Origin of the sequence: Paenibacillus sp. FSL F4-0243 (assembly GCF_037963295.1) — a bacterium.
In the GTDB taxonomy this organism is placed as follows: Bacteria; Bacillota; Bacilli; order Paenibacillales; family Paenibacillaceae; genus Paenibacillus_AQ.
The window spans coordinates 4724930-4782600 of the sequence record NZ_CP150151.1 but is presented as its reverse complement, the minus strand read 5'-3'; the positions used below and the strand labels follow the sequence as shown (position 1 = coordinate 4782600).

The following is a 57671-nucleotide window of genomic DNA, read 5'->3' as shown; positions in this document are numbered from 1 at the left end:
TATTAGATGCAGGGCATGGTGCTAAAGATTCTGGAGCAGTGGGTGTTACAGGTAAATACGAGAAGAATTTTAATTTGGCCATCGTACTTAAGACAGCTGAATTGCTGAAAAAAGAAAGTAATATTGACGTCGTGTTAACACGAAGTAATGATACTTTCTTGGAGCTTAAAGAAAGAGCCGCTATGGCGAATAATTTAAAAGCTGATATCTTCATATCTGTACACGCCAATAGCTCAGGTTCCTCATCAGCTAGTGGAACAGAAACGTATTATCAACGGGAAGCCAGTAAAGCATTGGCGAACGTGATGCATAAATATCTTGTTCAAGCTACAGGGCTTAGTGATCGCGGTGTACGTTATGGGAATTTCCATGTTATCCGTGAAACGAAAATGCCTGCAGTATTACTTGAAGTGGGATACCTTAGCAACAAAAAAGATGAAGCATTGCTCTTTACAGATGCACTTCAAAACAAAGTTGCGGCTTCAATAGTGAGTGGGATTAAGGAATATTTGGGTATAAAATAACAGACCAGTGGCAGACGAGCGCCGCAAAGTCAGCTTTCTGCTTTTATTTTAAAAGGCAAGAAGTGGTTTTGCGGTACCTGTCTGCCCGTATTCATCTAGAGGAGGCGTTTATTAATGATGAAACAAAAATGGAGTACAATTGGGATCGCTACACTGCTTCTGCTAGTGATTGCTGGCTGTGGAGACAAGCCTACTGCGGCTCCAGCAAATGGTGTGGAGCAAGAGACTTCAAATGTTGTAAGTGGTGCGGGAGAAAGTACACCGGCTCCAAGCGATGAACCAGGAAACGAAGTGACTAGCACTCCGCAACCGACAGCAGATAATAGCAACACAGAAACTCAGGCAACTGCAAAGCCAGTAGCAGATGAGAAGCAAAAACAGAGCCAGAGTATCGATGCATATTATACGGATTCACAAGTTATGGATCTGATTCCTGCTAAGACTAGCATTAGCTTCTCTGACGATGCCCAGAAATATACAGAGACGTTCAAAGCATTGCAAAGCAACGAGAATACTGACCTTGTATCATTATGGGGCAAAATTGAACTGAAATCGTTAAAGTTTGTTGATGGTCAAATTGTGATGGATCTTCATAAACCGGATGAAGCACAGCTGGGTGCTGGTGGGGAGTCCTTAGCGATTTCATCACTTGCCAAAACCTATTTTCAATTTGAAGAAGTAAAAAGCATCGAAGTTTTGGTGGATGGTGAAAAGGTTGAAAGCTTAATGGGTCATGTTGACCTAATGCATCCTATGACTAGAGATAATAGCTAATTGTTATTACAACAAAGGATAAAAGCATCTAACTGACGAATTTTAAATTATACTATTTATTTGAGTCATAGAGAGGGGAATAATCTATTGTCCGCGCAAAAAAGGTCAAAACGACCATTGAAGGCTTATTCTACGAAAGCAGTATCGGCTGTTATGGCTGGAACCATGATTTTTAGTGGCGCAAGCACAGTGTTTGCAGACACAGCTGCTACGACAACAGCAACAACCACTACACAATCTGTAGGAATTTTTAGCGATGTGAAGACAGGCTTCTGGGCTGAAAAGCATATTTATAAATTAGCATCACAAGGAATTGTGGTTGGAAATAATGGTTTATTTCGCCCGGGAGATTCTGTAACTCAGCAGGAAGCAGTGCTTATGGCATTACGTTTTATGAAGTTGCAGGATAAAGTGGATACTTCTTCAGCTGTGGCCTTGCCTACTGATTTTAAGGTTTCAAATTATTACAAAGATTATGTTGTTCTAGCTTTCCAGCAAGGTCTTTTGGACAAAACTACGGAAATGTCTCCTGATAATTTGAAAACTTCATGGGGTGAACGTAAAGCATCCCGAGAATGGATTGCTGAACTGTTAATTCGTGCACTAGGTAAAAGTGCAGATGCAACTGTAGCAGCTAGCAAACCGACAGGCTTTGCAGACGATTCTAAAGTGTCTGCGAACAAAAGAGGGTATATCAACGTTGCTGTTGATCTAAAACTAGCCAATGGTCTTGACGGTAATCGCTTTGATCCACAAGGGGCTGTGACCCGTGCTCAGCTGGCGACCTTTTTCAGTCGGGCAGAAGCCCATAATACACTTGAGTATGATAACACTTACACAGGAACAATCAGTCAATTAGCAGATGGGAAACTATCCGTTTATAATAACGGAAAGACTTCTACATATACCCTGGGAGCGAGCACCGCTTATTACACAAGCGCTTCTGAAAGTAGAATAAATCTAAGTGATATCCAACCTTACACAAAGGTTACTGTAATTGGAGCGACATATAACGCAGCCTATGTTGAAGTGACTGACCCTACACAACAAGTGGAGAGCCTTTCCGGAAGTTTCGCAATGGTAGCACCTGGTAATAAGCTATGGCTGAAATCAGCTACTGGGTTCACTGAATATTACTACGATGAAACGACTACCTTTGTAGATGCGAATGGGACTTCAATTGAACCTGCTTCGCTGGTAGCAGACAGTATAGTTACGTTACAGCGTGAAACTTATAGTGGTTCACATAAAGTTGTCAAGGTTCAAGTGACTTCAGGGGTAGTTAACAAAACGACAACAGGTACCGTTCAAAGTATAGATCTTACTGGGAAAAGCATTACGTTTAAAAATGCTGCTGGTACGGTGGAAACCTTTAAATGGGAAGATGGAACTTCATTATTCACTTATCAAGCATCCGTGTTGCAGCCTGCAGAATTGAAGACAGGTTCTGCTGTTAAATATACGGTTAAAGAAAATGTGATACGTACTGTAGAAGTGACAGAAGGTATTGAACGGACCGTTCAGGGTGTACTTACAGAACTGACTAATTCAACAGTTGTTTATAAAAAAACGGATGGAACTCGTGAAGTTAAGCTACTGGCTACAAAGCCAGCAATTATTATACCGAACATGAATAGCCCTGTGGCCGATGATCTTATAGCTGATACAGTCGGTGGGGACAAGGTTCAGCTTACGCTGAACAGCAGTGATCAAGTCATAAAGATTGAAGTGTTAAGCCGCCAAATTGATCAGTTTAGTGGAGCGACAGTTATTGATTATAATAGTAAAACGCAGCTTCTAACGGTTATGGACACTGATAAAAAAGCCCATGTCGTTCAGTTGGATGAAAAAACAAAGCTCACCTATGAAGGTGTATTGCCTAACTTAACTAGTGTTGGTGCAAGATTGACTGAGAATCGCAAGGTGAATATAAAGGCAATCGGACAACGAGCATTGTCTCTGGAAGTTGTTACGAAGTATGAAGGAACCGTTACTGCTGTCAATGTTTCAGCAAGAACTATAGTTCTGAAGCTAAATGACGGACAGAGCTTGACTCTGCCTTCGCCGCAGCTTATTGATCTCTTTGGTAAAACGAATCCAACCGTAACGGATATTCCTGTTGGTAGTTATGTGACAGCCTCGTTAACGGCTGGTCAAGATTTAATCGCTGTCCTGAAAGTTAAGACCGTTCTTCAGGTTGAAGCAGCAACAGTAAATTCTGGAACCAACCGTTTGAGCATTAAATGGAGTGGAGGGACCAGTGAAATTAATCCTTATGCTATTCCATTAACAAATGAAGCAGGCGAAAGTATAAAACTTACAGCTGTGAAATCGGGAGATTTTCTTAATGTGACTTTTGATGGAAGCACTCCACTCGCTATTCAGACAGTTAAGCTTACAACGGGTCAGATTAATTCAGTCGATGCTGCAGCGAATAGTTTGGTGGTAAAAGAGTATGCTGGAGCAGCACAAAACTTTACTGTAAGCGGTGGGGTTAGAATCATACGTGATGGCGCCACAACAACTGCTCTTAGTAACTTAACAACAGCGGACAGAGTGGAGATTCGTAAAGACACGGATGGAGCGACAGTCATTCGTGTGTTACCACAGTTAACTCGTTCATTCTCTCGCTATGACAGTACGACGAACTCATTGGTGACTAAGAGAGCTAATCTGAACGATAAGTATCAGTTCACTCTTGCTTCAAATGTATATATTCATCAAGGAGATACGACATTGTCCGTGCAATCTCTGAAAGAAAATGATAATATTATAATGTATTTCAATAATGATATCGTGGTTGAAATTGTGAAACAATAGTAGCAATGGTGGATTTCTGAGTGAATCACCGTCTTGACACAGGAGCTTTGCCTGCGTCAAGACGTTTTTTTTGAAATATAAGAAAGTATAAGAGTTGTATTTTCTTGAAATGTATGAAACCATACGTTATAATACAGACTTTGCTTATATTTCTTTACATTAGAGATGACACGCTCATGTGAGTTTTAATGAGCGTAATCGCTCCGTGGAGGGGACACTATGAAAGTTGCAGAGGTCCGCCACATTTTGGATACGATTGGAGACTTGTTCCCTGATGCTCATTGCGAGCTAAATCACAGTAACGCTTTTGAATTAACGATAGCGGTACTGTTATCAGCCCAATGTACGGATGCAACGGTGAACAAAGTGACCGTGGACCTGTTCCAAAAGTACAAAGCCCCCATCGATTATATTTCTGTACCGCTGGAGGAGTTGGAGGGGGATATCCGGCGCATCGGCCTATATCGTAACAAAGCTAAGCATATCCAAAGCCTATGCTCTATACTCATAGAACAGTATGGTGGCGAGGTGCCTGAGGCTCATGACTTGCTTGTAACTTTACCCGGTGTAGGTCGTAAAACTGCAAATGTAGTAGTATCCAATGCTTTTGGAGTTCCTGCCATTGCAGTGGACACGCATGTGGAGAGGGTTGCTAAACGACTTGCATTAGCAGGCTGGAAAGATTCTGTGCTGGAAGTGGAAAAGAAGCTGATGAAGGCTGTGCCACGTGACGAATGGACGATCACTCATCACCGGCTTATCTTTTTCGGACGATATCACTGCAAGGCACAGAACCCAAAATGTCAAGTTTGCCCGCTCCTTGATGTATGTCGAGAGGGCAAAAAACGTATGAAAACAGCTGTTGTCAGGAAAGCTAAAGATCATACGCCAAAAAGTTAGAGTTGAAGAAGAGGATGGGATAGAGATGAAATGCATTTCTGTATACACAGATAATTTTGAAGTGTTCTCGGATATTTTTGATCGCGTAGTGGAAAGCCCACTCGAAGAGAACGAAGAGCAAGAAGTAGAAGGTATCACGATCAGTCATTCCGGTGACGTTCCTGAACACTATTTTGAGCGTATGTCAGTGAAACCTGAGGTTGTTGTAATGAGAGATAAATCTCGTGGTTTGACTATTCTGCAACACGGAAAAGTATTCGAAATTCTTTTGCCTGTTTCGGAAACTGCATAAATTTAGAAGTGATAAAAGGAGTCGGCCCTAGGGCTGGCTCCTTTTTTGTTTCTTACTTTTCTAGCGAAAAAGCAGAAAGATGTTTGAATAACCTCATTTCGTAAGAGATGATAGGTTATTTTGTAAGTAGTGTGTATTTAATTTGTGTCAAACTGGTGATAAACTGTAATTATTATTTATAAAAAAGGTTCTGCGTGACATCACAGAAATTACACCTGTATAAACATTGAATAAGCATAAACGTCTTCGGCGTCCTTATAAGGACGGTAAGCGTTTAAGCGAGAAATATAAGGATAATGTATCATGTGAAACTTTTACTTTCCTATATTTTAATAATGAGTCTGATTTCGTATTCTTGAATGGGTTATATTCAAAGCATGATTAGATGGTAACAGTGGAGGTGGAGAGTCAGTGAGAGCGGAACAGGTTAGAATCGAGAAAGAGACATTAAGTGAAACGGCATCGCAGCTTTTCCAGTTGCGTGGATTAATGCATCGCTGGGGTGATGAAGGCTCTGAACGTATATATGAAGATTTACAACATAAAGAGGGTGGGAATGAGCTGACCCTTGCTTTTTGCGGACATTTTTCGGCAGGAAAATCCAGTATGATCAATCTTCTTTGCGGCAGTTCGGTGCTGCCTTCTGGACCTGTGCCGACTAGTGCGAATATTGTCTCTATTCGCAGTGGAGTTCCACGAGTGCTTATTTATCCTAGAGTTGAAGGAAGTAAAAATGATGCTGCTCCTATAGAGACAACTCCAGAAAGATTACAAGAATACTGTCGAAATGGTGGTGAATATTCCGCAATTGAAGTGTGGAATGAGATACCACTGCTAGGTAAGGATGGCGTACTATTGGATACACCTGGTGTAGATTCGACGGATGATGGTCATCAGGCGGCCACCCGCTCTGCGCTGCATTTAGCTGATGTCGTATTTTATGTGATGGATTATAACCATGTACAGTCAGAGAATAATTTGGCCTTTGCTAAAAATCTTAGTGACTGGGGTAAACCTTTGTATCTGATTGTTAATCAGATCGACAAGCACAGGGAACAAGAGATTTCCATTGAGGAATATAAACGTCAACTTGAAAATGCTTTTGAACAATGGGGGATTCATTGTGCGGGAATTCTATTCACCTCTCTCAAAAAGAAAGAGCATCCTCTTAATCATTGGGATCAGCTACTCAGCCTTATAACCGAACTGTTGGAACAAAAGGAACAGCTACTTCAATATAGCTTGTCTCGTTCTATTCATCATACAGCGGATTCTTCTCTAACTGCATTCCGTGAAGATCAGCAGGAGGAAAGAGCGGCTCTTCTTGAAGAACTAGAAGGTACGAATGCAGAGACAGTGACGAATGAACTGAAGTCACTCGAAGAAGAGAAGGCACGACTTGAGGCGTTGCCTCAGCAGTCACGAGCGAGTTTGCGAACTGGCCTAGACACCTTACTTAATAATGCTAATCTAATGCCTGCAGATGTAAGAGAGGCGTCGGGAAGCTATATGGAAAGTGCTAGCCCTACGTTTCGATTAGGGTTATTCTCTACGGCTGCACGGCGGGAGAAGGAACAAAGTAAACGACTGGCAGTCTGGCAAGGACTGTTGACCCGAGAGGTTTCCGCTCAGCTGGAATGGCATTTGATTCAGCTGGTACGTGATTGGGCGGAGAATCTCGGGCTGTGGGAGGAGGAGGCGGAGACGACTCTGAAGCAAGGGTTCCCGGCGGTGAGCCAGGAGTGGCTGGCGGCTGCAGTTAAGCCGGGAACGGGGTATAGCGGCGAGGCGCTGCTCAATTTCTGCCGCACACTTGCGGCTGATATTAAGAGCCAGTTCCGCCGTGCCGCGTTAGCGGTGAGCGATGAGCTGTTAGCGAAGCTGCCGCCGCTCATGGAGGAGCAGCGTGCAGTACTCCAGCGCCGCGAACTGGCTCTTGCGGCGCAGACGCGCGCCGTTGACGCGCTAGCCGCGCTGGACCGCGCGGCAGCTGCCCGCGCGCACGAGCTCGCGGCGCTGCTGCCGCCGCGCCGGCCCCTCACCCCCGGCATCCTGCCGGAGGTGAGGGTAACCCCGCGAGCGGCTGCGCAGAGCGCCGCACCGCGGGAGGTCCAGCCGCCGCAAAACGTCGCGGCTGGAAGTGCCGCCGCCGCAAATTGGGCGGCGGGAACGGCTTCGCCGGCGGGCGGACGCCGCCGGCTATCCGCAGCCGCTGACGCGCTGGCGGCTGCGGCAGAGCTGCTGCGCCGCGAGCCAGCGATGGCATCGGCGGCGCGGAGTCTGGCCGCACGGGCGGAGGATCTCGCCGGCGGCCGCTTTACCCTCGCGCTGTTTGGTGCATTCAGCGCGGGTAAGTCCTCCTTCGCCAACGCTTTGCTCGGCGAAGAAGTGCTGCCCGTGTCTCCACATCCTGCCACGGCTGCGGTCAACCGCATTTTGGCGCCGGAAGGTGACTTCCGCCATGCCAGCGCGGTTGTCACAATGAAGACGATGGCAGATTTCTGGGATGACATCTGCCATTCCTTCAGTGTGCTGCAACTAGGAGAACCACAGCAAAACTCATGGACAACAGTTCTAGCAAGCTTGCCTGCAAGGGGAATTCATCCTTCTGCGTTGCCACATGCTGGATTTCTAAGGGCAGCAGCGGCTGGCTGGGCAGAAGCTAAGCCCTTGCTGGGAACGGTGCGAATTGTTGATTTAGAAGAATACCGAGGCCTTGTAGCAGAGGAGACCCGAGCCTGTTTTGTGCAGGGGATTGATCTGTATTATGCCTGTCCATTGACCGAAAGCGGAATTGTACTCGTGGATACACCAGGAGCCGACTCATTGCATGCTCGTCATACCGGCGTAACCTTTAATTACATGAAAAACGCAGACGCGATTTGTTTTGTTACCTATTACAACCACGCCTTTTCAAAAGCAGATCGAGGTCTGCTTGCGCAGCTAGGCCGAATTAAAGATAGCTTTGCACTTGATAAAATGTTCTTTATTATCAACGCTTCTGATCTTGCTTCAGGCGAAGATGAATTGGAAGAGGTACGAGAACATGTTGCTCAAAATTTACGTGCAGGCGGCTTACGCTCGCCGAGAATTTATGCACTATCTAGCTTGCTTGCTCTGGAAGGCAAAACCCAGCATGATTATGCACGCTATGAGGCTTCCCGTTTCCATCATTTTGAGCAAGCCTTATCAAGCTTTGCGGGAGACGAACTTCCTCAGCTTTCACTTAACGCAGCTGCAGAGAGCATCGCATCTGTTCGCCGCAGGGCGGAAGAGTGGCAGAATCTCGCTTCCATGGCGGCAAACGAGCGTGAAGCAGGATTAAAAGAAATGCAAGAACGTCGTCAGCTGGCTATGAAGAGACTTTCCCTATTGGAGACCGAAGAACGTCCTAGCAGAGATCTTGTTCATGAAGGTGAGGAACTGATCTATCATGTCTGTCAACGAATTAGCTTCTCCTTCACCAGAAATTTTCAGGAATCTTTCCACCCCTCATTATTACGTGAGGACGCAGGAAATTTAAAAGCTATCTTCGCTGCGTGTGGTGCAGAGCTGATGCGTACCACAAAGCGTGAATTGGAGCAAGAGCTATGGGCGACAACGCTGCGACTAGAAAGTACCGGGCGTAGACTTGTTCATGAAGCGGCTGAAGCGGCTGCTACTGAGCTGTTTTTCTCTACTCAAGAGTTTCATCTGATGGAGAATGAAGAAGCAGCATGGCCTTCTCCTAGTGAGCTGGAATGCCAGCTTCAGTCCGTGGAATGGCCAACCTTATGGGGACATTTCAAATCCCCTCGCTATTTCTTTGAAGGCGCTGGCCGGGAGCAAGTCAAAGGTGCGGCTGAGCCTCTTGTGAAAGAAGCTGTTAATGTTGCGGCGGCAGAGCAGAAGAAAAAATTGCTTGCGCATTATGTCGATTGCATAGCCAGAGAATTAAAGGTTGCTGCAGAACGCCTACAAGAAGGGTTAGCGGAGCAAGAGAAAGCGATGTTAGATCTCCTTAAAGGGGGTGAATCCGCAGATCATTGGGGTCAATTAGGTCACCAATTATCTCTCTTGGAACAATCTTTCGTTGATAGATTAGACAAAAATCTTTGAAATTTGTAGGAAATTGTCGAAGAACACTTGCAATCTGGCGTATGATGGATGAAAATAAAGAAGCCTGAAAATATACAATGAAACTGTTTTGTTTTCAGAAATTTATGGAAACGAGATAGTCAATTTGCCGAAAGAGGTTGAAATCGACAATGTGGGGAGCTCCTTTTTCAGCTCAAAGCCGCAAGCTGCTGCTACTGGGCAGCGGGGAACTGGGTAAGGAAGTCATAATCGAAGCTCAACGTCTTGGCGTAGAGACCGTAGCTGTAGACCGTTATAGCGATGCACCAGCGATGGGTGTAGCTCATCGTTCACATGTTATTGATATGCTGGATGCAGAGGCGCTTAAAACGCTTATTCGCTCAGAAAAACCGGATGTTATTGTTCCGGAGATTGAAGCAATCGCTACTCATGCTCTTCAAGAGCTTGAAGAGGAAGGTTTCTTCGTTGTTCCGACCGCACGAGCGGCTCGTCTGACCATGGACAGAGAAGGCATTCGCCGACTTGCTGCTGAAGAACTTGGATTGCCAACAGCGGATTATCGTTTTGCAGATAGTCTGGAAGAACTGCATCAAGCCGTTGCAGAACTAGGCACTCCTTGTGTCATCAAGCCGATTATGAGTTCTTCCGGCAAAGGTCAGAGTGTTTGCAAAAGACCGGAGGATGCGGAAGAATGCTGGAACACTGCTTTGGATGGAGCGAGAGCTAAAGGCACTCGTGTTATCGTAGAGGCATTCGTTACCTTTGAAAGCGAGATTACACTTTTAACGGTGCGGTCCGTGTCTGGCACGATATTTTGTCCACCTATTGGGCATATTCAGAAGGACGGGGATTATGTCGAATCATGGCAGCCTCACTTTATGAAGGCGGAACTTCTGGATGAAGCTCAGTCTATTGCCAAGGCAGTTACCGATCAGCTCGGAGGTTTTGGTATTTTTGGAGTGGAGCTTTTCTTGACGGATCGAGGCGTATTGTTTAGTGAAGTGTCCCCTAGACCTCATGATACGGGGATGGTAACGATGGCAACGCAGGATTTATCTCAATTTGCAGTGCATGTCAGAGCTATTCTTGGTTTTCCAGTCCAGTCAGTACAATTACTGACACCAGGTGCCTCAGCTACGCTGAAGGCTGAAGGAGAAGGACGAGCTTTTGTTGTGACCGGAATTGGTGAAGCTTTGGATCTACCTAGGACTCAGGTTCGGGTGTTTGGTAAACCAGAAGTCCGTCCAGGGCGGCGGATGGCTGTAGCGTTAAGTGCGGCGGAAAATGTGGAAATCGCGCGGACGGTAGCCAAGCAGGCAGCGTCTATGCTAAAAGTGGAGGTAAATGAGGATGAACAGTAGTACCATGGCACCTGTACTGGAAATTCGCAAATGCGGCTTGAATGATCTGGAGAGAGTGACAGCGCTTCTGCGTGAATTCGGCTATCCAACAACGCTTAGCGTGATGAAAGAGAGACTGGAAAGCATGGAGAATAACCATCTCCAATGCACGCTTGTTGCAGAACTAAACAATGAAGTTGTGGGAATGGTCGGTCTTAGACAGGTAATCTCGTATTACAAACAGACAGATTGTATCACTGAGATTACTGCACTTATCGTATCAGAAGAACTCAGAGGAAACGGACTCGGTAAAAGACTTGTGGCCGCAGCTGAAGAATGGGCACGTGAGCAAGGTTGCTGTCAGCTCTTCTTGAGAAGTGGTAACCGCGTAGAACGCGCACCGGCACATGCTTTTTATCGTCATCTAGGTTTCGAAAAGACAGCAGGCTATCGCTTTAACAAAGCGTTGCTATAATACTTATAGGTTCCGATCATCCCCATCCCAGCTACGGCGGGATGGTTTTTTTTGCTCAAAATCTATTTAAATAACTTAACCATAGATGGAATAGTTTGAATCATATAGAATGAATTTTATGACAGCTAAATAAATCGTGTCCAAAGAGGGATGAGAAATGTACAAGTTAATTCTTGCTGAAGATGAAGAAGATGTAAGGGAAGGGGTCATCAGTCAGATTGATTGGGAGCACTATGGCTTCGAAATTGTAGAACAGGCGGAGAATGGACGAGAGGCAGCGGATGCGATAGATCGTTTACTCCCGGATGTAGTTGTGACTGATATTCAAATGCCTTTTATGAACGGGCTGCAGCTGGCGGAATGGATTCGCGAGCGGCATCCTAATACCAAGATCATTATTCTGACAGGGTATGATGAATTTGAATATGCACAGAAGGCGATTAAACTGCAAATCGATGAGTATATTTTGAAACCGTTTTCTTCACAGGAGCTGATTGATGTTCTGCTAAAGGTCAGAGCCACTATAGAGGCTGAAATCGCAGAGAAGGAGAATGTTTTTGTACTCAGTGAGCATTATCGGAAAAGTCTGCCTGTGCTGCGTGAGCAGTTTTTATCTTCACTAGTTTCACGCAAGTTACGAATGAATGAAATAGACGAGAAAAGTTCGGAATACGGAATAGATCTACATGGAAAATGGTTCCAAGCCTCGGTAATTAGTGTGGATTATATTCGTCCAGAGCGGGAAACGGTTAGCCTTACCGCAGGTAAGCAAATTTCTTTGCGAGATACGGGAGAGAGAAATTTACAGCTCTTCGCTGTGCTGAATATTGCAGAAGAATTATGTAATAAGCATAATTTTGGCAGGGTGTTTATCCATCGTGATGAGGTAGTGCTTCTTTCCATTTGTGATGCAGGAGAAGAAACTGAAATTACGGGGAAGACTTTTGAAATTCTAGAAGAAATCCGCCACAATGTGCAGCGGTTTCTTAAGCTAACGGTAACCGCTGGTTCTGGAACGGTTTGTCACTCGCCTGCTATGCTATTTAACTCCTTTGGAGATGCCATGCAAGCGTTAGATTATCGTCTCATTCTTGGCAATAACAGAGTCATTTGGATCGAGGATGTGGAGTCACGTTCGAATACACTCTTGGCCTATGATGAATTGACCCAGCAGTCCTTAATCCGAACGATTAAGATGGGAACCGTACAGGAGCTTAAGGAGGTCGTGGAGGAGTTATTTGGCGGATTGAATGCTGAGCAGGTATCTACTCAGGATTATCAAATTTTTTTGCTGGAGATTATTACATCCATCCTGCGTGTAGCCAAAGAGTCCGGTAGTGATGCTGCTAAGTTCGTTGGATCTGGCATTTCCTCATTAAGTGAGATGAATAAATTCAATAGTATGAGTGAAGCCAAGCAATGGATTATTACGATCTGCAGCCGGCTAATGGACTCTATTGCCTTAGAACGCCAATCTAGCTATAAGCTGCTCATTGATGAAGCTAAAGATTACATCCGTAGCCATTATGAGGAATCGGATATTTCTATCGGAAAGGTCTGTCAGCATTTACATATCAGTACGGGTTATTTTAGCAGTATTTTTAAGAAGGAAATGAAGATGACTTTCGTTAGTTATCTCTTGCAAATCCGATTAGAGGCAGCGAAGGAACTTTTACGCTCCACGGAACTGAAGGCTTTTGAAATCGCCGAGAAAATTGGCTTTGCTGATCCTAACTATTTCAGCTTTTGCTTCCGCAAAAAATATGGTCAGTCTCCCAAAGAGTATAAAAATAGCTCCAGAGGAGGGTAGTTATGCGGCAAGAAAAGCCATATTCTTTTCGACTGCGGCCGCAGCATCCAACAGGGGGAAAACGCCGGTTGTCCTCTAAGCTGCGTAGTATTCAAGTAACGATTACGCTCACTTTTACATCCGTTGCCGTTCTTGTAGCCGTCGTTGTCAGCCTTATGCTGTATAACAAGTTTGCGAAGACAGCAGAAGAGAATGCCAATATGAATATGCAGCAGATTATTGAGCAAGTGAACTACAATTTGGAGCTTTATGTAAAAGGAATGCGAAATATTTTTGAAACTGCAGAAGATCAAATTACGAATAGTCCCTCCGTGGACTCTGCTTTACTGATGGAAAGAATGGCCATGTTAATGGGAAGTAGAGAGGATCTGGTTTCTGCTGCGGTTTTTACACCACAGGGGAAATACGTCGTGGGTACAGCAGGACAGAAGTTGCGCAGCAACACACAGTTAGAAACCCAGAGCTGGTTTACAACGGCCAAAAGAACATCTGAGATCTCCTATTCAGCGCCCCATATTCAGAACTTGTTTAAAGGTCAATATATTTGGGTTGTGTCGATCAGTAAACTCATTCAATATCAGGAAAATGGAGTCCTAAAAACGGGTATCCTCCTGATGGATTTTAACTTTCGCACCATAGATGAGCTGAGTAAGCAGGTTAAGCTTGGTAAAAGAGGATACGCTTACATCCTCGATCAGTTAGGCAACATCGTGTATCATCCGCAGCAGCAGCTTATTTATGCTGGTTTAAAGTATGAGAATGTGGAGCCGGTATTGGAATATGCTTATCGTAGCTATTTGGATGAGTCTACAGGTGAAAAACGATTTATTACAGTACGTACGTTAGAACAAACCGGGTGGAAAATAGTAGGTGTTGCTTATTATGACGAGATCGTGACCACCAAGCGTGATCTGAACAACTTTTTATCCTGGTTCTTAGCGGTAGTTATTTTATGTGTAATTATCGTATCTGTCTTTTTGTCTGCGCGAATTGCCCGTCCGATCCGTAAGCTGGAACGGACACTTCAGCAGGTAGGAGAAGGGGATCTTAATACTCGAATCGATGTGAGTGGCGCCTATGAGGTAGAACAGTTGTCTAAACGCTTTAACCTCATGCTACAGCGTATCCGTCAATTGATGGATCAAATTATTTATGAACAAGAGACGAAACGTAAGGGTGAGCTTGAAGTTCTGCAATCCCAGATTAATCCACACTTTTTGTACAATACTTTGAACTCTGTGATCCGGCTTGCTGAGCGTGGTAAGACGGAGGAGGTCGTTACAATGATTCAATCTTTATCTAAGTTTTTCCGAATTAGTCTAAGCAAAGGGAATAATATGATTACCGTGCAGGAAGAGCTTGATCATATTCGTCATTATCTCGTCATTCAGAGCTTTCGTTTTAAAAATAAATTCCGCTACGAGATCATTGCACAAGATGAAGTACTGCAGTGTCAGACGATTAAGCTGATTTTGCAGCCGATTGTAGAGAATGCCTTGTATCACGGAATAGAAATGATGCCTGATGAAGGCTTAATCTCTATCCAAGCAGAACTGAAGGACAATCTTGTCATTATAAGGATTAGTGATAATGGATTAGGAATGTCCAAGGAGACTATGAAGGTTATTTTGACAGGCGGCAGTAAGAGTATGAGTGGTTCCGGGGTAGGCGTAAGAAATGTGAACGAGCGTATTGAGTTGTACTATGGCCGTGAATATGGACTTTCTTTTGAAAGTGAAATTGAAGAAGGCACTACGGTTACCCTTATCTTCCCGGCACTAGCAAAAGGCGAAGGCAATGAAGGGCTTAAGGAGGATGAGACATCGTCATGAAAACCTTTCGTTTTTGGCTAACCTTGTTAATGTGTGCGGTGTTATGGACTACAGTTACCTCTTGTTTTAATTCAGCGCCCAATTACATTAACACAAATAAGACCCGTAATATTCATCTTATTGTGAAAATGAACAGGGGCGATTACTGGAATACGGTTAAATTGGGAGCAGAAGCTGCAGCGCAGGAATTCAACGTCAAACTAACCTTCAAAGCTCCGGACTCCGAGAGTGACATCACAGAACAGGTGAAAATGGTGCAGGACTCCATAAAAGAAAAAGCAGACGTGATTATTTTAGCTGCAAGTAGTTACATGGGGCTTGCTCAGGTTGTAGATCAGGCGGCTTATTCCAAAATCCCTGTCATATCCGTAGATGCGGAAGTAGGTTCAGCAAGAGTAAGGACATATATTGGCTCGAACGGCTATGAAGCGGGTCAAAAATCTGCAGAACGATTGATCAAGCTGTTAAAAGGATACGGCGAGGTTGGTATTATTAACTTCACCAATTCAACGCAGAGTGAGAAGCTGGAGTCTTCTAACGGCATTGAGTATGGTGCAAGAGACGCGGAGGAGCGGGAGAAGGGATTTTTAAATTACACTGCACGTTATCCGAATATACAAGTGGTTGAGATTTCATACACGACCTCCAGTATTAAGGATGCAGAAGATCTTACACAACTGATGCTGCTGAAGCATCCGAATCTTCGAGGAATCGCGAGCCTGAATGAGACTGCTTCACAGGGGGCGGCAATGGCTATCCAAAGTCGGGGGCTGCAAAATATAAAAATGGTAGCCTTTGATAGCTCTCCTTCCATGATGGAATTGCTGCAGGACGGTACTGTTCAAGCAACAGTGATCCAAAATCCTTTTAGCAACGGGTATTTGGCTGTAAAACATGCCGTTGAAGTGATCGAAGGAATCGATGTACCAGAACGCGTCGATACAGGAACAAAGTTAATTGATTTGGACAATATGCTGTGGCCTGAGAATCAAAAGCTGTTATTTCCGTTTGTTAGATAGGAGCTGTTTTAGAATAGGCGCCGAAGGCGTTTATGCTTATACGTTTCGTGTAACGGATACCATCCTTGAATGGGGCGGTATTCGTTTTTTATTTTAGAATATAAGAAAGTATAAATTTTTAATGAAAATCATCCTTATATTTCTTCTTGGGTTCATTAGAATTTTTATAGTAATGAGTAGGATTTTATATTCGCAAGCGTTTTCAGGTGAGGCATAATATGGATGTACCCGAGACGATCAGGGGCAAACAAAAAAAAGAAGTATAAATAGGAGGTCAATGAATAATGAAAAAAATCACTTCCGTTCTATTAGCTAGTGCTTTGCTGGGTGCTGCTCTGACAGGCTGTGGTGGCAACAACAAAACTACAGATAATGCTGCAGACAAGGCAACTAACGCTCCAAAGACTGAGAACTCGGGCACTACAACAGAAACGCCTAAAGTTGGGGTCGCCATTTACAAATTTGACGATACTTTTATGACAGGTGTTCGTAACGCTATCGATAGTGCGGCTAAAGGCATCGCTACAGTAGATATCGTAGATAGCCAAAATTCACAACCCACACAAAATGACAAGGTTGACTTATTCATCACTAAAAAATATAACGGGATGCTGATTAACCCAGTTGACCGTACAGCTGCTGGCGTCATTATCGAAAAAGCAAAAACAGCAAACATTCCAGTGGTATTCCTTAACCGCGAACCGCTTCCTGAAGATATGAAGAAATGGGATAAAGTTTATTATGTAGGTGCGAAAGCAGAAGAATCCGGTACAATGTCCGGCCAACTGATTGTTGACTACTGGAAAGCACATCCTGAAGCGGACAAGAACGGCGACGGAGTTCTCCAATATGTAATGCTGAAAGGTGAACCAGGCCACCAAGATGCTGAGCTTCGTACTACTTACTCTATTCAAGCTATCGAAGATGCAGGAATCAAGGTAGAGAAACTGGCTGAAGATACAGCAATGTGGGATCGCGTAAAAGGACAAGAAAAAATGGCTGCATTCCTTGGCTCCCACGGCGACAAAATTGAAGCTGTTCTTGCTAACAACGATGATATGGCCCTCGGTGCAATCGAAGCTCTGAAAGCTTCTGGCTACTTTACGGGTGACAAATTCATGCCGGTAGTAGGTGTGGATGCAACTGCTCCTGCGATTCAAGCGCTGGAAGATGGAACAATGCTCGGTACGGTGCTGAATGATGCGAACAACCAAGGTAAGGCTGCCATCACAGTTGCTGCTCTGCTTGCTAAAGGCGAAACGCCTTCGAAAGACAATGTAGGCTTTGATATCACTGACAACCAATACGTATGGATTTCCTACAAAAAGATTACGAAAGACAACATAGCTGACGCTAAGTAATTAACATCGGCTACAGAGTTACTCATGATCATATGACAGCACGGGGAGCGGATAACCGCTCCTCGGTATTTCTTTTAGGCAGGGAACAGGATGGAACCGCTGTGCCTCTCATAAAAAAGAAAAAAAGCGTAGGGGGCGTAACAACATGGAAAAAGCTGAGTTTTTGCTGGAAATGAACAACATTACTAAAGAATTCCCCGGCGTCAAAGCGCTGGATGATGTTAGTTTAAAGGTCAGACCGGGTTCGGTGCATGCCCTTATGGGCGAGAATGGTGCAGGTAAGTCCACACTTATGAAATGTCTTTTTGGTATTTATTCACCGGATGCCGGTGAGATCTTTTTGGATGGCGAGAAGGCTTCCATCAGCAGTTCAAATGATGCGTTAAAAAGTGGTATTTCGATGATTCACCAGGAGCTGCATCCCGTGCCGTTCCGAAGTGTTATGGAGAATATCTGGCTAGGACGTTTTCCAACGAAGGGAATCGGACCGATTCAGTTTATTGACCATAAGAAAATGTTCACTGACACGGAAAATTTGTTTAAAGATCTGGATATCGACCTGAATCCCGAAACATTAGTGGGTAAGCTTTCCGTATCCAAAATCCAATCCATTGAAATTGCGAAGGCTGTCTCTTTTCACTCCCGAGTTATTGTAATGGATGAACCCACTTCTTCCCTAACCAGTGTGGAGGTGGAACATTTATTCCGGATCATACGGGATCTCAGAAGTAGAGGCGTAGCTATTATCTATATATCTCACAAAATGGAAGAGATTCTTGCAATCTCTGACGAAGTTACTATTATGCGTGACGGTAAAAAAATCGGAACTTGGCCAGCGGCAGAATTAACTACAGATCTTATCATTTCCAAAATGGTGGGCCGAGAATTGACCAGCCGTTTCCCTGAACGCTTCAACGTACCTGGTGAAGTATACATGAAAGTGGAAGGCTTAACCTCTCCGGAGGAAAGATCTTTTAAAGATGTGTCTTTCGAATTAAGACGTGGAGAGGTCCTTGGTATTGGGGGTCTGGTAGGTGCCCAGAGAACTGAGGTAATTGAGGCGTTGTTCGGTCTGCGAGCCTTGAAATCCGGAACGATCTCTATTAAAGGCAAGGATGTTACTATTAATTCTCCGAAAGATGCTAAGAAACACGGAATGGCTTTGCTTACCGAAGAGCGTCGTGTAACAGGCATATTTCCAGTCTTGTCTGTTCATGAGAATGGTGCGATTGCTAATCTACATCGTTATCAAAAACCGTACTTCCTGCTGAATAGCAAGAAGAAAAAAGTTGAAGTCGATAAAATGATTGAAAAATTACGAACTAAAACACCTACAACCAAAACGCTAATCATGAATCTTTCTGGTGGTAATCAGCAAAAGGTCTTGCTTGCTAGATGGCTGCTTACTGAGCCCGAAATCCTGCTTCTGGACGAGCCGACCCGTGGTATCGACGTAGGGGCTAAATTCGAGATTTACTCCATAATTGCCGACTTGGCGCAGCAAGGGAAGAGTATCATTATGATCTCCTCTGAAATGCCGGAGCTGCTCGGAATGTCTGACCGTGTAATGGTCATGTCGGAAGGACGGCTTACAGGAATATTAGAAGGCGAGCAAGCTACGGAAACCGAAGTTATGCGTCTCGCTGCACAGCATTAAGGAGTACGGATAGGAGAATATGTTTGCGTAATTTTAAGGGGGATCACTACTAATGAACGTTAAAAAAGCTCAATCCTTTGTGACTCAAAACGCAATTTACATTGTGCTGGTACTGCTGATTATGGGGATCATCATATATGATCCAAACTTTATGTCCATCAACACCCTGCGTGACGTACTGATTCAGTCGTCTACACGCGTTATCATCGCGCTTGGGGTTGCCTTTATCCTTATTACGGCAGGTACTGACTTGTCCGCTGGACGGGTGGTTGGTTTTACGGCGGTTATCTCCGCTTCCATGCTGCAAATCCCAGACTATTCCCGTCGTTTTTTTCCAGATCTTCCGCAAGTGGAAGTAATCCTTCCTATAGCAATTGCTATCGTTGCTGGTCTTCTCTGTGGACTTATAAATGGTATTGTCGTTTCCAAGCTTCATGTTCCGCCATTTATCGCTACCTTGGGTACAATGCTAATCGTGTACGGGCTGAACTCCCTGTACTTTGATATGGACCCGAACCAATCCCAGCCAATCGGCGGTCTGCGTCCTGATTTCACCAAGATCGGCTCGGGCTTTATCGGGAGCGGCCAATATTCAATCCCGTATATCGTGCTGATAGCCTTGGGTGTCGCTGCCATTGTGTGGGTGGTATTCAATAAAACCAAGCTGGGTAAGAATATGTATGCTATTGGCGGAAATATGCAGGCAGCTAAAGTATCCGGTATCGATGTATCCAAGAACCTGATTTACATCTATGCCATTGCTGGTGCGCTTTATGGTCTGGCAGGCGTTCTGGAAGCTGCTAGAACAGGTGGAGCAACTAATAACTACGGTAACATGTATGAGCTTGATGCCATTGCAGCTTGTGTAGTTGGTGGTGTATCTACAACCGGGGGTATCGGTACTGTGCCGGGTGTTCTAGTGGGGGTTATCATCTTTACTCTCATTAACTATGGTCTGACCTTTATCGGCATTAGCCCGTACTATCAGTTGATTATCAAAGGTTTGATTATTATAGCCGCTGTCGCATTTGATATGCGGAAGTACTCTTCGAAGAAGTAGCAGCGTGGTCGCGTGGTGATTAAGGGCTAACTCCGGGGAATATTGGGCTTACGATCGCTGTTGTTCTCAGATTCCTTGATTGATACCGCGTTAGCGGTTGGAATCTGAGAACAAAGGCGACCACTTCGTTTCTACAGCTCCAAAATTCCCCTCCGTTATCCTTATCACCTCGCTGGGGTAGGGCAGAAGAAGCGTTTGCTAGTTATCGCAAACGCTTTTTGGCATGCCTGTTTCGATGGCTTCGCTTCGAAAAAGTAGCAGGTAAAAACAAACAACTAACACTGTCACAACTAAATCTGCCACAACCAAAACTGTTATAACTAAAACTGCCGCAAAAACACTGATACAACTAACACCGTCACAACCAACATTGCTACATCCAATACCGCTACAACAACACTGCTGCAACTAACACCGTCACAACCAACATCACTATACCCAATACTGCTACAACAACATCGTGCCAACACCTTCGTGCGAACACCTTCGCCTACTCCGCCAGTAATCCTATAGCGACTTAGCCACGTCTAAGACCAACTTATATTACATGCAGAAACTTCACTTGTTTTTGTTTGAAATGTGGCAAATGAACGGTAAAAATCCCTTAGAATCGACGAAAATGAGCTATATGAAGCGGAAGCGTGAAGAAACAAGGGCGTAAATACCCCAGAAATCCGGAAAAGAGCCAAAGTGAAAGAAGAATAAGGGGCATAAATACCCCAGAAATAACGGAAAAGAGCCAAAGTGGAAGAAAAAAGGGCATAAATACCCCAGAAATAGCGGAAAAGAGCCAAAGTGGAAGAATAAAGGGTATAAATGCCCCAGAAATAGCGGAAAAGAGCCATAATGGAAGAATTAGGGGTATAAATGCACCAGAAATACCGAAATGAGCTAATGTTGAAGAACAGGAGGTGTAACAGCCTTGAATCGATAGAAACGAGCTACATAGTGAGATAGTGTTGACGAAACACGCTGATAGCAGCGGAGAGAACAGAATGATTGCGTACAAGCAGTAGCGTTCGCCTTTGTTTCCGAATTTCATCCGAAACTGAGGTGCAAATCAAGAAATTTGGAGACAGCAGCGATGGGAGTAACATTCCGTTCGTGGAGCGACTGCTCAGCACATACCGCATCATCACATCAATCGCACTTCCGTGCTCACTCAACACATCTCGCACAAAATCAAACCCACCCACATACTTACTCTGCACATCCTACGTTACTCCTCGCTCCAGGCGTGCTCCATCCCAGTCCCTCCGCCCGTTAGTGTCCGCTCACGCAAGCCCCGCCTCACCACTTGCACAGCTTTCAGTCTCGCCGTCACGTTCTCCCTCACGCAACACCTATTACACACCCTAACCCTTCTCCCACACCTCAAAGATCAAAATCACATAAACCAACATTCTCCCATATTCTATAGGCAAATGCCTTTGTTAAAGGGGAGCGACTGGATGTTAAGGATTAGATTGAATGAGCTGGGGAAAGGGAATGACAATGGTCCATTGCAAGCGGATGTATGGAGATGGGACGGTATTGGCTGGAACGAATATATTACGCAGCAAGAAGAAGATTTCATACGCACAGAAGAGGAGCTGTTCGTTACGATCCCGGCAGAGGCGGGATTATATCGTGTAGACTACTCTAATAAACCTTATGAGACGCCGTATGTATTACCGGAGTGGGTGGACGACGAATTAAGGAATACTGGGCTACATCCGGCGCCTTTTAATCTTAAAGAGGGTATGCTCTGGGGATATATTAACGACGAAGGTCGTGCTCAGATTGAACCTAGATACGAATATGCTGAGGATTTTCAGAAGAACGGGCTAGCAATTGTACAACGAAAAAACAGTAGCGGACTGATCGACAGCTCTGGAAGGGAGCGGGTGAAGCCCATTTACTCGTTCATTGCGCCTTTTTCGGAAGGACGCGCAGTAGTATCAGATGCGAAAGGGTACACATTTATCGATGAAAAAGGTAAAGAGGTGACTCCAGCCCGTTATGATTATCTAAACTCATTGCATGAGGGACTTGCATTATTTTCGAAACAAAATACAACGGGTGGTCCATCACTATATGGGTATGTAGATGCGCAAGGCAAAGAGGTTTTGCCTGCAATTTATGTGGACGCCAATGATTTCATGAATGGTGTGGCTTTGGTCAAGATTAAAGAGGGAGAGTACGCACTCATTGATCCTGAAGGGAAGATTCTCTATACGTACAATCATCCATTCGTAGGGAGTCCGGGTGATGGGCTGCTCTCCTATCAAGCGACTGAGAACGGTAAGTACGGCTATTTAAACACGGATGGAACAGTAGCTATTCAGCCACAATTTACTTCTGCCTTACCTTTCTCTGAGGGGCGTGCAGTGGTGAATACCGCTGAGAACTATGGCAACGCCTACGGGCTGATTGATAAACAAGGAAAAATGATTATCCCCGCGAAATATTATGAAGTCCTGCAGCTTGGTGAAGGCAGAGCAGCTATAGGAACACCAATATTCCCTAGTCAACCTTATCGAGGCTCACGTTACATTATCGCTGATGCAGAGACAGGAGCAATTCTGAGCAATCATACCCTGCTTGGTGTGAATAATTATCAGGACGGACTGGCATCTGTATATGATGCTAAGGAGACTTTTTTTATAGATCGAACTGGAAAAAGAGCAGCTCAGCCTCCAGTTATTCAAGGGACGGGAACACTTACCCTCAGTGGACGCCTAATTAGAGCAGATATAGATCAACGTACAGCATATTATGATCGTCAAGGGAAGCAGATTTGGAGGCAAAATGGAGTCATCCCACTGAGACCTCCATATTCCGTAGTCGAGAAGAAGTACAAACCGAACAGGGATTATCTGGTTTACTATCCGGTTGTTGAAGGAATTGCAAGCGCGGAAGTTTCTAGAGAGGTTAATGATAAATTACGGAAGCTTTCGCTAGTCGAAGACCCGGGTAGTAATGGAGCAACACAGGATTTCAGTTATAATGGTGATTTTTCAGTGTCCTTTTTCCGCAAAAACCTTCTAGTGCTGGAGTTAACGGGTTACCGTTATCCTTTTGGAGCAGCCCACGGCATGCCTACCAAAATCTATACACATACTAATGTACGTAACGGAAGGTTCTATAAGCTAGGTGATTTGTTCAAGCCAGGAAGTAGATACGTGGAGAAGCTCAGTAAAATCGTAGGTAAGCAGATTGAGAACGATCCTGAGTACTCCTATGTTTTTCCGGATACGTATAAAGGAATTACCTCAGATCAGCCTTTCTTTGTAGATAATGAAGCGTTATATCTTTATTTCGCACCTTATGAGATTGCTCCTTATTCTGCGGGTTTTCCTACTTTCCGTATTCCTTATGCAGAAATTATGGGACTTATCTCTACTGAGGGAGAATTTTGGCAATCGTTTCACTAGTTACTTATTATCTATTAGCACATAGAAGTTGCTATTCTCTCGAGAATGGCGACTTTTTTTGCTTTTTAACGCCAATATCGAATGCAATTCATGCTCAGGAAACTTACAATCAAGACTGGTAAATGTTAAAAATTAGAAGAGCACAGCTGATAGATTTATGCTACAATGACTGAGGAATAAATTACAACTTTGTAACATTTGTAGCTGGTCACTCTAAGCAGAAGCATATAGTACACACAAGAAAGAGGAGATGGCAGAATGAAGAACAAGAGATTAAGAGCAATTATTGGTGGTAGTGTAGCAGCTGTTATGGCACTTAGTATTTCTCTTCCACTCGAAGCGAATGCGGCCTCAACTGAGGTAACAGTAATTAAATCAGGTACTAGCTATGAGCAAGTTTTACAATATTTAAAACAAGCTAACTTACAGGGATTCCCTATTTTTAATAGCACAATCGTGGTGTCCAAGCCTCAAACAGGAACGGTTCCAAATAAAGATACATCTACCGGAACTCCGGTTACTAAACCTTCGGATACGACTACTGTAACTAAGCCTGTAACTAAGCCTGTAACTAAGCCTTCGGATACGACTAATGTAACTAAACCTGTAACTAAACCTACAGAAACTACACCTACTACAGGTGCTGTGAGCAATAAAGGAACTTATGTTCAACAGATCGTAACGCTGGTAAATAAAGAGCGTGCAGCAGCTGGTTTGAAGCCTGTTGCTGGACTAGACAGCCTTCATAAAGTAGCAGCTACAAAAGCTACGGATATGCGTACTAATAACTATTTTTCACATACTTCACCTACGTATGGTTCACCATTCGATATGATGAAATCCTTTGGTATCACTTATAACGCTGCAGGCGAGAACATCGCCATGGGTCAAAAAACACCAGAAGAAGTAATGAAAGCATGGATGAATAGTCCTGGTCACAAGGCTAATATTTTGAATGCTAACTTCAATTATATCGGTGTAGGGTATGACAATAACTATTGGGTTCAAGAATTTATTGGTAAATAATTGAAAAAAAGTTGCTGGAATCAAACGTTCTCCGATGAAAATCGGGGAACGTTTTTTTGTACCAAAACTTTAATCGCTAAATTTTTTTGAGAATTTTCGTATTCAGATTCGGGTTAAATAAGCGGATTAGCTGGATTTATTTCTATTTTAGACATTTGCAAAACCGGTATGGAAGATTTATGTTTATGTACATAGTTAAGATCTTTGTAAAATGTGGAACAATACATAATAGAACGGCACACGGAGGGATGGCTTTGAATGATTCAAAGTGGACATGGCGCACGGTTAGCCTGATTTCCATAGTAACAACAATAATTCTAATTGTAGGTTTAGTTTATGCGGTCAGAGACATCATCTATCCGGTTGGAGAAGCGTCAGGGACCAACTTACCTCAGCAAACAGCCGCTCCAGTGACGGAGACGGTTAAGAAGCTCAAAGTTGTTGCTCTCGGAGATTCGCTAGCCAAGGGAACTGGTGATAACACCGGAGAAGGATTTGTTAAGCGTACGGTTAGTGGTTTATCCGCTAAAGGTGTCGAAGTTGATTTACTGGGTAATATGGGAATTAATGGTTTAACAACTGCAGGACTGCAAAGCAAGCTGGATGAAGATGGTATAGATTACGCGCTGCATATGGCGAATGTCATTCTGCTCTCGATCGGAGGGAATGATTTATTCAAGGACTCCAATATTTTGCAGAATAGTGGCGCACTTCAAAGTGAATCCACGACTGATCAAGAGCTGACTCCAGAGTCTTTGCTAGCAGCCCTTCCGGAAGCAGTAGAAAGATTAGGTAAGATTCTGGAGAAAATCACGGAAATCAATCCAAACGCTCAAATTTATTATATGGGGTTATACAATCCCTTTGGTGATATACCAGATCTACTTGTACCAGGTAATCAGGCGGTTGCGAAGTGGAATAATGCGGCAATGGATATTATTAATAAGCACAGCAATATGACATTGGTTCCAACCTTCGACTTGTTTAACAAGCATTTGGACAAATACTTATCAACGGATCATTTTCATCCGAATGGGGATGGCTATCAACGAATTGGAGAGCGATTCATTCAGGCTATACACTAGAAAAAGAAGTGAGAGCCAGCTTTCTAAGAATGATGATTTGTATTAGATAAAATATCCTTTGAGCAAGTACTAGCCAAGGAAATGACAGTAACAAGGAGCTAAGGAGAATATGACAAAAGCGAACAGTGGAGAATCCAGCCCGGTCGTCTTGTCTGTAGACGGGGTACGGAAAAAAATAGGGCGAAAGTGGATTATAGATGATGTTACGTTTGATGTGAGAGAAGGAGAAATTTTTGGCTTCCTCGGACCCAATGGAGCTGGGAAGACAACTACGATTAGAATGCTTGTCGATTTGATTCGTCCAAGCGAGGGCAAGATTACGGTATGTGGTTACAATGTGAACCGAAATCCGGAAAAAGCGTTGCAATTTGTCGGCTCTATCGTTGAGAATCCTGAGGTATATACCTATTTGACGGGATGGGAGAATTTACAGCATTTTGCCCGTATGCAGCCAGGTATAGATAATGCACGTATTAGTGAAGTCGTAGATATCGTTCGGTTGGATCAACGAATCCATGATAAGGTAAGTACATATTCGCTTGGGATGAGACAACGACTTGGTATAGCGCAGGCTCTTCTGGGACGTCCGCGTCTGCTTATTCTGGACGAGCCTACAAATGGCTTAGATCCAAAGGGAATTAAGGAGCTGCGAGAATTTATACGCAAACTAGCAGATGAGGGTTTAGCGGTATTTGTATCGAGTCATTTACTTAGTGAAATCCAGCTTCTCTGCGACCGTGTTGCGATTATTAGTAAAGGGCGAGTACTTGCAGTGGGTGCGGTAGATGAGCTGATCGCTCGAAATTCTCCGTATGTACTTTGGGAGCTGGAGCCTTTTTCTGAAGCTAGGGCATTACTGGCTGATCGCCCGGATATTCAGATTCAGAATCTGGAAGACGTTACCTTGGATGATTCAATAATTGCTGGTATGGGCCCGAATTCTTTAATAACAATTATGGAGCAGGATTTGATCCCCGAGATTGTGGCTGTTATGGTGACTGCTGAAATCGAAGTTAGGGCTGTGCATAAAATCAATCCGACACTGGAACAGCTATTCTTGAAACTAACGGAGGGTGAGAACGTTGAATAATATGCTTCCGCTAATCCGTAATGAATGTTTAAAAATCATAAAAAAGAAACGGTTTTATGTTATACTGCTGATTCTGATTGTACTGGTGCCTATGTTCACCTACGCTCAAATGCGCTCAGCTGAGCGTAGCCGAGATAAATTCAACTCCGATTGGCGCCTGGAGATCCAGCAGCAGATCATTGATAATCAAAATTCTTTGGGTAGCGACCGAATTCCAGAGGAATGGAAGACTTATCGGCGAATATTTGTACAGCAGCTTCAGTACTACCTTCACCATGATGTGAATCCGAACGAGCCAAGTGGCGTTACCTTTACCCGTGAGTTTATGGATAATTCCGTTACTTTATTTATTCCGCTGCTCATTATGGCGGTAGCCTCGGATTTAGTTTCTGCGGAGCGAACTACAGGGACGATCAAAATGCTGCTGACAAGGCCAGTTAAGCGTTGGAAAGTTTTGTTTAGCAAATTAGCGGCTCTGCTTATGTTTGTCTCGCTTATTGTGCTCTCCACCTTTGTGATCAGCTACCTTATCTCTGGTCTTGCTTTTGGATATAAGGGCTTTAATATCCCTGTCTTTACAGGCTTTAAGATCAGTGGAGACTCGGTGGATATGTCTACTGTGCATGCAGTACCACAATGGAAATATATGCTTATGCAAGGTGGATTGGTCTGGTTCGTAAGTGTCGTAGTTGCCCTGCTTGCTTTTATGATCTCTGTACTTGTAAGGAGCACTGCTGCTAGTATAGTGGTCATGATGGCAGCGCTGATCGCTGGAAATATTCTGACTAATATGGCCTCAGCCTGGACAACAGCGAAATATTTATTTATGGTAAATCTTGGACTGACCGGTTATTTGTCAGGAACTCCCGCACCCATAGAGGGGATGTCCTTGTCATTTTCCATGGCTGTACTGGCTGTATGGGGGGCTGCTTCGGTGATCATTTCATTCGCCGTCTTTACGAAAAGGGATATTTTGAATTAGAATGTACAAAGTGACGAAAACGTTTGTTTGCATTTCTAGAGATATAAGAAAGTATAAGTTTTGCACTTATACTGTATGTCTTATATTTCTCGCTTAAAGGCTTACCGTCTTTATAAGGACGCCGAAGGCGTTAATGCTTGAGTATAGAGAAAAGAAGGAGGAGCATGAATGCTCGAACAGATCGATATGTTTGCTGAAGTTTCTAATAACGGCGAGAATAGCCGTACTGGATACGATGCTGACGACATTCAAGTGCTCGAAGGTCTGGTTGCAGTACGCAAACGACCTGGCATGTATATCGGCAGTACAAGTTCTTCGGGACTACATCATCTAGTATGGGAAATTGTAGATAATGCTGTGGATGAGCATTTAGCCAAGTATTGTACGAAGATTGACTTACTGCTTCGCAAAGATGGCTCAGTAACGGTGACGGACAACGGTCGTGGGATTCCAACTGGAATGCATAAGACAGGAGTGCCAACGCCGCAAGTTGTATTTACAATTTTGCATGCAGGCGGTAAATTCGGTGGATCTGGTTACAAGAAATCAGGCGGTTTGCATGGCGTAGGGGCTTCAGTAACGAATGCTTTGTCTGAATGGCTTGAAGTAGAGATTTATCGTGAAGGCAAAATCCATCGTCAACGTTTTGAATATTGGGTGGACAAGAAGGGGAAAGAGCATGTTGGCGAACCTGTAACGGGCCTTGAAATTCTGGGCAACACCAACAAAACCGGTTCGAAAATTACTTTTAAACCGGATATTCGCGTCTTTCCAAATGGAATTGCCCTGAATTATGATACGCTGGCAGAGCGAGTACAGGAGATTGCCTTTCTGAATTCCGGTCTGCGTATTACGCTGCATGATGAGCGGAGCAATCGTCAGGATGAGTTCTTTTACGAGGGTGGAGCAAGCCAATTCGTACAGTTCCTGAATGAGGGCAAGGATGTTCTACATGATGTTATTCACTTCAGCGCTGAAAAGGACGATATCGAAGTGGAAGTAGCCCTTCAGTACAATGGAGGCTATACAGAAACCTTGGCTTCCTTCGTTAACTCCATTCCTACTCGTAGCGGCGGTACTCATGAGACAGGCTTTAAGACCGCGTATACTCGTGTGTTGAATGATTATGCACGACGTACACAGCTGCTTAAAGAAAAGGATAAGAATTTAGAAGGAAATGATTTGCGCGAAGGTATGATGGCTGTCATTAGTGTCAAAATGTCCGAGGTTGAATTTGTTGGACAGACGAAGGATCAGCTTGGTAGTGCTTCTGCTCGTAGTGCAGTAGACTATATCGTATCTGAGAATATGGCTCGTTTCCTGGAAGAAAACCCACAGGTAGCACAGAGCCTTCTGAAAAAATCAATTCAGGCCTCGAAGGCTCGGGAAGCGGCTCGCAAAGCCCGCGATGAGATCCGTACAGGTAAGAAACGTAGCGAGAGCTCGAATCTTGGCGGAAAATTATCACCTGCGCAGTCTAAGGACGTTACACGAACTGAGCTGTTTATCGTAGAAGGTGATTCAGCTGGTGGCTCAGCGAAGCAAGGCCGTGATTCAAAGATTCAGGCGATCTTGCCGCTAAAAGGGAAACCGATGAATCCGGAAAAAGCCAAGCTGCTGGATATCCTGAAGAACGATGAATATAAAGCGATCATTTCCACGATTGGTGCAGGAATTGGTCCGGATTTTACCGTCGAAGACAGCAATTATTCCAAAATTATCATTATGACCGATGCGGATACAGATGGAGCGCATATTCAGGTGCTGCTGCTGACATTTTTCTATCGTTATATGAAGCCGTTAATAGATGCCGGAAAGGTTTTTATTGCTCAGCCTCCGCTTTATAAGCTGACCCGCAAAACGGGCAAGCTGGAAACCGTAAGGTATGCATGGAGTGATGAAGAACTGCAAAATTACTTAAAGGAATTCGGCAAAAACTTCGAGCTTCAGCGTTATAAAGGATTGGGTGAGATGAACCCTGATCAGCTGTGGGAAACAACGATGAATCCAGAATCGCGTACACTGCTTCAGGTGCAGATTGAGGATGCTGCTAAGGCTGAGCGTCGTGTTTCTACACTGATGGGTGATAAAGTCGATCCACGTAAACGCTGGATTGTTGAAAATGTCGATTTCACTGAAATTGTAGAGTAGTTGCAGTTAGTAGTGCTGCAAGTGACGAATACTTCCACTGTTTTTAATTTTTTGGTGATAGGCAAACGGAGTGGCGGAATCGTTCTGGAGGAGCGTTAGCGTTCGCCTTTGTTTCCGGATTTTATCTGCTAACAGCGGTATAATCAAAAAATCTGGAAACAACAGCGACCGGAAGAATGATCCGCAAAGCGAAGTGAAAGAATATCACCAATCTTTAAGAAAGTGGACAGATTGAGGAACAGAAGGTGAGCCAAGTGAGTAGTTTATCAGAACAATTTTTGCCGGCTTTTCTGGAAGAGGTCGTCGGTGACCGCTTTGGTCGGTATTCCAAATATATTATTCAGGACCGGGCGATTCCCGATGTCCGCGATGGACTTAAGCCTGTACAACGCCGTATTCTTTATGCAATGTACGATTCTGGCAACACGCCTGACAAGCCGTACCGCAAGTCGGCCAAAACCGTCGGGGATGTAATGGGTAATTACCATCCACATGGTGACTCCTCGATTTACGACGGTATGGTTCGTATGGCACAGCCATGGAAGATGGGGCATGTTCTTGTTGACGGTCATGGCAACTGGGGTTCGATGGACGATGACCCAGCTGCGGCAATGCGTTATACAGAAGCACGCTTATCTCCGATTGCAATGGAGATGATGCGTGATATCGAGAAGCGGACGGTGCTGTTTAAGGACAACTTTGACAATACAGCCAAAGAGCCTGTGGTTGTTCCTTCCCGGTATCCGAATCTACTCGTAAACGGCACGAGTGGGATTTCCGCAGGCTTTGCCACTGAGATTCCGCCACATAACCTACGTGAGGTTATTGATGCTTGTATCGCAGTGATGCAGAAGCCGGATATTGAACTTGAAGATATCATGACCTTTATGAAAGGTCCGGATTTCCCTACAGGCGGCACTATTATGGGCGGAGACGGCATCATGGATGCTTACCGCACTGGTAAAGGCCGTATTTATTTACGCTCCAAGACTGAGATTGAAAATATGCGTGGCGGCAAGCAACAAATCGTGATTACGGAAGTTCCATTCCAGATTGTAAAATCACGACTAGTTACCTCCATGGAGAATATTCGATTAGAGAAGAAAATCGATGGCATTGCTGAAGTTCGTGATGAGAGTGGACGAGAAGGACTTCGGATTGTGGTTGAACTCAAGAAAGAAGCGGATGCCCAAGGCGTTTTGGCGTATCTGCTCAAAAAAACCGATCTACAAATCACCTATAATTTCAATATGGTGGCGATTGTCAACAAGGCTCCGCAACAGCTTGGTCTTAAAGCCATCCTGGAGGCTTATATCGCGCATCAGCGTGAAGTAGTGACTCATCGCACCCAATTTGATCTGGAACGCGCAGAAGACCGTGCTCATGTCTTAGAGGGCTTGGTTAAGGCGCTGAATATTCTGGATGAGGTCATCGCTGCCATCAAAGCATCGAAGAACCGTCAGGATGCTCAGAACAATCTCGTGTGGATGTTCGGGTTCAGTGAACGTCAAGCGGATTCTATTCTTACCTTACAATTGTATCGTCTGACGAATTTGGAGATTACTTCACTCCAAAAAGAATTGGATGAAATGATGGCAAAGATTACACATCTGCGTGGCATTTTGGAAAGTGACAAGAAGCTCGTAGCTGTAATCCGTAAGGAATTGCTGGAGATCCGCGACAAATACGGGATCGATCGCCGTTCGCTGATCCAAGGCGAAGTTGAGGAGCTTAAGGTTAGCCTTGAAGCGCTGGTCAACGCAGAGGATGTGTTAGTAGCACTTTCCGCAGACGGTTATATTAAGCGTACAAGTATGCTTTCCTTTACCCGCTCTGGTGGGGAACGTCATACATCAGGCGTTAAAGAAGGCGATCATATCGTTAAGCTGCTCGATGTGAATACCCGTGACAGTCTGCTGGTATTTACGCGCAAGGGGCAGTACTTCTTACTTCCGGTTCACCAGATTCCAGAGTTTAAATGGAAAGAACCAGGTACTGCGATTGTTAACGTTATCGGATTGTCTAAAGGGGATGGAATCATTAGCGTGATTCCGGTCAATAATCTTGATGATCCGCAGCAAAGCCTCGTGTTTATCACCCGCAGAGGTCAGGTTAAGCGTACAGAGCTCAAGGAATACTCTACAAGCCGCTCTGGAGCCGTAGCAGCCTGTAAGGTAGCAGACGGTGATGAGATCATTACAGTGGCTACTAGTACGAATGACAAGGATATTGTACTCGTGACTCGTGAAGGAATGAGTATTAGATTCCATGAGAATGAAGTTAATCCTATGGGCCGTGTTGCATCCGGTGTAAGAGGCATTCAGCTTCGTGAGGGCGATGAGGTGATTTCTTGCTTCTGGGTCAGTGAAGATGAAGGTGAGATCCTTTCTATCTCCGATATCGGATATGCGAAACGTTCATTACTAGTGGATTATCCATCTCAAAGCCGCGGTGGCAAAGGGATGCCAACCTTTGAATTTAAGGAAGGCAAGCGAGTACGACCAAATGGCAGTAAATTGGCAGGGGCTTTCTATTGCAGAGAACCGCTGGAACTTAATGCAATTACACGGGAGAATGCACATCACACGTTCTCTTCTGAATCTGCACCACTCGGAGAGCGTCGTTCTACAGGCAAACAGATTGTTCCTGTGGAGAAAAAGGATGAGATTGTTACTCTTTTCCCGGCAGTTAAGTAAAACGAATTAGTAATAAACAGATTTGTTAAAATAACTTATCAAGGTGCTTAGTCAATTCTTCTTGAGAACTGACTAAGTGCCTTTTTTTAATTTTCCCGCTTATCAGTTTAGAAGATTTATTTTTCTTCTTTTGCAGGAAATGGAATTTGTTTCGCGAAAATGTAGTTATACCGGATAGAACCGCAAGGAAAGGAAGGAATCAGTGTGCACGCTTCTGAATTCAGTAAAATTTGGCATAAAATTTTAAAAGATTACAAACTACATATGGACAGTAATCTTGCCCCATCGCTAACGGATGCCCAACTCACAGTACTTGAACTGCTTCAAGAACGTGATGCCATGAAGCCTTCTGATCTGGCTCCACATCTGGCGACCAGTCCTGCAGCGGTTACTATGTTACTTGATCGGATGGAGAAAAATGGGCTTATCATTCGGGAGAGAGATGCTGCGGATCGCCGTATTGTATGGGTGAGTATAACGGAAATTGGAACGCAGGAGACTGTACGTGGTTTGAAGATCCGCAGTGATTTTTTTGCAGAAGCGCTTGATCCGATATCCTCTCATAACCAACAGCTACTACTCTATTTAATGGGCAAAATGGTTGTTACAACTGCACCGGAAGGTTCTACACCATGAATATATACAACAACTCTTTATTTCAAAAAAAAGAAGGCCATCCATTAACGGATAGCCTTCTTTTGTAATTCCTTGGACCATAAATCCCATGGATGGGTTTGCGGAGGCAGGGAAATAAGTTCTACTTCTTCTTTAGTAACAGGGTGGGGAAAGCCTACAAGTGCAGACCACAGTGCAATTTGCTGTCCAGGTCTGTTCACCGAAGCCCCATACTTCTGATCACCGTATAAGGGGCAGCCGATGGAGCTAAGCTGCACTCGAATTTGATGTGAACGACCGGTAAGTAAATCGATCTTGAGCAGGCTGTAACCCTCAGCGCTGCCAAGTACTGTGTAATCCAGAATGGCTTCCTTACCGCCGGGTGTTCCTTTCCGGACTACAGTGACGGTATTGCTCTTGGCGTCTTTAAGCAGCGTATCGGTAAGACGGCCATGAGATGCTGGTGGTTTACCGTGCACGACCGTTAAGTACACCTTATGAAAGCTGTGAGTTCTGACACACTCGGATAGTCTTGAGGCTGCTTTTGATGTCTTGGCAAAGATCATTGCACCCCCAACCGGACGATCCAGGCGGTGGACTAGCCCCATATAGACGTTGCCAGGCTTGTTAAAGCGTTCCTTCACATCTTCTTTGAGCAGGTTGAGCAGATCAGGATCTCCAGTAGCATCCTCCTGAACAGGAATATTCACGGGCTTCACTATGCCTAGAAGATGATTATCTTCGTATAACACTTCAAAGCGCTTCGACATTCCGTCCAGCGGCTCGTTGCTGCCAGATAAATGCTGTGTCATGGCTTACGCCTCCCAGCGTCCCAGAATACCGCATGGCAGGTTCATGCCGGAGGAAGTGATCGGAAGACCGATTTCACCGGAGGTGAGCTTCCCGCCATAACGTTTCCCCATGGTCATCGACAACATATTACGTAGGACAGTTGGAGAAATCCCAGTGGTGTATGAATTGATTAGCATAAACAAAGGTTTGTCGCTCATTATTTGCATACAGCTCTCAAGGAAAGGATATAAGCTGGATTCCAGCTTCCACATTTCTCCGCCAGGTCCTCTTCCATAGGAAGGCGGGTCCATTATAATCGCATCATACTTACTACCACGACGTTGTTCACGTTGTACGAATTTGAATACGTCATCCGTGATGTAGCGAACTGGACGCTCGCCCAGGCCGGACAGCTGGACATTTTCTTTTGCCCATTGCACCATTCCTTTGGCTGCATCCACGTGAACAACAGAAGCGCCGGCACTTGCGGCGGCTACAGTAGCTCCACCAGTGTAAGCAAATAGATTCAGTACTGAGATCGGGCGGTTAGCAGCCGCAATCTTGTCCATCATCCAGCTCCAGTTGGCCGCTTGTTCAGGGAATAACCCTGTATGCTTAAAATTTGTAGGACGTAAATGGAATTTTAATTTTCCGTAACTAATTTTCCAATCATCCGGAATTGTTTTTTTCATTTCCCATTGTCCACCACCGGCTGAGGAACGGTGATAATGACCGTGTACATCACGCCATTTCGCTGTCTCATTGGAGAGTGGCCAAATAATTTGTGGATCCGGACGGCGCAGGATAATGTCACCCCAACGTTCAAGCTTCTCTCCACCGCCAGTGTCAATTACTTCATAGTCTTTCCAGTCGCTAGCTATATACATTTTTTAATCCATCCTTCAAAAATTCATTTAGCCTTTATTGTACATCATTTCACCATATAGCTACAAACAAAATACGCACAAGCTCAACACTCTACTTATTTTATCCAATGAAGATTATGTGTATAATATTTCCATGCTCACAGCTATTATTCTGGTAGATCAAGCAATGATTGTGTATGATCAGATATCAGAGTCTTTACAATATTTATGATCGGAGAATAGCAGCTTATGTTCAATCTTGCGCCTCTATATTTCCCGATAACTGCAAATCCAGCACAAACTAGTGAATTTCTACCCAGTCAAGCTTTGCAGCCATATATTCGCTGTTTCTGGGGGTCTGTTACACCGCGTATTCCTACAGAGGCATCCGTTCACGTAGTGGACAAGGCATCTGGTTACGAACCTCGAATGGAAACAATTATTCCAGATACATGCATGGACATTATTTGGAATCTGAATGAGTTGACAGGCTTAACAACTACCGTTTTTTCCGGTATCAATGATGCTCCTTTTGAAGTCCCTTCAGACAGAGGGGAAGGTATGATCTCAACCTTTGGTATCCGATTTCATTTCTGGGCCGTTCATTTTTTTGCAGATGACCATCTCCGGGATGTCTTGAATGCATTTGTAGATGTGGACCAATACTTTTGTACTTTTAAAAAAGAGCTAGGATTTCTGCTGGAACAAGCAAATTCTATGAATGAAAGGATAGCGGCAGCTGAGGCTTATCTTTTTCAGCGTCTTGAGCGTGGTGGACGGACTAATGATCGGATGATGAATGCAATTTACACCCTAATTAAACAAAAGGGTGTGGTAACAGCTGAGGATTTGGAAACCAGCTCTAATCTAAGCAGACGTCAACTAGAAAGACTGTTTCAAGAATACATAGGTGTATCGCCTAAAAAAACAGCTGACCTTGTGCGATTTCAGAATGTATGGCGGGAAATGTATCAACTGCCTGTGCAGACGAAGAATATGCAGGATCTTATTTTTACGTATGGATTCAGCCACCAGCCTCATTTTATAAACAGTTTCAAGAAATATGCAGGAAGAACACCACTTGAGGCTTTAGTCTATGCGGGCAGATAAATGTCGCAATTTTGCAATACAAAGGGTGCTAGCCTTGTTAAACTCAAGTAAGAAATGGGCACTATGATGATGAGAACGAAAGGGGACAAATTATGATTTCGTCTTTTGAAGGTACTAACATCTACACTAAGGATACTGCTGCGTTGGCTGCATTTTATTCGGAGGTGCTAGGGATTCCAATTCCGTTCGAAGGCTACGGCAATTTTGATGGCGCAAAGATTGGATTCGACAAGAAGCAGCCTGGAATCATCATTTGGGATGAGACGAAATGGGAAAAGCTCACGACTGGCTTTGTTAATTTAGTATTCGGCTGCGATAATCTCGATGAGACGTACGAGCAGTTAAAGGCTAAGGGACTGGATTGTCAGCCACCGGTTACGATGGCGTATGGCGGGAAAGAAATGAATTTCCGCGATCCAGATGGTAATCACATTACCTTGCTCGAAGGAGCATACTAAATAATTTTGAACAAAAAAGGGATTGAACGCAAACATCAACCGTGTGAATAAACGGGAGTTTGCGTTTTTTTTATTTATTCATTTGACAATGATAATCATTATCAAATAGAATGAGGGTGAAGCACACATCATTTAAATTTTATGTTTAGTAATGGGAGGAACAGAAAGATGACTAAAGTGCTAGTGGCATACGCCAGTCTAACTGGAAACACTGAGGAAATGGCTGAATTGATTGTAGAGGGAATACGCCAAGCAGGCGGTGAAGCCGTTTTGAAATCGGTCACTGAATGTAACGCGGTTGAGATAAATTCATATGAAGGCGTTCTGTTAGGAGCATACACTTGGGGAGATGGTGAGCTACCTGATGAAGCTCTTGATTTCTATGAGGAGATGGATGAGCTTGATTTGACCGCTATGAAATCAGCAGTTTTTGGCAGTGGAGACACAGGTTACGCAATTTATTGTGGAGCCGTGGACTTATTCGTGGAGAAGTTAAAGGAACGTGGAGCTGTGATATTACAGGATAGTCTTAAGATTGAATATGGCCCGAACGCTGCTGAAAAAGAAGCTTGCCGTCAATTCGGTCGTCAATTTATCGAAGCTTGTATGGTGGCATCATAGGATGGGCGGGCCAGCGGGAAGTTGGATGAAGAAACAAGTGAATTTACATACGCCTCCATATAAACGACTGCATGATTATCGAGTGGAGCACATTATGCTTGGAGGGGCCGAGAATTTATCAAGCGGAGCTCCAGCGACCGGGCTCCCACGCTGGCGCCAGCAGGTTCAATATGCTGTAGGGCATACACTTAACGACTTTTATAGTTTGCTGCCTGAAGTTCGAAGGGAGACACCGATACAATTTCTGTTAGAGCGTCGTTGGCCACCTAGGGGGGATGCTTTTCCTTCATTACTGCAATATTGGGATATCAAGACGAGTATAGCGGATGAACTAATGCGTATCGTTTCGACCAATCATTTACTGGAAATTCCGGTAATGCTATACGAGCAGTGGTATGTGCCAGTCCCGGAGCTGAGCTTGGAGCTTTCGATGATTACTCAATTAGCTTGGAATTCTACTCAGAATGGTCGAAGCCTGAACATTCAGAAATTTATGGTGAATGGCAATGAGGATACTATTGCGGGCTTTTTGCATATGACAAACGTCTTTTGTTATGCGGCTTACGGTGAACCTGCGGAGACCGTGGAAATCTACTCCTTGCTAGAGGGTCGTAAATGCTCTTACAATGGAAATGCAGTCCCGTATAAGGAGTCTTTGGATTATGTTCGATTGTTATCTGTATTTCTGGAGCAGGAAGTGCACGCTGATGGCTCATTAAACTGTAGCGACCGTAGAAATGATAGAGGCGAAGCTAATGTTGGAGGCTTTGGGCTGATGTGATTACTCCTAATAATAAAATAAGGCCTCCTGCTCTACAGGCGAGAACACCCATTAGACAGGAGGCTTTAATTCTATGGATTAGCCGATATAACGGTAATAATCCTGTTTATTCTGAATGATAAAGCCACAGCTTTCATATAGCTTAAGCGCATTGGGATTATCTAGAGCGACCTCGAGATTAATTCCATTATAGTTTTTACGTTCTCGTTCGATCGTTTGAAGAAGTGCACTTCGTCCAATGCCTAGCCCCCGTAGCTTCTTGCTGACAGTAAATCCATAAATCCAGGTTTCATTATCTTCGGTCCACAGCCGCATTTTACCAACAGGTTGTCCGTCCATTTCGATCATAATATGTTCTTGCAGGCCTTCCTGTTTCTGCAGGTCATAGAGTTCGGCAGCATCTTCAGTCTTTATGTCAAAGCCTCCACAATCCAGCTCAACGAGAATTGGGGCTTCGTCTTCACGAGCAGGGCGTAAGATCACAGTCCCTGTGGCTGAGCTTGCTTCAGAAGAAGCGACCGAATTTCCGCCCCATTTCATTTGGTATTCCGCGTGATTAAACTCTAGTGGTAGTGTTTGAAGGAATGCTACACCAGATGATGAGGCAGCAGGAGCGTTTAGAAGTAGGGTATCAACATTGCCTCGTTTGATAATAGTTTGTGCTCGGTTCCACAGTGAGGTGAAGATGCCCCGTCGGCGGTAGCCTGGTCGAACCATGCCACAGACCTCCATATCGCTTCCAAATCCATAAAGTCCTAAGAAGCCGACGAGTAAATCATCTTCATATGTCACGAGCCATTCCGTATCTCCTACGCTTGATGGCTGGCGAAGCATATCCCAATTCAATTTCAGTGAAATTCCATCATATTGCTCACAGCGTTCTTGTAATTCTTCTATATTTCTCAAAGTATCAGTAGTAGTCAAACCCGTTTCCTCCTAAAGTGTATTTGAACTAAGTGTATTAGTTCGAATAGGTTAATAAAGCTTCACGGAAACGGGAACGGAGATCAGTCTCGCTCGCCTGTGTTCCCGCTCAGCACGTCCTTATACTCCGGATGCTTCTCAAATTGATGAGCTGCATAGGAGCACACAGGAACAATTTTCAAATTTTCATTTCGAGCCTTATCTACAACAGCCCGTACAAGTTTTTCACCGGTACCTTGACCGCGCAGTTCCTCAGAGACACGAGTGTGGTCAATGACCAATTCCCCAGCATCTTTATCCAAACTGTATGTGATCTCGGCAAGGTCCTTACCGTCATTCGCAACAAAAAAACGTCCTGTTCCAGTTTGAATTTGCATCTTATGGCTTCACTCCTAAAATGTTATTGCCTATATTTTACTACCACGATTTGCAAAAAGCGAGGAACGAAGCAGATTGATTGCTCGCCTTGGACGTTTGATGGCGTTCCATAGATGGATTTATCGAGGAAGTTAGGATTATTGGTGTGAATGATGCGCTCATGTTACTCAAGGCAGTTGCTTTGTAATGTTTGTTCTGCAAGTAGTTTGGCTTTGCGGAATGGGGATAGGAGGCAGACGTGATGGGTGACTTTTGGCGAGCCGAGAAGGTGGAAGGGGTAGAATTTCTGGACAACCTAGTGTGCTGGATACGCAAGCCGGCCCAGACATTCCTGGCACTCTAACGCAGGAATATCCAGGACAGCCGGACTCATGGGAATTCTTGAGACCTCAGCGTGCCAAAAACTCCTGTTATCATAATCATCCACTGGAGCTTTCGGACTCAGATGACGTTATTAGCAAATTTTTAGCCGTTTGAGTAAAGTTTCGGACTCCATTGCAGCTATTCCTTAGGAAAAAGCATAAATTAGGCGATTTCTATGCCAATAGCGCCTATGGAGTCCGATAGAACCCCAAATTGGGGGGGATACTGCTTATAAGGTCCACTATGCCCGATAGCAACTTCGTACGGGGACGTGTTCACCGTTGAAATCGCACTTTAATGTCCTGCTGCATATGAGTAGCAATTCCCTTGCTTAGACTCTCGCAATCTCAAAATCAAAGAGAGATGCAAATAAATTCTGCATTCAAACAGTAGTCAAGCAGCAGTCAATGAATTTTTATACACTCCCGTTTATAAAGTAGCTTGCGTATTCTCAGGATAATACAATAAGATTAAGAGAATATCTCACTACTGAAAAGAACCGCTAGCAGGAGGAATCATTGTGGAATACAAAGTTGAGGTTGAATTTGGATCGATTTATGAGTTATTGAATAGCTTACATACTTATCTCTGCAAAAAATCCTATAAGAAGATTGACCTAGGGGTAGCGTGGGTTACTGAAATTGAAAGCACCCTAAGTGAGGAACTATTATCCCGTCTGAAGGAAACTGAACTAAACAATGAATGGAAAATGTTGAATCTGCTCATTTACTGTTGTCCATTCAAGGATGATGTAGACAGTGTGCTGAACTGGATTGAAGGGTTAACAGTTGGCGAGTTATATGAGACCTTATCAAAATATGTAATGGTATTTCCAAGCCATATGGAGGATTACCGTAATCGCGTAGTATTTTTACTCTCCGAATGGAACCGCCAGTACTTTAGTCAATGCAATCCTGCGATTCTAAGCAAATTACAGCAGCATACGGATTTGAAGAACATGGAGCTTAATGCACTGGAAACTGCTGATTTTGTGAACAAAACGACCAACGGATTCTATTTCATGCCTACGGATGGGCTTAAGAAGCTTGTATTAATTCCACAGTATCATTTTCAGCCTGCTAATATCATCTATTGCTACGGTGAATTAACAATCTGTCATTATGCGGCCTGGATTTCAATGGAGAACGAGGAAATTTCACCTTTTATGTATAGAGCCATTCGTAGTCTGGGTGAAAAAAGCCGTCTGAAAATTCTCCAAGCTCTTAGCGGTGGTCGCAAAACATTCACCGAAATTGTTAAGCATGCGGGAATCTCGAAGGGGATTGTTCACGATCATATTTTTAATCTTCGTTGTGCGGGTTTGCTTCATGCCTATATTGAAGGGGAGAATGTCACCGGATATAGTCTACGCCTGGAAGGCATTCATCGGATGAATGAGCAGCTATTCGATTATTTGAAATAATCATTTCACAAAAAAATATAACGATCTAAAAGTCAGAATTCTCTTATACAGAGAGGGTTTTGGCTTTTTTTATGTGTCTTAATTTTCTTGTGATTCTGTTTATAGAGAATTTTTTTCAAGTTCTCTCTTTACAGAACTTGAAAACCTTTCTATAATGAACATCAGAAGTTATTCATACTTAACAGGTAGGAATTATAGTTATTATTCTATTAGAGAGAAAAGGGAGATAGGTACATGAGAAAAAATGCGATTGTAATCACTTCATTACTGCTTACGGGTTCACTGTTACTTTCTGCTTGCGCTAACAACAGTAATAACGAATCCTCGTCTGGTAACAATGCGGCTGCAGGGTCCAATTCAACCAATGTGGAAGCAACAACTCCGGCAGAGCCTGTTCCTGCGGGTGCGCTAAGCGAGCCTTTTACCGCAACCGATTTGTCCAAACTTCCAGCAGTTGCACAGAAACGTACAGACACCATTATCGTAGGGTTAACGGACCCAAGCGGAGCTTTTACTCCGTATTTTCAGCAAAGTGGTTATGATGGCAATGTATCTTCACTGCTATACGCTTCTCTCGTAACTGTAGACGATAAAGGCGTTCCAACACCAGAGCTTGCAGAGAGCTGGGATGTTTCGGATGATCAGCTTACATACACGTTCCACTTGAGAAAAGATCTAAAATTCAGCGACGGTTCACCATTGACAGCGGATGACGTAGCGTTTACTTGGACGATACAATACGACAAATCGTATGACGGTAGCTCACAGCTCCCATCACTAAATGTTAAAGGCGGCAAAGCCTATAAAGAAGGTACTTCTACAGCGATAGAAGGGATTAAAGTGATTGATCCACAGACGATCTCAGTGACGCTTGAGCAACCAAACGCAACAGCGCTGGTACAGCTCGGCTCGAATGTTCTGTCGAAAGCTTACTATGGCAAGGACTATAAATTTGGAGATCTTGAATACATCAAGAAGCTGCATGAGAAGCCACTTGGAGATGGACCTTACAAGCTGGAGAAATTTATTCCGGGGCAAGAAGTGCGTTTTGTAGCGAATGAGAATTATTTCAAAGGTAAACCAAAGACGGAGCATTTCATTTATAAAACTACGGAAGGCGATGTATGGCAGTTCGTAGAAACAGGTGAGGTAGACTACGCTTCTTTTAGTGCGACAGACGAGAATATCGAGAAGCTGAAAGCGCTCGGTTTTGTGAATATTATTCCTTACACTCCAAGTACCTATGGTTATTTGCAAGTCAATCTGAAGCATGAACAGCTCAAGGATAAGCTTGTACGTCAAGCCATTGTGTACGGTCTGGATCGTCAGAGTATTTATGTAGATGCAGCGCAGGGTGCAGGCTCAATTGCCAACATCCCGGCATCCCCTATCTCTTGGTCTTACACGGAGGAAGGCATTAATCCTTACAAATATGATCCGGAAAAAGCAAAACAATTGCTGGATGAAGCAGGCTGGACAGTAGGCGCGGGTGGTATCCGTGAAAAAGATGGCAAACCGCTTACCATTCACTACCTCGGCTCTAAGAGCAAAAATACAGATATTTTCATTGCTGTAGCTAAAGAGAATTTTGAAGCACTGGGTATCGATTTCCAGCCTGAGGTTTTTGCAGACTTTAACTCTTTGGTATCTAAGGTAGAAGGCGGGGACTACGATCTCGTATCCTTCTCCACTAGTATGTTGACTGATCCGGCTGACGGGTTTATGCAATTCTTCGATGGAGAAATCACGGATTATGACAATCCGAAATTCCTGGAGCTATACAATAAAGCCTTAGCTACTACTGATATTGAAGCACGCAAAGCGGTATACAAAGAGCTGTATCAGCTCTTCAATGATGAACTGCCTATTATTTTCACAAGTTACAAAAAGACTGTATACGCCTATAACGGACGTATTGAGAATCTATCGGTCAGCCCGTTCATCGGTCTTGCTGGCAGTCTGCCAACTTGGAGCCTAAAATAAATAATCCAGTGTCCCCTGCTCTGATGAGCAGGGGACAAATCATAAGGAGTCTGTCATGAGCGCTTATTTATCGAAAAGACTGTTGTACATGGTCATTATCTTATTTGCGGCATCATTATTGATCTTCTGCCTGTATGCTTCAACTCCCGGAGACTTCATAACCGGAAATATCAAATTGACTGCAGAACGTAAAGCTGAGCTGCGTGAGATTTACGGCTTAAACAAGCCGATGCTTGAGCGCTATGGAATCTGGATGAAGAATGCGCTGCATGGCGATTTCGGGTATTCCTTAGCCCAACAAAAGCCTGTGCTGCAGCTTTTTAATGATTATATTTGGAATTCCTTTTTACTGGCTGCCGTTTCCACGTTTCTGACGTGGGTGATTGCAGTTATTATTGGTGTGATTTCAGCTTATAAGCAATATTCCTGGTTCGATACACTCGTGATGATCGCTATATTCGCAGCAATGTCGCTGCCGTCATTTTTTATAGGCTTATTCCTGATCAAAATCCTGGCCGTCGATCTCAAGTGGCTCCCTCCGGGTGGAATAATCACGACAGGTAGTAATGCTACGGGTCTGGCGTATTTTAAGGAGATTGTAACGCATATGACCCTTCCGGTTGTTGTTATGACTCTACTTGGATTGGGCTCACTCACCCGTTATTTCCGCAGTAATATGATCGATGTCTTAAAACAGGATTATATCCGCACCGCCCGTGCCAAAGGCTTAAAAGAACGAAAGGTGCTATTTACACACGCCTTACGTAATGCCTTGCTGCCCGCAATTACACTGGTTGGTTTCGAGCTTCCAGCACTATTTGGCGGATCACTTATTATTGAAAAAATATTCAATTGGCCTGGGATTGGCCAACTGTATATGCAGTCCTTCGGACTTAGGGATTATCCTTTGCTGATGGGCTTTACGATGTTTATTGCCATACTTACCGTCATAGGAACGTTGCTTTCGGATGTTTTGTACCGGATTGCCGATCCTAGAGTTCGGCTATAGAGAGGAGGAAGCTGACGTGGCAGTTCAAAGTAATGTAGCGGGTATCTCGAAACCACAGACCACCAAAGGAAAATCCTCTTTATTCCGGCAATCCCTTCGGAGGTTGCTGAAGAACAAGCTGGCGGTATCCGGGTTTGTGGTAGTGATCTTTATGTTTGCGCTTTGTTTTCTTGGTCCTCTGTTCTCTCCCTATACGGATAACAAAATTAATATGGCACTGATGAACAAGGCCCCTAATATGAAGCATTGGCTTGGCACTGACGCGCTGGGCAGAGATATTTTGACCCGGGTGATGCAGGCAGGACGCATTTCACTAACCGTAGGACTGGCATCAATGGTTCTTTCGGTGTTCATCGGGGCCCTTTTGGGAGCCATAGCTGGGTATTACCGCGGAATCGCCGATCAAATCATAATGCGGATTGCGGATCTTTTATTGACGGTTCCGAGTTTGCCGCTGCTTTTTATTTTTGGAGCATTATTATCAGAGTGGAAGATTCCAACGGACTACCGGATGTATATCGTTATGCTTATGCTCAGCATTGTGAGCTGGCCAGGTATGGCGCGTATGGTACGGGGGCAAATGCTTAGTCTGCGAGAACGTGAGTTTATGCAAGCAGCTGTAGTATTAGGCCTTCGGGATCGGCGTAAATTATTTAACCATTTGCTGCCGAACATTATCCCGCTGCTGATCGTTATGGCAACGCTCAACATCGGTGGCGCTATTCTGAGTGAATCGGTTCTTAGCTTTTTTGGGCTAGGTGTTATGCCGCCAACGCCAACCTGGGGCAATATGATTGATGCAGCGAATAATATGATCGACTTCAAGGATCGGCCGTGGCTGTGGATTCCGCCTGGGCTATCCATCTTCGCGACAGTAATCGCGATCAATATTTTTGGTGACGGACTCCGGGACGTACTTGATCCTAAACAGAAGAGGTAGGTGACCCTCACATGAGTGATTTAATGAATATAGACGGTCTAAGTACATACTTCTTCACGGAAGAAGGGAAAGTGAAAGCCGTTGATGATGTAAGCTTCCGTGTCCGTGAAGGAGAGACGGTCTGTATCGTCGGAGAATCGGGCTGCGGCAAAAGTGTAACTGCAATGTCCATCATGGGTCTTGTTGAAGAGCCGGGGGGCAAGGTTGCCCATGGCAAAATTGATTTTCAGGGTGAAGATTTGTTGCAAATGGACAAAAACACACTGCGAGCCATCCGTGGCAACGAGATCGCGATGATCTTCCAGGAGCCCATGTCCTCCCTTAATCCTGTAATCAAGATCGGTGAACAAATTATGGAGCCGTTGATCGTGCATTTGAAGATGAATAAGAAGCAGGCGCGTATCCGGGCGATTGAACTAATAAAACAGGTAGGCTTATCACGACCTGAGCAAATTGCTGATAGTTATCCACATGAATTAAGTGGAGGGATGCTGCAGCGGATAATGATCGCTATTGCTATCGCATGCAGTCCAAAGTTATTGATTGCAGATGAACCGACAACGGCGCTGGATGTAACGATTCAAGCACAAATTCTGGATATGCTTCGTGAAATTAAAGACAGCTCCGGCATGTCTATTCTATTAATCACCCATGATCTGGGTGTAGTCGCGGAGATGGCCGATTACGTGATTGTTATGTACTCCGGAAAGATTGTGGAGGAGGGGGAGGTTGTTGAATTGTTCAACAATCCCAAACACCCTTATACGAAAGGGCTGCTCAAATCGAAGCCAGTTATCAATCAGCGGCAGGATGAGCTGTATTCCATACCAGGCCAAGTACCAAATCCGCTTGAGCTGGTACCTTCTTGCTATTTTCATGACCGCTGTGAGCATTGCATGCCTGTATGTGTCAGCCAGCAGCCCCAGCTTAAAGAAGTGGCCAGCAGACAAAAGGTAGCTTGCTGGTTGTATGAGGAGGCGGTTGTTCATGCCTGAGGCATTGCTTGAGGTCAATCATCTGAAGAAATATTTCCCTGTTACCAAGGGATTGCTTAACCGCACGGTTGGGCATGTAAAAGCCGTTGATGATATTAGCATCACGCTTCAGCCAGGGGAGACGTTTGGGCTTGTAGGAGAATCTGGGAGCGGAAAGAGTACGGTCGGACGGACGATTTTACGGCTAACGGATAAAACGGCAGGCGAGATCAAATTCAAAGGGATAGACATTCATTCTTTGTCTCCCGCTGAATTGCGAAATCTCAGACCCCAAATGCAGCTAATCTTTCAAGACCCGTATAGCTCACTTAACCCTCGGGTCCGCATAGGTGATGCTATCGGAGAAGCTTTACTGGATCATGGCTTATGCTCAAAATCAGAGGTTCGTGATCGGGTGCTTGAGGCGCTTGAGGCATGTGGTTTATCCTCTTATCATATTGATCGCTTCCCGCATGAATTCTCAGGAGGACAGCGACAACGGATCGGAATCGCGCGTGCGCTTGTGCTGAATCCTGAGCTAATCATTGCAGACGAGCCAGTCTCGGCCTTGGATGTATCCATCCAAGCACAGATTATTAATTTATTCAGTAAACTGCAGCAGAGCCGTGGGCTAACCTATTTGTTTATCTCTCATGATTTGAGTGTGGTTGAGCATTTATGTTCAAGAATCGGTGTTATGTATCTGGGATCTATGATGGAGACGGCTTCTAGAGATGAATTATTTAAGAATCCGCTCCATCCGTATACCAAGGCATTGCTATCAGCTGTTCCAATACCTATACCCAAGCTGAAAAGGGAAAGAATTGTCCTTAAGGGGGATATTCCGAGCCCAGTGAACCCGCCTTCCGGTTGTAAATTTCATACCCGGTGTCCCTATGCACAAGAGGTTTGCAGATCTGAAATCCCGGTATTCCGGGATGCCGGCAATAACCATTTTGTAGCTTGTCATTTAGTCTAATAGCTGTCAAAGATATAATGACGATTCGCTCCTAAGTCTTGAATAATTAAAGTTGAATTGTATAATAATACAATTTGACCTTATTTTTGCCTGTGCTCAAAAAGTTTTTAAGGGTTTCAAAGCCAGGTTAATGGGGTAATTAGAGAGTGGTTAGGTTAGACGTACATATCTAATCGATCTAGTATAAAATCCCTACTTAGGAGGAATCATCGTGAATACAACAGTACGTTTGACAGAAAGATCCGGCTCGACTTCTTCACAGCGCAGAAAAGGCTTTGTACCGGTAGTCGTGTACGGTGCAGGTTCAGATAGCCAGTCCTTTACAGCGGATGCTAAGACAATTACCGGGATTTTGGCTAATAACCCTCGGGCAGTATTAACCTTGGAATTACCAGACTCGGGTAAAAAGAACGTTGTCATCCAAGAAATCCAGCGCCAGCCAGTATCCAAACAACTGCTGCATATTGATTTTCAACAAATTGATATGAAGGCTAAATTGGATACAAAAGTGGCATTCCACTTTACAGGTGATCCAGTAGGTGTGAAGAGTGGCGGCGTGCAGCAAATTGAATTGCATGAGCTGGATATTCGCACACTTCCAGATAAATTAACGGCATCCTTTGAGGTGGATCTCAGTGGACTAGATATTGGTGACCAATTGCTGGTGTCTGATCTTCCGAAGCATGAAGGCTGGGAAGTATTGACGCCTGAGGACACTTTGATTGTCCGGATCGCACCTCCAGCAGCTCAAGAGCCAACCGATGAAGATGCTGCTGAACCAGCTGCAGTCGAAGCTTCTGGTGAAGATAAAGCTGAATAGAATAGTTATTAAATCATAAGAGCAGATAGAATCCTACCATAGGAGCTGTCTGCTCTTTTTGTTTTGTCTTCGTGAACACGAATTAATAAAATAAGTGCGGTCTTTCGTATAGTTTCTTAAATGGGATTTATGGTTGTTTCGCCTCATTTAGTTAAAATTTTACAGAAAATCGTTGACGAATTGGCCGTGAAGGCTGAAAATGAGGACAATTACCATGGTAAAGAATTCAAAAGTTCCTGTTGTCGCTGTTTGAAAACGCTTTAGTATTATGCTTCAAAGATCTCTCATTACCCAGTTCATCATGATTATGAGGAGGAAAGTTATGAAGATGAGGAAGCTGTTTTCGATCTTAATGACAAGTCTGTTGGTGCTTGGGGTAGCTCTACCTTTTGGTGGAAAAGCGAGTGCAGATGCCACAAGTGATGCTTCAAATCGTGCTTTAGTTTGGCTGAAGGCCCAGCAGGATGCAACGGTGGGATATGCTTTTGAAGGCTTGGTAGATAGCTTTGAGGATTTCTGGGGACCTAACAACCCCAAACAGATTGTATATACGTATGATCAAGCTGTTGCAGCTATTACCTTTATTGTAAAAGGTGAACGGACACGGGCAGAGCAAGTGTTGAACAAAATGCGAGACATTCAGGACCCTTCAGGTTTCTGGCTGAATTCTTATTGGTATAACAATGGCTTCGGAGAAGAAATTCGTAAACATGTGGGGCCGGTTGTATGGATGGCAATGGCAGCTATGGCTTATGAAAAGCAATATAATGACATGCGATATCGTCCGATGGCGCTCAAAGCGCTCGATTGGAGCTTACAGTATAAAAAAGCAAATGGCAGTATCGCAGGAGGATGGAGTGCTTGGAGTAACTCCGATGAGCCTTGGAGCTCAACCGAGCACAATATCGATATTTACCGGGTGCTACAGTATTATGCTTCAGTGGATTCCTCAAAGGCTGCCACATACAATAGCGCAGCTACTGGAGTCAAAACCTTCCTGGATAATTATGTGTGGGATGACAGTGTCAAACGCTTCAAGGGAGGCTGGAAAAACGATACGAATCTGATTGATCCTAAAATTCCTTTAGATGTGAATCCATGGGGAGTACTGGCTTTAGGAGTATCTGGAACGCATAACTATGGAGCAAGCTTAGCCTATGTTGAAAATGCCTCCGGCACCCCGGGGACCCTTGCAAATCCGCGTTACAAGCAGACGCTTACTTACAATGATGCTGGGAATACGCTGACCGGCTATGATTTTGACTGGACGGATGAAGTTTTACCCGCATATGACGATAACGGGAATCAAATCGGTAACACGGGTGCTGATGTATGGTTTGAAGGAAGCGCATTCATGTCGCTCGCCTACTTTATGCAAGGCAATGTATCCAAAGCGGATGCCATTAACACTGAAATTATTAAAAAACAAGGCACAAGCGGCGCTTCGCTTGGGGGAATCCCGTACTCACTGAAAGGGACCAGCAACAGCTATTGGGTGATGGCGCAGCAAAACTGCGTGTCCAGCACGGGTTGGTTAATTCTATCCCTGCATCGATTTAACCCATTCACCGGGCAATACTTGACGGGTGGTGGTAATACTGGAGACACGATAGCACCTACTACACCTGCTAATCTGACAGTAACCAGCAAGACGGATACAGCAGTTAACCTGAGCTGGTCTGCTTCAACTGATAATGTTGGTGTAACGGGATATCTCGTTTATCGCGGAACACAGCAGGTAGCCTCTGTGGCGGGAACTACAGCAACTGTTAGTGGACTTACTCCGAGCACAGCCTATACGTTTACAGTAAAAGCTACGGACGCAGCAGGTAATTTATCATCCGCTAGTAATACCGCAACAGTTACTACTAATCCCACTGGAGGCAGCGGAGGCGGTGATCATGTGACGGCTGACTTTACAGCAGGGGTAACGAGACTTTCTTCAACAGAAGCGAGCATTTATATTACACCTGTGACCAGTGCTCTTTATGTAGATGTGCATTATAAGGTTAACGGGGGGCCACAGCTTAATTACCGGATGACCAACAGCTCAGGTACATGGAAACAGACTGTGAGTGGGTTAAGTGCTGGCAGCAGCATTGAGTACTGGTTCACTTACGAGAAATCCGGCCCACAATATGATTCAGCTCATTATACTTTTGTTCAGTAGTGAGATTATGAAAGACTTGAACAATAAGATTTGTAGATAGAGCAAGTAAAATGAAGAAGGCTGTCCCAGATGCCATAGTATTGGCTCGGGAGGGCTTTCTTTTCTTTGTTTTAGGCTATGTTAAATCATATTGTTGATATTTAAGTTTCACGAACGTTTGTTCTGCTATTAAGATGACACTATGGTAAGGAGTTGATTACCCATTGGATTTGAAGGAAATGAAGTAAATTCCAACGGAATCATTCCAAGGTATCGTCGAAATGGACGAGGGGTTTAGTGCAACAAATTTACTTTTACAACGTATATATAGTGCTTCCATATTTAGGGATATTAAGGGGATTAAGAGGAATGTTACTGAAGTATATCTACGAACTAACAAGGTTTTCCATTGGTATTAATTCAAATAATTAGAGGTGATTTCATGAACAAATCTGGATTTATATTTTTTATTGCTGCAATTATATTTTTAATATCAGGATGTCAAAAGGCTGGTTCCAACGATGAATTAGCTAAAGCGCAGGTGCAGGTTAGTGCATTAGGATCTTCATTTAGTATCCCTACACTGGATGGATATGAAGTTAGTTATATACAACATAAATTCCCTTCAAAGGACAAACAAGGCAACTTTATTGGAGATAATCAAGAAGTTTTAGTCACATATACGAAAAACAAAGGGAAACTGGAGAAGTTAACAAAGGAACAAAAAGCGTCCAATGAAAGAGAAATCATCTACGGACCTTATCAAGGAGAAACACTCATTGAAATAACCTATAGCAATAATCAAGTTGATTTGAATGATGCTGATATTATTGGTATTAGCGGCAATCAGGTGCAAAAAATAAAAAAAGATGATTATACGTTTTTAGCATTCAATACTTCAAAAGGTTCAATCACTTTAAAGTTCAACAGTTTGGATGAGGATACAATTCTAAGCATTGCTCAACAAGTAGTAAATGAAAATAAATAGGATGGAGTGCTGCTGTACATGGAATGCTTAGGATGTAGAATCGCTAACGGTATTGAACCTGACTTGAATATTGTTTATGAAAATGAATTTATTACTTGTGTGCTTGATATTGCTCCTTTTAATGAAGGACATACTCTAATCCTCCCCAAAAAGCATTACTGTGATGTCGAAGAGATGGAGTCAGAGACTGCTTATGCTATCATGGATGCTTCGAAAAAACTTTCAATTGCTTTGAAAAGCGTGTTTAAACCTGACGGTATAAGAATTTGTCAAGATGGAGGGAAGTTTAACGACCTTACCCATTACCATATGCATCTCATTCCGAGGTACGAAGGTGATGGATTTATCTGGGGTGAACCATTACACCCACATGGTGCTGAAAAACGATTAAGCCAAACCCAAAAAAAGATTCTGAAGACATTAAGTGAGGAAAAGAGAAGGAGTCGATAAAGACTCCTTCTCTTTTTGTCATAAATTAATATGCCTAGCTTAAATCAAAGAATTCAGTGCGGGTAAAAGAGCGAAGATCCTCCTCTAGACGGAGGTTCACTCTTTTCTTGTGTCGTAAAATCTTGGAGGGAAACTTTAATGCAATGATTTGTTTCAGTAGGAGATTTAAGGGGGAGTGTTTTATTTACAACGTAACAGTGTTATGTTACGATGTTTTCGAGGAGTGATCGCATATGGAAGATGATTTGATTTCGAAGAAGCAACTGCTGGATTTAACCGGTATTTCATATGGGCAATTGTACCGCTGGAAAAGGAAGCAGTTAATCCCCGAGGAATGGTTTATTCGCAAATCTACCTTTACTGGACAAGAGACTTTTTTTCCTAAAGAGATGATCTTGTCGCGAATTCACAACATTGTGAATATGAAAGATGGGCTTTCTTTGGATGAAATGGCTGATAAGCTATCGGATAAGGCATCCTTTGAGAAGGTGAGTGTAACTGCTAAGGAAATTATAGAACGTAACATTGTTTCGACAACAACGCTGAGGAAATTTGGAGAAAGTCTCGGTGATGAAAGTAAATATACTTTTGAGGAGCTCGTTCATTTATTCGCCGTAGACCGCCTGCTTAGTGCTGGGGAAATGAGTATGGAGGAGGCGGAGCTTCTGTTTCGCACGTTGCAGGAGAAAGTTTCAAGGCTCGAGAGTGGAAGCTGGGAGTTGTTTTTTGTCCGGAAAATGGGGGTTTCATCCTTCATTCTGGCACAAGCACCTGCGGAGTTATGGTTTGATGAAGGGGTTAGATTAGTCAGTAAAATGACATATGCAGATTTGATCGAACAATTGAAAGGTAAGCTTGCCTACAAGCTTGTTGAATAGGAGGAAGAGTTATGGACAAAAATCAGCTGCCTGATTTAATAATAAACGGGGTTAGTGGTGGGGCCGGAGGTACTTACAACAACGTAAACATGGATGGTGTAGGTAAAGTAGTCGGACCGATTGTGGCGCGAATGTTTAAAGGAAATGGGCATATCAATTTGAATGATGATCTCGCAGCAGAAGAAGCAGAATGCAACGGGGTCATCAAAGTGATGGGTAATATGCGTTTTGGTACCCTAAAGGTAGATGGGGTTCTTAATGTAGGTAAGAGTTTTCGAGGTGAAAGCTGTACCCTTAACGGAATGGTGAGTATCAAAGGGGATTGTGAGCTTGAGGATTTCGTAGGTGAAGGTAGCTTTAGTGTTGGTGGTTTACTAAGTGCCGGTCATGTGGATTTCAAACTGCAGAGTCAAGGGAAGGCTAATGAAATTGGTGTGGAAAGCCTCGTGATACGGCAAGTGAATAATGGGTTTTGGAGTAAGATGTTTAGCGGAATCATCCCTAAACTTCGGCCTGAGCTATGTGCTCGAACAATCGAGGGAGATTTTATAGATGTAGAATATACAACTGCGGATATCATCAGAGGAAATATTGTCATTATTGGCCCAGGCTGTACACTCGGACGGGTAGAGTATCGCGAACAAATTACAGTGCATCCAGAGGCTAAGGTTGGAAAGGTGGAGAAGGCCCTGTGAATGATAATCTGAAAATAATTGGAACAACATCTTCAGCCGGTGGTTCTTTTAAAGATGTTAAGATCACTGGAGAATGCAAATTCGCTGGAGATGTGAATTGCGAAAAGATGAATCTGACTGGAAATGCAAATATAGCTGGAAATCTGCATATGAAGCAAATGAAAATCACTGGCGAAATTGCACTCGAGGGTAATCTTGAAGGGGATTCCTTACGTGGACAGGGTGAAATAAAAGCAGCCTCCGTAAAAATCGATGAGCTTCATCTCTACGGAAATTTGGATGTGAAGGGTGATTGTGAAGGGGAAAAATTGCAAATTTCCGGTGCCTTAAGCGTAGCTGGATTACTTAGCGCTGAGCATTTGGAGATTAAATTGTTTGGTCCAAGTAGTGCGAAGGAGGTTGGGGGCAGTATCTTAACCATTAAGAAGAGTAAAACGGGAAGACTGCTGCATATGATGAAGCCAACTTCGAAAATACTGTTTGAAGCGGGGCTAATCGAAGGCGATGCTATTGATCTGGTCAATACAAAGGCTAGTATGGTGAGGGGAGAACGTGTAATCATTGGTCCGGATTGTGAAATAGAAACGGTGGAATTCCGCGATACACTAGAAGTTCATAAGCACGCAACAGTGAAGCATCAAGTGAAGATTTAAAGACAATTTTATAGTTATTTTTTGAGAAAAAGAGGAGTGGAACATATGAGTGCTGCCAAATCGCCCAATCTGGGTATTGTAATCGCAGGTCTCCTATTAGGAATTCTTATGGCCTCCATGGACAGCACCATCGTTGCAACTGCAATGGGTAATATTGTTGGGGAGCTTGGCGGAATGGACAAATTTGTCTGGGTGACATCAGCCTATCTCGTAGCCGAGATGGCGGGTATGCCCATTTTCGGCAAGCTGTCTGATATGTATGGTCGTAAGAAGTTTTTTATTTTTGGAATTATCGTATTCATGGCGGGTTCGGCTCTCTGTGGAACGGCTGATACAATAACTCAGTTAGCTGCGTACCGGGCCATTCAGGGCATTGGTGGCGGGGCGCTGGTGCCAATCGCTTTTGCCATCATGTTTGATGCTGTTCCGCTGGAGACGCGGGGCAAGCTCGGCGGGGCATTCGGAGCAGTATTTGGATTGTCGAGTATATTTGGTCCATTACTGGGGGCGTATATTACCGATCATATTGCTTGGCAGTGGATATTTTACATTAACTTACCCCTTGGACTGTTGGCTTTTGCGATGGTCGTATTCTTTTATAAAGAATCGCATGAGCATTCTAAACAGCCCATTGACTGGTTGGGCGCGGGTACGCTGCTTGGTTCAGTCATTTGCTTAATGTTTGCGCTGGAGCTAGGCGGGAAAGAGTATGCTTGGAATTCTTCCATGATTCTTGGTTTATTTGCAGCCTTTGCCATCCTTGCAGCAGTGTTTCTTGTTGTAGAGACTAGAGCGAAAGAACCGATTATTTCCTTTGCTTTGTTTAAAAAAAGATTATACGCGGTGAGCATTATCTGTGCACTATTTAGCGGTGCAGCCTTTATTGTGGCTTCTGTGTATATTCCGATCTTTATTCAAGGGGTATTGGGCGGATCAGCTACAAATTCAGGACTTGTATTGCTGCCAATGATGGTTGGCTCAGTGGTTACAGCTACGATGGGCGGATTTCTGATGTCAAAAACCAGTTACCGCAGCCTGCTGATTCCTACATTCGCACTTTTGGTGATCGGTACTGGACTTGTAGCGACACTCACGCCGGATGCTTCACGACTGCTTGTTACTTTATATATGATTTTAATTGGGCTAGGGATTGGTGCTTCATTCTCAGTGCTAAGTACGGCATCTATTCATGGATTGACGGCACAGCAACGTGGCTCTGCCAGCGCAACGCTGAATTTCATTCGTTCACTGGGCATGACCATAGGCATTACCACCTTCGGTATCATTCAAAGTCACTATTTCTCAGGCAGTCTTACCAAGCTACTCTCGGCTAATGGTGGAGGAGCGGCTCCGGCGGGAGCTATGGATTTTAAAGATCCGCATGCTTTGCTCTCACTTGAGACTAGGGCGCTCATTCCACCTGAAATTCTGGGTAAGATTACAGATGGGTTATCCTCATCCATTGTAAACACCTTTGCTTGGGCGGTAATTCCCGCTGCTTTAGCGTTATTGGCTTCGTTCTATATGGGACGTCAGAAGATGGATGCCTCTGCGGAGGGGGATGTTCAGGCGTCTGGGCATTAGCATGTAGTCTAGATAATATTCGTTTGATTATGTTTCAGTGAAAATAGACATTTAAAAAAACGACCACCACTTCGGGTACTTCCTAAGTGGTGGTCGTTTTTTGTCTAAAGTCGTAAATGCGCTGTATCTCTAGTCCCACAAGGCAGGTAGAAAATGGTCGATTGTACTGCGAATTTGGTTCACAAGTATCTGACGGTTTCCCTGATAAGACGTTCTGCTCTCTATCTCGCCAGAAGCTCAGATTCTGATACTCTGAAAACGTAATCAAAATCTGGGTATAGGAGATTCCGATATGGGGGTACCTGCTGGCGAACTGCTTCCCAACGTCGATCCGGTTCATCGATCCCGCTGGAAGATGAAGAACAAACATAAGTTGTTCTTCATGGCTTTTCCATTTCTTGTTGTCACCTTTATTTTCTATTATCTGCCGATCAGCGGATGGATTTATGCCTTTTATGATTTCATTCCCGGAATACCGTTGTCAGACACGCCTTACGTTGGTTTGAAATGGTTCAAGACTATTGTATCTAATCCGACGCAGACCGCAGAGGTTCTGCGGGTGCTGAAGAACACGCTTGCCATGAGTTCACTCGGATTAATTACATCCATCTTTCCAGTGATCTTTGCCATTATGTTGACTGAGATTAAGTCAGGCTGGTATCGCAAGTTGGTGCAGACACTAACCACGATTCCAAACTTTATCAGCTGGATTCTGGTATATGCATTGGCATTCTCGTTGTTCTCTGTAGATAACGGTGTCATCACTCACATTTTAGTGCAGCTTGGAGTGGTAGATGAAGGGTATAACTTCTTAGCCTCCAGCTCAAATATTTGGGTCACGATGATCGTTTGGTACTGGTGGAAATCGTTAGGCTGGGGTGCCATTCTCTATCTTGCTGCAATCGCAGGCATTGATCAGGAATTGTACGAAGCTGTTGAGGTGGATGGTGCAAGTCGGTTCCGCAAAATTTGGCATATCACCATTCCAGGTCTGATTCCAACCTTTTTTGTACTGCTTCTGCTCTCCATAGGTAATCTAGTCAATAACGGGATGGAGCAGTACTTTGCCTTTCAAAATGCGATGAATAAGGATTCTATTGAGGTGCTGGATCTTTATGTATACAACATCGCCTTCGCGAACAACTTTCCTTTTGCCACGGCCGTCAGCATGTTGAAATCGGTTGTCAGTGTAATTCTACTATTCGCAGCGAACACGTTGTCTAAGATGGTGCGTGACGAATCTATCATTTAAGTCAGGGGTGATCCCACTTGAGAAAGAAAAAACTAACGGCTGGAGAACTTATCTTCCAGATTATGATCTATACGCTCTTTGGATTGTTCACCCTGTCATGCATCTACCCATTCTATTATTTGTTCATCAATACGATCAGCTCGAATGATCTTAGTGCAGCGGGGTATATCAAATTTTATCCAAGACAGATCCATTTTGATAACTATAGTAAGGTGCTAAGAATCAGTGGTCTAGGACATGCGGCAACAGTCTCTGTGTATAGAACGGTTGTCGGGACGTTACTTACTGTGGGTTCTTCAGCTTTTTTAGGATATTTGTTCACCAAAAAGGAAATGTGGGGCCGGAGTATTTGGTACCGGAGTGTCGTGGTTACGATGTATTTTAGCGCAGGTCTGATCCCTTGGTATATTACAATGCACAATTTGCATCTGACCAATAATTATCTGGCTTATATTTTGCCTACGATTATTACGCCATTCAACATCATTTTGGTCAAAACCTTCGTTGAGGCCATTCCTCCATCCCTTGAGGAGTCAGCGTCTATGGATGGCGCTGGTTACATGCGGGTGTTCTGGAGCATTATTGTACCGCTTACTACGCCAATTTTGGCTACGATTACGATTTTTTCCGCAGTGAATCAGTGGAACTCATTTATTGATACGGCGTTTCTGATGACAGATACGAAGTACTTTACGCTCCAATTCTTGTTATGGCGTTATTTGAACGAGTCCAGCTCGCTCGCAGCTTTAATTCGTAATTCACCAGATATGGCCGCTAGTGTAGCGAATATGCAGACTCCAACCTCTGTACGGATGACCGTAACGATGATCGTCGTATTGCCGATTCTAATCGTTTACCCATTCTTCCAGCGCTTTTTCGTCAAAGGGATTATGATCGGTGCGGTTAAGGGCTAATAAGCTACCGAATCGGTAACGAAATGGGGTTTTCCTCTGCTAGGCGCAGAGTTGAACTATATGTGAAGAGTTGAAAGGGAGGGTATAAAGCAATGAGACTAAGAAGAGCATCGCTTGTCATGCTATCCGTAATCCTGGTCTTTGTTCTGGCAGCATGTGGCGGGGGGAATAATACGGCTAACTCGGGTAAAAACACGAGCACAGAGAAACCTACGTCCGCTGCAACGAATGCGCCGGCAGAAGAAACAGCAGCACCGGATGACGGAGCACTTGATCATTCCAAGCCGCTGAAGCTGACCGTATTCTCTACAACAGCTAACTATGCGGGTCCACAAACCGGGTGGTTTGCCAAAATCATCAAAGATAAGTTCAATATTGAGATGGACATTGTTGCTTCAAACCTGACAGGTGGAGATACCAAAATCTCTGCAATGATGGCATCGGGTGATCTTGGAGATATCATTATTTTCGGTGATGATAAGAACCATTATCCAAATGCGATCAAAGGAAAGCTTCTCTTAGACTGGACACAAGACGGACTTCTGGATAAATACGGAAAAGACATTGCGAGTACGTTCCCAAAAGCTATTGAGAAAGCAAAGGTTGCTTTTGGCGGTGGATCATCAGTGTTTGGCATCGGGAACAATGTAGCCTCAAATCCCTCCGGACCTTCTGAAGGAAAAGA

At 44.1% G+C, this 57671-nt stretch carries 49 protein-coding genes (2 of these 49 running past the window's edge); 44 read left to right on the top strand and 5 right to left on the bottom strand.

The window, feature by feature from the left end; translation table 11 throughout:
• The 15 genes from NSS87_RS21305 to NSS87_RS21235 all read left to right on the top strand — a co-directional run.
• Positions 1-524: the 3' portion of an N-acetylmuramoyl-L-alanine amidase family protein gene (locus tag NSS87_RS21305; protein ID WP_339242656.1), read on the top strand. It extends 916 nt beyond the left edge of the window; the window shows 524 of its 1440 coding nt (coding positions 917-1440); its start codon lies beyond the left edge, outside the window; the stop codon is at positions 522-524.
• Between the two features lie 114 nt (positions 525-638).
• Positions 639-1298 (top strand): GerMN domain-containing protein, encoded by a 660-nt coding sequence (locus tag NSS87_RS21300; protein WP_042190076.1) that lies wholly within the window; start codon positions 639-641, stop codon positions 1296-1298.
• An 87-nt stretch (positions 1299-1385) separates the two neighbouring features.
• Positions 1386-4118, top strand: coding sequence for an S-layer homology domain-containing protein (locus NSS87_RS21295; protein ID WP_339242653.1), 2733 nt, complete (start codon positions 1386-1388; stop codon positions 4116-4118).
• 219 nt (positions 4119-4337) lie between these two features.
• Positions 4338-5018: an endonuclease III gene (gene nth / locus NSS87_RS21290; protein WP_042190074.1), complete on the top strand. Its 681-nt coding sequence runs from the start codon at positions 4338-4340 to the stop codon at positions 5016-5018.
• 25 nt (positions 5019-5043) lie between these two features.
• On the top strand, positions 5044-5310 hold the full coding sequence (locus tag NSS87_RS21285; protein WP_042129455.1) for a hypothetical protein: 267 nt from the start codon (positions 5044-5046) through the stop codon (positions 5308-5310).
• A 411-nt stretch (positions 5311-5721) separates the two neighbouring features.
• Positions 5722-9408 (top strand): dynamin family protein, encoded by a 3687-nt coding sequence (locus NSS87_RS21280; protein ID WP_339242650.1) that lies wholly within the window; start codon positions 5722-5724, stop codon positions 9406-9408.
• Between the two features lie 149 nt (positions 9409-9557).
• Positions 9558-10748, top strand: coding sequence for a formate-dependent phosphoribosylglycinamide formyltransferase (gene purT / locus NSS87_RS21275; RefSeq protein WP_042190070.1), 1191 nt, complete (start codon positions 9558-9560; stop codon positions 10746-10748).
• Complete coding sequence (locus NSS87_RS21270) at positions 10738-11202, top strand: GNAT family N-acetyltransferase (RefSeq protein ID WP_231573317.1); 465 nt, start codon at positions 10738-10740, stop codon at positions 11200-11202. Before purT ends, NSS87_RS21270 begins: the two co-directional genes overlap by 11 nt.
• 157 nt (positions 11203-11359) lie before the next feature.
• On the top strand, positions 11360-13012 hold the full coding sequence (locus NSS87_RS21265) for a response regulator (protein WP_042190068.1): 1653 nt from the start codon (positions 11360-11362) through the stop codon (positions 13010-13012).
• Between the two features lie 2 nt (positions 13013-13014).
• Complete coding sequence (locus NSS87_RS21260; RefSeq protein ID WP_339242647.1) at positions 13015-14844, top strand: sensor histidine kinase; 1830 nt, start codon at positions 13015-13017, stop codon at positions 14842-14844.
• Positions 14841-15863 (top strand): substrate-binding domain-containing protein, encoded by a 1023-nt coding sequence (locus NSS87_RS21255; protein WP_076284597.1) that lies wholly within the window; start codon positions 14841-14843, stop codon positions 15861-15863. Before NSS87_RS21260 ends, NSS87_RS21255 begins: the two co-directional genes overlap by 4 nt.
• 284 nt (positions 15864-16147) lie before the next feature.
• Positions 16148-17224 (top strand): galactose ABC transporter substrate-binding protein, encoded by a 1077-nt coding sequence (locus NSS87_RS21250; RefSeq protein ID WP_283908245.1) that lies wholly within the window; start codon positions 16148-16150, stop codon positions 17222-17224.
• A gap of 145 nt (positions 17225-17369) precedes the next feature.
• Complete coding sequence (locus NSS87_RS21245; protein ID WP_042190063.1) at positions 17370-18881, top strand: sugar ABC transporter ATP-binding protein; 1512 nt, start codon at positions 17370-17372, stop codon at positions 18879-18881.
• A gap of 52 nt (positions 18882-18933) precedes the next feature.
• The gene (gene mglC / locus NSS87_RS21240; protein WP_042190061.1) at positions 18934-19941 is read left to right on the top strand and encodes a galactose/methyl galactoside ABC transporter permease MglC; all 1008 of its coding nucleotides are present in this window, start codon (positions 18934-18936) and stop codon (positions 19939-19941) included.
• 641 nt (positions 19942-20582) lie between these two features.
• Complete coding sequence (locus NSS87_RS21235; protein ID WP_339242642.1) at positions 20583-20831, top strand: hypothetical protein; 249 nt, start codon at positions 20583-20585, stop codon at positions 20829-20831.
• Positions 20832-20882: 51 nt separating this feature from the next.
• Here the strand turns inward: NSS87_RS21235 and NSS87_RS21230 are convergent, their stop codons facing one another.
• Positions 20883-21152, bottom strand: coding sequence for a hypothetical protein (locus NSS87_RS21230; RefSeq protein WP_339242640.1), 270 nt, complete (start codon positions 21150-21152; stop codon positions 20883-20885).
• 240 nt (positions 21153-21392) lie between these two features.
• On the opposite strand from NSS87_RS21230, the gene NSS87_RS21225 reads away from it, so the two are divergent.
• The 8 genes from NSS87_RS21225 to NSS87_RS21190 all read left to right on the top strand — a co-directional run bounded on the left by NSS87_RS21225 (position 21393) and on the right by NSS87_RS21190 (position 33023).
• Positions 21393-23357, top strand: a complete 1965-nt coding sequence (locus NSS87_RS21225) for a WG repeat-containing protein (RefSeq protein WP_339242638.1) — start codon at positions 21393-21395, stop codon at positions 23355-23357.
• Between the two features lie 258 nt (positions 23358-23615).
• Positions 23616-24383, top strand: coding sequence for a CAP domain-containing protein (locus tag NSS87_RS21220; RefSeq protein WP_339242636.1), 768 nt, complete (start codon positions 23616-23618; stop codon positions 24381-24383).
• A gap of 248 nt (positions 24384-24631) precedes the next feature.
• Positions 24632-25468 (top strand): GDSL-type esterase/lipase family protein, encoded by an 837-nt coding sequence (locus NSS87_RS21215; RefSeq protein ID WP_042190053.1) that lies wholly within the window; start codon positions 24632-24634, stop codon positions 25466-25468.
• 109 nt (positions 25469-25577) lie between these two features.
• Entirely contained in the window at positions 25578-26558 is a 981-nt protein-coding gene (locus tag NSS87_RS21210; protein ID WP_042190050.1) for an ABC transporter ATP-binding protein, read from the top strand.
• Positions 26551-27540 carry an ABC transporter permease gene (locus tag NSS87_RS21205; protein WP_042190048.1) on the top strand — a complete coding sequence of 330 codons (990 nt, stop codon included), beginning with the start codon at positions 26551-26553 and terminating at the stop codon, positions 27538-27540. Before NSS87_RS21210 ends, NSS87_RS21205 begins: the two co-directional genes overlap by 8 nt.
• A gap of 168 nt (positions 27541-27708) precedes the next feature.
• Entirely contained in the window at positions 27709-29691 is a 1983-nt protein-coding gene (gene parE / locus NSS87_RS21200; protein ID WP_042190046.1) for a DNA topoisomerase IV subunit B, read from the top strand.
• A 254-nt stretch (positions 29692-29945) separates the two neighbouring features.
• Positions 29946-32387: a DNA gyrase subunit A gene (gene gyrA / locus NSS87_RS21195; RefSeq protein ID WP_339242633.1), complete on the top strand. Its 2442-nt coding sequence runs from the start codon at positions 29946-29948 to the stop codon at positions 32385-32387.
• 204 nt (positions 32388-32591) lie between these two features.
• Positions 32592-33023 (top strand): MarR family transcriptional regulator, encoded by a 432-nt coding sequence (locus NSS87_RS21190; RefSeq protein WP_076284605.1) that lies wholly within the window; start codon positions 32592-32594, stop codon positions 33021-33023.
• A 44-nt stretch (positions 33024-33067) separates the two neighbouring features.
• Here the strand turns inward: NSS87_RS21190 and NSS87_RS21185 are convergent, their stop codons facing one another.
• Entirely contained in the window at positions 33068-33814 is a 747-nt protein-coding gene (locus tag NSS87_RS21185; protein ID WP_231573316.1) for an RluA family pseudouridine synthase, read from the bottom strand.
• Positions 33815-33817: 3 nt separating this feature from the next.
• Positions 33818-34681, bottom strand: coding sequence for a class I SAM-dependent methyltransferase (locus tag NSS87_RS21180; RefSeq protein ID WP_042190039.1), 864 nt, complete (start codon positions 34679-34681; stop codon positions 33818-33820).
• 228 nt (positions 34682-34909) lie between these two features.
• Between NSS87_RS21180 and NSS87_RS21175 the strand changes: the two genes are divergently transcribed.
• From NSS87_RS21175 to NSS87_RS21160, 4 genes are all read left to right on the top strand, one after another.
• Positions 34910-35770 (top strand): helix-turn-helix domain-containing protein, encoded by an 861-nt coding sequence (locus NSS87_RS21175; RefSeq protein ID WP_339242629.1) that lies wholly within the window; start codon positions 34910-34912, stop codon positions 35768-35770.
• Between the two features lie 92 nt (positions 35771-35862).
• Positions 35863-36228, top strand: coding sequence for a VOC family protein (locus tag NSS87_RS21170; RefSeq protein ID WP_076299603.1), 366 nt, complete (start codon positions 35863-35865; stop codon positions 36226-36228).
• A 168-nt stretch (positions 36229-36396) separates the two neighbouring features.
• Positions 36397-36849 carry a flavodoxin gene (locus NSS87_RS21165; RefSeq protein ID WP_042190032.1) on the top strand — a complete coding sequence of 151 codons (453 nt, stop codon included), beginning with the start codon at positions 36397-36399 and terminating at the stop codon, positions 36847-36849.
• A gap of 25 nt (positions 36850-36874) precedes the next feature.
• Positions 36875-37630 (top strand): hypothetical protein, encoded by a 756-nt coding sequence (locus tag NSS87_RS21160; RefSeq protein ID WP_339242625.1) that lies wholly within the window; start codon positions 36875-36877, stop codon positions 37628-37630.
• Between the two features lie 78 nt (positions 37631-37708).
• On the opposite strand, the gene NSS87_RS21155 is transcribed toward NSS87_RS21160, so the two are convergent.
• Positions 37709-38554 (bottom strand): GNAT family N-acetyltransferase, encoded by an 846-nt coding sequence (locus tag NSS87_RS21155; protein WP_076284608.1) that lies wholly within the window; start codon positions 38552-38554, stop codon positions 37709-37711.
• Positions 38555-38637: 83 nt separating this feature from the next.
• Entirely contained in the window at positions 38638-38931 is a 294-nt protein-coding gene (locus NSS87_RS21150) for a GNAT family N-acetyltransferase (protein WP_339242622.1), read from the bottom strand.
• An 884-nt stretch (positions 38932-39815) separates the two neighbouring features.
• Between NSS87_RS21150 and NSS87_RS21145 the strand changes: the two genes are divergently transcribed.
• From NSS87_RS21145 to NSS87_RS21065, 17 genes are all read left to right on the top strand, one after another.
• On the top strand, positions 39816-40718 hold the full coding sequence (locus NSS87_RS21145; protein WP_339242620.1) for a winged helix-turn-helix domain-containing protein: 903 nt from the start codon (positions 39816-39818) through the stop codon (positions 40716-40718).
• Between the two features lie 234 nt (positions 40719-40952).
• Positions 40953-42701, top strand: a complete 1749-nt coding sequence (locus tag NSS87_RS21140) for an ABC transporter substrate-binding protein (RefSeq protein WP_339242618.1) — start codon at positions 40953-40955, stop codon at positions 42699-42701.
• Positions 42702-42756: 55 nt separating this feature from the next.
• Positions 42757-43710 carry an ABC transporter permease gene (locus NSS87_RS21135; RefSeq protein WP_339242616.1) on the top strand — a complete coding sequence of 318 codons (954 nt, stop codon included), beginning with the start codon at positions 42757-42759 and terminating at the stop codon, positions 43708-43710.
• A 16-nt stretch (positions 43711-43726) separates the two neighbouring features.
• Positions 43727-44650, top strand: a complete 924-nt coding sequence (gene opp4C, locus NSS87_RS21130) for an oligopeptide ABC transporter permease (RefSeq protein WP_339242614.1) — start codon at positions 43727-43729, stop codon at positions 44648-44650.
• A gap of 11 nt (positions 44651-44661) precedes the next feature.
• On the top strand, positions 44662-45645 hold the full coding sequence (locus tag NSS87_RS21125; RefSeq protein WP_339242612.1) for an ABC transporter ATP-binding protein: 984 nt from the start codon (positions 44662-44664) through the stop codon (positions 45643-45645).
• Positions 45638-46603, top strand: coding sequence for an oligopeptide/dipeptide ABC transporter ATP-binding protein (locus NSS87_RS21120; protein WP_339242610.1), 966 nt, complete (start codon positions 45638-45640; stop codon positions 46601-46603). The genes NSS87_RS21125 and NSS87_RS21120 overlap by 8 nt, the downstream gene beginning before the upstream one ends.
• Before the next feature lie 211 nt (positions 46604-46814).
• Positions 46815-47423 (top strand): 50S ribosomal protein L25, encoded by a 609-nt coding sequence (locus tag NSS87_RS21115; RefSeq protein ID WP_052404365.1) that lies wholly within the window; start codon positions 46815-46817, stop codon positions 47421-47423.
• A 322-nt stretch (positions 47424-47745) separates the two neighbouring features.
• Complete coding sequence (locus NSS87_RS21110) at positions 47746-49593, top strand: fibronectin type III domain-containing protein (protein WP_339242608.1); 1848 nt, start codon at positions 47746-47748, stop codon at positions 49591-49593.
• 421 nt (positions 49594-50014) lie between these two features.
• The gene (locus NSS87_RS21105) at positions 50015-50560 is read left to right on the top strand and encodes a hypothetical protein (protein WP_339242606.1); all 546 of its coding nucleotides are present in this window, start codon (positions 50015-50017) and stop codon (positions 50558-50560) included.
• An 18-nt stretch (positions 50561-50578) separates the two neighbouring features.
• Complete coding sequence (locus NSS87_RS21100) at positions 50579-51010, top strand: HIT family protein (RefSeq protein WP_339242604.1); 432 nt, start codon at positions 50579-50581, stop codon at positions 51008-51010.
• 233 nt (positions 51011-51243) lie between these two features.
• Positions 51244-51888 carry a YhbD family protein gene (locus tag NSS87_RS21095; protein ID WP_339242601.1) on the top strand — a complete coding sequence of 215 codons (645 nt, stop codon included), beginning with the start codon at positions 51244-51246 and terminating at the stop codon, positions 51886-51888.
• 11 nt (positions 51889-51899) lie between these two features.
• Entirely contained in the window at positions 51900-52583 is a 684-nt protein-coding gene (locus NSS87_RS21090) for a hypothetical protein (protein ID WP_339242599.1), read from the top strand.
• Positions 52580-53236: a hypothetical protein gene (locus NSS87_RS21085; RefSeq protein WP_052404364.1), complete on the top strand. Its 657-nt coding sequence runs from the start codon at positions 52580-52582 to the stop codon at positions 53234-53236. The genes NSS87_RS21090 and NSS87_RS21085 overlap by 4 nt, the downstream gene beginning before the upstream one ends.
• Before the next feature lie 45 nt (positions 53237-53281).
• Positions 53282-54820 carry an MDR family MFS transporter gene (locus tag NSS87_RS21080; RefSeq protein WP_339242597.1) on the top strand — a complete coding sequence of 513 codons (1539 nt, stop codon included), beginning with the start codon at positions 53282-53284 and terminating at the stop codon, positions 54818-54820.
• Positions 54821-55112: 292 nt separating this feature from the next.
• Positions 55113-56072 carry an ABC transporter permease subunit gene (locus tag NSS87_RS21075; protein ID WP_339242595.1) on the top strand — a complete coding sequence of 320 codons (960 nt, stop codon included), beginning with the start codon at positions 55113-55115 and terminating at the stop codon, positions 56070-56072.
• 17 nt (positions 56073-56089) lie between these two features.
• Positions 56090-56986, top strand: coding sequence for a carbohydrate ABC transporter permease (locus tag NSS87_RS21070; RefSeq protein WP_339242594.1), 897 nt, complete (start codon positions 56090-56092; stop codon positions 56984-56986).
• A gap of 92 nt (positions 56987-57078) precedes the next feature.
• Positions 57079-57671 carry the beginning of an ABC transporter substrate-binding protein gene (locus NSS87_RS21065; protein WP_339242592.1) on the top strand. The gene runs 1243 nt beyond the window's last position, so 593 of the gene's 1836 nt are visible here — the first part of the coding sequence; the start codon lies at positions 57079-57081; its stop codon lies beyond the right edge, outside the window.

Coding starts and splice junctions, on each gene's coding strand:
- parE (WP_042190046.1), top strand. CDS start 27,709: ATGCTCGAACAGATCGATATGTTTGCTGAAGTTTCTAATAACGGCGAG.
- NSS87_RS21215 (WP_042190053.1), top strand. CDS start 24,632: ATGGCTTTGAATGATTCAAAGTGGACATGGCGCACGGTTAGCCTGATT.
- nth (WP_042190074.1), top strand. CDS start 4,338: ATGAAAGTTGCAGAGGTCCGCCACATTTTGGATACGATTGGAGACTTG.
- NSS87_RS21080 (WP_339242597.1), top strand. CDS start 53,282: ATGAGTGCTGCCAAATCGCCCAATCTGGGTATTGTAATCGCAGGTCTC.
- purT (WP_042190070.1), top strand. CDS start 9,558: ATGTGGGGAGCTCCTTTTTCAGCTCAAAGCCGCAAGCTGCTGCTACTG.
- NSS87_RS21090 (WP_339242599.1), top strand. CDS start 51,900: ATGGACAAAAATCAGCTGCCTGATTTAATAATAAACGGGGTTAGTGGT.
- NSS87_RS21245 (WP_042190063.1), top strand. CDS start 17,370: ATGGAAAAAGCTGAGTTTTTGCTGGAAATGAACAACATTACTAAAGAA.
- NSS87_RS21180 (WP_042190039.1), bottom strand. CDS start 34,681: ATGTATATAGCTAGCGACTGGAAAGACTATGAAGTAATTGACACTGGC.
- NSS87_RS21225 (WP_339242638.1), top strand. CDS start 21,393: ATGTTAAGGATTAGATTGAATGAGCTGGGGAAAGGGAATGACAATGGT.
- NSS87_RS21120 (WP_339242610.1), top strand. CDS start 45,638: ATGCCTGAGGCATTGCTTGAGGTCAATCATCTGAAGAAATATTTCCCT.
- NSS87_RS21265 (WP_042190068.1), top strand. CDS start 11,360: ATGTACAAGTTAATTCTTGCTGAAGATGAAGAAGATGTAAGGGAAGGG.
- NSS87_RS21135 (WP_339242616.1), top strand. CDS start 42,757: ATGAGCGCTTATTTATCGAAAAGACTGTTGTACATGGTCATTATCTTA.
- NSS87_RS21250 (WP_283908245.1), top strand. CDS start 16,148: ATGAAAAAAATCACTTCCGTTCTATTAGCTAGTGCTTTGCTGGGTGCT.
- NSS87_RS21165 (WP_042190032.1), top strand. CDS start 36,397: ATGACTAAAGTGCTAGTGGCATACGCCAGTCTAACTGGAAACACTGAG.
- NSS87_RS21285 (WP_042129455.1), top strand. CDS start 5,044: ATGAAATGCATTTCTGTATACACAGATAATTTTGAAGTGTTCTCGGAT.
- NSS87_RS21105 (WP_339242606.1), top strand. CDS start 50,015: ATGAACAAATCTGGATTTATATTTTTTATTGCTGCAATTATATTTTTA.
- NSS87_RS21160 (WP_339242625.1), top strand. CDS start 36,875: ATGAAGAAACAAGTGAATTTACATACGCCTCCATATAAACGACTGCAT.
- NSS87_RS21220 (WP_339242636.1), top strand. CDS start 23,616: ATGAAGAACAAGAGATTAAGAGCAATTATTGGTGGTAGTGTAGCAGCT.
- NSS87_RS21210 (WP_042190050.1), top strand. CDS start 25,578: ATGACAAAAGCGAACAGTGGAGAATCCAGCCCGGTCGTCTTGTCTGTA.
- mglC (WP_042190061.1), top strand. CDS start 18,934: ATGAACGTTAAAAAAGCTCAATCCTTTGTGACTCAAAACGCAATTTAC.
- NSS87_RS21110 (WP_339242608.1), top strand. CDS start 47,746: ATGAAGATGAGGAAGCTGTTTTCGATCTTAATGACAAGTCTGTTGGTG.
- NSS87_RS21185 (WP_231573316.1), bottom strand. CDS start 33,814: ATGACACAGCATTTATCTGGCAGCAACGAGCCGCTGGACGGAATGTCG.
- NSS87_RS21175 (WP_339242629.1), top strand. CDS start 34,910: ATGTTCAATCTTGCGCCTCTATATTTCCCGATAACTGCAAATCCAGCA.
- NSS87_RS21260 (WP_339242647.1), top strand. CDS start 13,015: ATGCGGCAAGAAAAGCCATATTCTTTTCGACTGCGGCCGCAGCATCCA.
- NSS87_RS21150 (WP_339242622.1), bottom strand. CDS start 38,931: ATGCAAATTCAAACTGGAACAGGACGTTTTTTTGTTGCGAATGACGGT.
- NSS87_RS21095 (WP_339242601.1), top strand. CDS start 51,244: ATGGAAGATGATTTGATTTCGAAGAAGCAACTGCTGGATTTAACCGGT.
- NSS87_RS21170 (WP_076299603.1), top strand. CDS start 35,863: ATGATTTCGTCTTTTGAAGGTACTAACATCTACACTAAGGATACTGCT.
- NSS87_RS21100 (WP_339242604.1), top strand. CDS start 50,579: ATGGAATGCTTAGGATGTAGAATCGCTAACGGTATTGAACCTGACTTG.
- NSS87_RS21075 (WP_339242595.1), top strand. CDS start 55,113: ATGGGGGTACCTGCTGGCGAACTGCTTCCCAACGTCGATCCGGTTCAT.
- NSS87_RS21300 (WP_042190076.1), top strand. CDS start 639: ATGATGAAACAAAAATGGAGTACAATTGGGATCGCTACACTGCTTCTG.
- NSS87_RS21140 (WP_339242618.1), top strand. CDS start 40,953: ATGAGAAAAAATGCGATTGTAATCACTTCATTACTGCTTACGGGTTCA.
- NSS87_RS21125 (WP_339242612.1), top strand. CDS start 44,662: ATGAGTGATTTAATGAATATAGACGGTCTAAGTACATACTTCTTCACG.
- NSS87_RS21270 (WP_231573317.1), top strand. CDS start 10,738: ATGAACAGTAGTACCATGGCACCTGTACTGGAAATTCGCAAATGCGGC.
- NSS87_RS21255 (WP_076284597.1), top strand. CDS start 14,841: ATGAAAACCTTTCGTTTTTGGCTAACCTTGTTAATGTGTGCGGTGTTA.